Consider the following 57,671-nt stretch of genomic DNA (forward strand, 5'->3'; position numbering starts at 1 on the left):
TCGCATTCATTCCCGCTTTGGCGAATAATTTCAGGAATGCGATCGCGCACCAACTTATGATACTCTTTTTCCACGTTAAACTCCCTTCAACCTTGACTAAAACTTTGAATCAACCAGCGATTAATTTCCCCATCATCTTGGGTTTGACTCCGGTTCAAAGCTTCCTCAACTAACCGGATTTCCAGCCCAGGCAAAACCCGCGACTCTTGAATTCTCCCGCTACCTCCGTTATTAATCGCAAATGCAAAAACCTCCCGCTTGTTCGCACGATCCACCCAATATTCAGCTATTCCTGCGCCTTCGTAAAGCAACCGCTTGCCTCCTAAATCATCGTTAAAAGAAGAGGCCCCAATTTCTACTACCAAATTAGGCGGATCGTATTCATTCAAATCAACTGTTGAATTGCTGTCATCAGGAGGCACTCTCAAATCTGAACCGATATAGTAAGCTAAATCAGGTTGAAACTCGCCAATACCTGCTTTACGAAAACTGGTATTAGTAAACTGAACTACTCGGATATTTCTTAAGGTGGCAAAAAGAATAATTACATAGGAAACGAGCGAATTTTGACGCCCGTGCAATGGCCCTACTGGTGACATTTCTACCCTCATGTGTTCTTGATAGTAATAAAACTTGCCCTTTTCCCATGCTGAATCCTCAGCAAAATTCAGAAACTCTTCCCACGTCGCCTTCACCCAAATATCCGTTTCCAAAGCCTGCGTAATTGCCGAATTAGAAGTCATACTCCACCTCTACAATTTCCGTATATTCAAATTCATTTGGACTGCGTTTAACTAAAGGATAGCGCGTCCCGCCAAGTTCGATCGCATCTTCTTCACAATCAGCTTTCGGAGAATTGTACACCAGCACGTATTCCCGGCCAATGGAACTTTCCATCTCTTGAGCAACTTCTCCGCGCCACTGAGTTTTAGTTACCAAAACTACCAATTGATTCGCCAACTTCGGCAGCTTATTTGCAATTTGCTTGCGATAAATCTCGTCCAAACTCCCAAAGGGAGAATCCATCACAATTGGAAACGTACTGCTATCCGGGCCCATCAAAGTATTTTTTTGACTCCACTCACGCACGCCCTCAATAATTCCGCCGATAAACGACAAGCTGAGAATTTGATTTTCTCCCGTAGAAGCGGCAACCAAAGATTCTTGTCCCGACGTATTTTCTACTAGCGTCAGTTCATATTTATCGCTCAACTTTGGGATGTAAGGAGTAAAAGAAATTTGACTAAAAATATCTTGCACCCGCTTTTCTAATTGAGAACAAAACTGTTTTTCTAAGCGCGATCGCACTTCAGTTAGGCGATCGATCGCATCCTGAGTCGCAGCAATCCGGCGCTGGGCTAATACTTGCCTTTGCTCATTCAGTTGCTGCTTGTCTATTTGCTTTTCCAGATTCGCTATCGACGCCTTCAAACTCTCAATCTGCTGCTGGTTAGAGCCTGTTTCCCGGTGCAAATCGCCAATTTTTGCCTCAATTTCATCCAAGCGCTTTTGCAAGCGGCTGACATCGCCGTCAGGAAAATTTCGCAGCTTGTTGTGAATATCGTCTAGCTGATTTTCTATCCGAGAAAGTTCGGTTCTGTCGCGGCTGATATTGCCTTGCTGTCGGTCAATTTCCTCCCAAAAATCAGCCACTTGCCTATCAATTTCATTTACCCGATCGCTAATCCGAATAGTTGTTTCTTCCACATCACCAACACCCGCCTTATCCATCCAACCGCTAACCTGTTGGCGAGATTCAGAACCCTCCACTAATTCGGCACCGCAGATACACCTCTGCTGCGCTAATAACTCTTCCAAAAACGGCCGCTGAATCCCCGAAAGCAACTCGCCTTTTTCTCGTAAACCCCCGACAAGCACTTCAAATTCAGCCGCCGCATCTGACAGAAATACCGCGTAACCGCGCACAGAAATTGCTCGTTTTAGAGCATCTGTAGCCTGTACAATTTGTTGCTTCAATAAACTTTTTTGCAGTTCCAATTCGTCTCGCAACTTTTGTAAATCCGCAGCACCGCTAAGTTCCAACAAATTACCATTAACGGCTTTTTTTAACTCCCCTTGGTTGGCCAATTCCCGCTCGATTTCTCCTTGTCTGCTCGAAAGTAGCTCAGCTTCTTGCTCAATTTTTTGCTTATCTTTTAAAAGATTCTTCGTTTCAGCATTCCCAATTATATTTAAATCTGTCTCAAGAGATTTTTTTGCTTCTCCTAAATGCCGGATCGATCTATTCAAGACTTCCACCCCCAGCAACTCCTTAGTAGCTTCCGCAATTTCTGCCTTCTTGTCATAGCGGACAATTTGCTCGATTCGCTCCCCATCAAAAAAGAAATATTTATGTAAACTTTCCGGCAAAATCCGCCCGATAATATCATCGGGATGCTGATCCGGCTTCAGCCAGAGACCGTTATCTTTTGCTACACTCAGAAACAATTCCGCCTTGCCATGTTCTACAGTATTTTCACTTTTATAAGCACGACAGATGCGTTTTGCTTGGTAGCGCGTGCTGTCGTGTTCAAACACAATTTCCGCCCAACAACCTACGGCTTTTCCAATTTCCGCCTCAGCCAGAGCGCGCTTGTTTACTAATTGTTCTTCCGCCGCAAAAGCCGCGCTAAATTGTCCGTAAAGTACCCACGTAAAGGCATTCATCAAAGCCGTTTTTCCAGCGCCGTTATTACCGTGAATTACTGTAATATTTTGCCTACCCCAAGCTAGTTTAATTTCAGGACTTTTGCCGTAAAATTGACGAAAGTTGCACAGAGTAATTGAGATTAACTTCATACAATTGCTTCCTTGATAATTTTTAAAATGTCATCGTTAATGTGGCGGGGAGCTCTCATGTACAGTTTATCTTTTTCAATTTCCAATACCCGCTCGATAATTTGCCGAACTTCCGTCGGCGCGCTAGTAATTGGTTCCTGTACGTCGCTGAATTCCTGATGAGTTTGATAAGAAGAACGCTTTTCTGATAAAATGCTTGTCGGTACGGCTGCGATCGCACTATCTTCATATCTAAATGCCATAATCAAATTTTCATTAAGATTTTCAGTCATATTTTTTTTGCAAATATTAAAAGATACAGGGCCTAGGCTCATGGGCGAGAAACCCGGTTCCTACGAGTTTTGCGAACAGTCACGAGAAATCTACAAAGAAAGCTGGTTTCTGAAGTCTGGGTGCGATCGCGAACTAAACTAGCAACTCAAACTACGATCAAATAATTCTCTATTCTAAAACATAAACCGAACCTTAATAAATGTCAAATGTCTAATAGCCCGTAACGCTTCTGATGTTGCAGCAATTTCACTCTAGCTTCCCCAGCATTGTCCGCTAAATCGGCAAATTCCAAGAACCGCTTCAACTCTTTTCGCAGCAAATTGCGCTCGACTTCTAAGGTTTCACGGCCCAAATCTGGAGGCAAAACTATCATGTCAAATAAAGTTGCCCTTTCCTTCCCCGGATGTGGCCGCAAAATCCGTCCTCGGCGCTGAATAAACTGGCGCGGATTGCTGCTGCTTGCTAAAATTACAGCATTGCGAATTGCAGGAATATCCACGCCTTCATCCAAACAGCGAATCGCGACTAAACCTTGCAATTCTCCACTCTCAAATTGCTGGCGCAATCGTTCTCTTTCTGCTAAAGGAGTTGCCGCAGTATAAGTGTTAACTCGGTAGCCTAATTCTGAACCCAATAACTTCGCAGTTTCTGTTAGTTGGCGGTTGTTATTTCGGCGCGCACTTCCTTCGATCGCACCGTCGCCGCAGTAAAATAAAGTATGGCTTGTGTCGAGACGGTGAATCATTAATTCTCGCAAAGCTGTTAATTTATTAGCCGCTGCCCCAATTAACCGAGCTCGCTGCATTAATAAAGTCGTTAAAGCATCGTTTTCTTCTACTTTTTCATCGCCCCAAAGCGCCCAGCCAATCTTTTGAGTTAAGCGGGAATACTTGCGGGTTTCGGATTCGGTCAATTCTACTAAAATTGGATAGTATAAATAATGTACTAATGCTTTTTGGCGGATGGCATCCGCTAAGGTGAGTTCCGGCTGCAAAACAGGGCCGAAATAATCTAAAATAGCTTCGGTTCCTTGTTCGTCGAAATGCCTTTCTGGGGTGGCGGAAAGGGCGAGTCGCAGTCCAATATTGCGCGGCAAACTTTCTCCTAAACGGGGCGCGCCTAAGTTGTGAACTTCGTCTCCAATAATCAGGGTTTTTTCTGGGAAATAGCGCAGTTGCGATCGCAAGCTATCTCCCATTAAGGTAGCATTAGTAGTGATGATTGTGAGAAATGCTCGATGACCCGATGATCGCACTTCATACAAACCCGCCGCCAGCTTATTCTGCCAACTGCGGGCGCTATCAAAAGCCAAAATAGGTTTTAAACCAAATTTCTCGGATTCGCGCGCCCACTGATTCACCAGGTGGCAGTAAGGGCAAATTACGAGCAGGACTTGCAGGTTAATTTTATTGTATAATTCAGTGGCGATCGCCAGTGCAGTAATCGTCTTGCCACTACCCGTCGCCATCTTCAGCGTACCGCGTCCCTGATTCGCAAACCAATTAGCAACCGCCACTCGCTGATACTGTCGCAATTGCAGCGATGGCGGCATTTTCGGAAACCCAAATTGCGAATTATTAGCCGTTGAGCGATTCACCTTTAAATGCCGTTAGATGCAATATTCCCTATACTCAACTGTAACTCACGGGCGATCGAAACTTAACAGCCCAAACAAATCATCCGCCGACAGTTGCAAATCCGACAGCACATCGAGCACAGGTAAAATATCTTCATTCTCTTTAATCTCAGGTTCCTGCTGCGGTTTAAAAACAATTACCAATTCTTCTTCCGGGTCAATCAGCCAACCTAATTTAGTATGATTCTTGAGGCAAAACAGAATCTTATTAATTACGCGAGTTGAACTTTGCTCCGGCGATAAAATCTCTATTGTCCAATCCGGCGCAATTTCAAACCTATTTTCAATCTTTCCCTGAGAATTCATAGGAATGCGCGGCCACTCGAACACTGCTATGTCTGGAACAATAGAACGTCCCCCAAAAGTGCAGCGCAGTTCGGGAAAAGCATAAGCTAATTTCTGCGGCTTGCCAACTCGATTAATAACAGATGGAAACTCGAATTGTAACGTGCTGTGTTTTCCTTGGGGCATAGCTTTTTGATGAATTTCACCATCAACATACTCGCTAGCGGGCTTAGTCTCTGGCAATAGCAGAAACTCTTCCAGAGAAATCTTTGACGGAGACAGAATTGACGTTACCATAAGCTATTAACCCCTCAAAAACTCAACTGGGCCATCAAAAATCTGCATCGCCGTCTGTTTCCCAATCCGCACAACTCTCCGATTCCACACCAGTAGGGTGCATCGCACAAACCAACAAATTTCCCCCGTAAACTTGACCGTGATAGTTGCGACAACCGCGACAAGCCGGCTGCTGCGTCGGCGAAGGGTCTACATAAGTCACCATCGACAAATCTACCTCATCAAATTGCGGGTCGAAGTCGCGGCAAATTTCAATTATCGGTTCGATAAATTCATTCAATAAACCGTCAAATTCATTGAAATAACCGTCAATGTCGTTAATCAGATTATTTTGTACTTGTTCTGTAAACTCTTCCGACATTTTTGCCAAAACGTCCAGCATTTCGACAAACTCTTCGCCCATTTCGCTGAAAAAATGCTCTACTTCAGAAACAGCATTTTCCATTGCTCCAAAAAAATCTTTAGACCAATCTTCCATGAATTTGACAGTTGGCTATTACAAAATATTTTACAGACAAGTGCAGCCAGCCTCATGTGAAGTGCTTGCACCTACTTTCAATTCTATTACCTATTGCCTGATATCCGTCCACATCTGACAGGGGAGATATTCAAAAAGGGAACTCAAGAGTTTTATCCTGAGTTCCCTTCATGGTTTGCTGAGCGAGCTTTTTCCTGCTTAATCCCGCTTCAGCCGCCGCAATTCCTCTTGTAAATTCTGCACCTGTTCGCGGAGCTTGTCTACGCCGCCTGTCTCTTTAGCATCTTTTGCCGAGACATCTTCTTCCTCAGAAACAATTTCAATCCGCCGAGGTTCAGCGGGTTTTTCGTTCCCAGCCGAGGCTACGGGGGGCTGCTGCTGCTGAGCCTGTTGCACCATGTCATCAACAAAGCGGCGAGCTTCTTCCGTTGACATCTCGCCACGCTTGACTAATTCGTCTGCCAGCTTTTGGGCTTCAGTGCGTAATTCAGTTAACTTGCTGCCAGCTTTTTCACCAGCGTAGGAAGCTAGCCCGACACCAAGGTAAACTGCTTTTTGTAAAATATCTCCGAAACCAGGCATAGGAGCTACACCTCATAAAACTGGGTGAACCGGAGACCACGCCTATTACAAGCATCCCGTGTTGCTGCTACCTTCCGGTCCTGACAAGATTTGGGCGTTGGAATCGCGTGGGTCCAGTTCATTTCTGAGTATAACACAGTTATTTATTCTTCAACCACACACCAGTGATAAATTTCATAAATAACGCAACCGTTCTTCACCAGCGGGTCTTCAGCGACGATCGCCTTCGCCTCATCCATCGAACCCGCCTCAAACAGCAACATACCGCCGCCCCGCCGCCCCCAGTAGCCAGTTTTCGCTCGGTGTCCTTTAGAAATCAACTCTCGGACATAAGCTCTGTGAGCTGGCACGTATTGGTCAAAGACAGGCTTTTCGACAATTCCTTGCTCAATTTTGACAAACCAAGGCATTTTTATTTGGGATTTTAGATTTTATATTTTAGATTGAGAATGGGTGATCACCAATGGGATCTAGGGTAAATGCTCTATATTCCATTTTGCACCATCCTTTGTTAACTGCGATGTTATCCGATGAACCAGTCAAAACAGCGATTTTTTATTGCCGTAGTGCCGCCTCCCGATATTGAACAGCAGATTACTGAGATTCAACGGTATTTTGCGGAAAACTACAACAGCCGCGGTGCTTTGAATTCGCCGCCGCACATCACGCTGCAACCTCCTTTTCACTCGTTAGCGGAGGATGTTCCCAAATTAGAGGAAAGTTTGAACCAGTTTTGTGCAAATCGGCTGCCCATTCCCGTTACTCTATCCGGTTTTGCTGCTTTCGCGCCCCGCGTCATTTACGTTGATGTTGTCAAATCGCCCGAATTGCTGGAGATTCACTCATATTTGATGAGTTATATGGAGGCAACTTTGGGAATAGTCGAGCGAGTTTCTCAAAGTCGCCCATTTGTACCGCACATGACAGTAGCGTTTCGCGATTTAACTAAGGAGAACTTTCAAACGGCTTGGTTGGAATTCTCCGGGCGATCGCTCCACTTTGAGTTTACCGCTTCCGCGTTAACTTTACTGCTTCACGACGGCAGCCGGTGGAACATCAGCAACCAATTCCCCCTTTTCGCCTAAACTCTCTCTCTTCTTTCTCTTCCTTCGCGGACTTCGCGTCTTCGCGGTTCGTTTTCCCAAAAAAATCTTATTAGTAAATCCTGATCGATAACATTTCCTCACTACCAACCTGTTTAAAATTAAAGACAAAATAGCCTACCGATCGCTCTTATTCGGAGTTGCAAGTGCCACTGTTCCATAAACCGAAATTCCTGACTGTTCCAATATTTTAATTGCCGACTTAACCGTAGTACCGCTAGTGTAAATATCATCAACTAACAGCACTCGATCGCGCGGAAGGCGACGACGAAAATCTTTCCCCAAACTTAAAGCATTTTTCATTTCCGCTTGGCGCTGCTGTGGCGTCAGAGCGAATAAAGCTTGAGTATTTTTCACCCGCTCCAAACCGTGCCGCTGCAAAGGCAAACCAGTCAGCTCGCAAAAACTTTCAGCCAACAGTTCTGCTTGGTTAAAACCGCGCTCCTTGACCTTTTCTTTGTGCATGGGAATCGGTACAACTGTTAAATTGTCTGTAGCTAATTCGGGAAAACTCAGCCAAGCTTCCGCCAGCCAGCCGCCTAGAGGTTTGGCTAATTGCGGATTGCCGTCATATTTCAAAGCTGCGATCGCCCGTTTGAGAGCCCCGCCATACTCACCCCAGACAAAAACACGCTGTTCTGAATGCCAAAATCGACCTGGATCGGTTAACTGACATCGCTGAAGTTGCTTGTGACAGTACGGACAAAACTCTCCGGCGGCCGGCCGCTGACAAAGAGGACAGTTAGACTTAAGAAATAGATTGAGAAAAGATTTGACTAATCCCGTCCATTGTCGCTTGTTCATCCTAAAATTGTAGTAAGTGATTAATGGGAAAAACTCTCAAATTCAATCAGTTTCCACCGACAGGCTCGCAGCGTGAAAAACCTCTACTGGTTAGACAAAATTCAACCTTCAGACCGAGATGCAGTGGGAGAAAAAGCATTTTACTTGAGCTGTTTGCTCCAGAAAAATCATCCTGTTGTACCGGGTTTTGTCGTGCCGGCTCAAACATTTTGGGAGTTTTTAGAGTCGATCGAGTGCCTAGAACCGCTGTTTGCTGACTGGCCACACTCTTCCCTGCACTTGAATGTCGATGAACCCAGACAACTGCAATCGATCGCCCGCAGCATCCGCCACCAAATCCTCGCCAGCAAACTGCCAGATTCACTGCTCTCCACCCTAGAGTCTGCGGTTTCTCAACTCAACTCAAAGTCAAACTTAAACTCCACAGCCTTAATTTTTCGCCCTTCCCTGACTTCCTGGAACCCGAAAACAGTCGGCATTCTGGAATCTCAGGCAGTACGGGCAGAACCCGAAGCCATTGGGGACGGACTCAAACGAGCTTGGGCAGAAATGTTCAGAGCCCGAAGTCTATTTTACTGGCAGCGGTGCGGCCTGCGGGTACAGCAAATCAATCCCGCAGTTTTGGTGCAGCCACTTCAAGAAGCCATTGCCGCAGGCGAGGTGAAAACAAAGGCGGGCGCACAGTGGGAAATCCAAGCCACCAGCGGTTTGGGATTGTCCCTCGCTAGGGGAGAAACCATCCCCGATTACTATCAAGTGCAGCCAGAAACAAGCGCGGTTAAATTCCAGCGGATCGGTTACAAAACATTAGCCTACAATGTCAAAGTCGGCGATGGTGAACCGAAAAAAAAACTGCGGCTGGGCAAGTTTGCTGCTTTCCCAATTTCCGATTCTCCATTTATAATTCCTGATTTTGCTGATTGTTGCGTGCAAGTTTTAGCGCTGGGAGAGGAAGCACAAACAGAATATGTTTTAGAGGAATCGCAACTGCAAGAAATCATTGAATTGAGTAAAAAAGCGAGCGTAGAATTTGACTCAGATTTAATTTTAGAGTGGACGCTAAACCAGACAGCAAACAGCGGCGAACAGCAGTTTTATTTCACTCAAGTTCGTCTTGTGAAAGCGGAAAAAGTCGCGCCACTAGAGGAAAACTCGATCGCCCTCCCGCAGCCAAACTCGATCGCCCCAGCCCGAACTCCTGCGATACTTAGAGGTGTGGGAGCAGCATCAGGAAAAGCCGAAGCAATTGCCCAAGTTATGACTAATTCCCACCCCGAAAACGCGGAATTCTTAGCCGGAGGCATTTTGGTAGCCCCGACAATCGATCCGAATTGGCTGCCTTGGCTGAAGGTTGCTGCTGGGGTGGTGGCGGAACAAGGAGGCATGACCTGCCACGGCGCCATTTTAGCGAGAGAATTGGGGATTCCCGCCGTTGTGGGAGTGGCAGGGGCCACGCGGGCGATCGCCTCGGGCGATTCCGTGTTGGTAGACGGCGACAGCGGAGAAGTTTTTGCCCTCGCCCAACAGGATGCGATCGAGACAGGAGACAGCGGCCGACTTCGGGACACAGCAAAAAAGGCAGATAAATACAGTACAGCAGCGAAAATGTCAATAGCCAAGCACCAATCTTCTACCTCTGATCGATCGTCCAATTCCGCCCCTAAATCTCGACAATCTGAGTCTACTCAATATGTTTGGGGCCCACCAACGGCGACTCAAGTGCTAGTTAATGTCAGCCAAACAAGTTCGATCGACCGCCTCAAAAATCTGCCAATAGACGGCATCGGATTGCTGCGATCGGAATTAATGGCATTAGAAGCTTTGGACTGTCAAAACCCCAAAGTTTGGCTACAAGACGGCCGCCAATCGGAATTTGTCGATCGCATGGCAGATTGCCTCAGCTTATTTGCTGCTGCCGTTTCGCCGCGGCCAATATTTTATCGATCGCTCGATTTACGCGAGTCAGGCGCCCACGGCAGTTTCAGTTATACCTTTGAACCGGAATTATTTGATTGGGAACTGTGCGTACTTCAAAAAGTCTGCGAGTCAGGCCATACAAATGTTAATTTAATTTTGCCTTTCGTGCGCTCTGTTGAGGAGTTTATCTACTGCCGCCAGCGCTTAGAAACAGTTTGGAAAAACCGATCGCCCGAATTTCAACTGTGGATTATGGCGGAAGTTCCTTCGGTGTTATTTTTATTACCAGATTACGTAAAAGCGGGAGTTCAAGGAATTTCTATCGGCACCAACGATTTAACCCAATTTCTGTTAGGCAGTCACCGCAACTCCGACCAGGTAGCAGGTGCTTTCAACGGGCGCGATCGAGCAGTGATGAGGGCGATCGAACAATTAATCAAAGAGGCGAGGGCCGCCGGCATTCCTTGCTCAATCTGCGGCGACGCTCCCGCATTATATCCCGATACAGTTGAATCCTTCGTGCGGTGGGGAATTTCGTCTATTTCGGTCAATGTCGATACTGCAGAACAAACTAGCAGGGCGATCGTCCGCGCCGAACAGCGCCTGCTGCTAGAAGCAGCTCGATCGATAATTAACAATTAACCACTTCCGGACGCACTTGACCCCAGAAATCCGGTTTCTACTCTAAATCATAGCTTTGGCAAGCAGCCACCCGCTCAGAAATCGGATTTCTAGACAACCCGTGCGTCCCGGAATATTAACAACTACAGAAACCCGGTTTCTGAGTAGATATAGCAACCGCCCTGACGGTTAGGAAATTCTTAATTTCTCAAACCCTTGCTTTTATTCCTTTTATTGCTTCTTCCTTCTTCCCTCTTCCTTCTTCCCTCTTCCTTCTTCCCTCTTCCTTCTTCCTTCTTCCCTCTTCCTTCTTCCCTCTTCCTTCTTCCCTCTTCCTTCTTCCTTCTTCCCTCTTCCTTCTTCCTTTTTCCCTCTTCCTTCTTCCTTCTTCCTGACATCCGTTACATCCATTACATCCGTTACATCCGTTAAATAATCCGTTGCCGAACTTCCTTCTTCCGCTATCAAAAAATCCGATTTTAAAGCTAGGATAGAAATATCACCAATTCTTGACCCGGAGGTACAAACCGTGAAATCAAAAATTACTGCAACCGCAGCAATACTTGCCGCCCTGGCCTTTCTGCATCCTCACCCAGCATTATCTCAACCTGCAACTGACGGTGGCAAAAAACCCGGCTTCTGGCAACCTCAAGCGCAGGTTGACAATACTCGCAACATTACCCTCAGACTGTTAAATGAAACTGGATTAAACCTAGAATACGGTCAATCAGGTGCCAGCTTGTCATCCTTGCCCGTCGGAACCAGCAAAAACATCATTGTTCGTATCAGCAATCGCACCGGCGACATTGCCAATATTCCGATTAATACCACAGGAGGAAGCGCAACTTTGAAATACGACTATAACGTTGACTCGCAGACAAACATTGTGACGATTCGCATCACCCGATCAGATCCCCGCACTAGGCAAGACCGGTCAGTTTATATTGATGAAAAAGGGCGAGTTTACTCTTTCTAAGATTAACGCTCATCAACCCGGTTTCTCCTGATAAATTTTGCTTTGAGCAGCGAGGTATCGCGGCAGAAATCGGGTTTCTAGACTAGCGTGTATAAATTCTGTCTTTCTCAAAAAGTTATGAATCCAGTGCAGCCTACAAAGAAGCGATATTTTTGTGCAGCGGATTTGACATTTCCTCCCCAAAATCAACTGCTGCTTGCAATTCGGCGCTAGTGGCGCACTGGTGCATCAGGTGGGTTTCGAGAGGATGTCAACCGCCGCATCGCAGACTAATATCCGTCGTTTCTCTTGATACCTGCGCCTCGATTTCCCTCTTCTTTCGGTTTAGCTTTGTTCACTCGCAAGGGGCGTCCCATCCACTCTGCACCGTCTAATTCGGCAATTGCAGCGTCTTCTTGGGCATCCTCCATCATCTCAACAAATGCAAAACCGCGCATCCGACCGGTTTCCCTGTCGGTAGGCAAGACAACTCGCTTGACTGTGCCGTATTCTGCAAATACTGCTTTCAGGTCTTCTTCGGTGGCGCGGTAAGACAGATTTCCAATGTAGATAGTCATGTCGATCGAACTGAACTTATTGTGCTATACATAATAACCTTTTAATTTAACTGTCAAGTGCTATCTGGCATACAACTGGCCAATCGACTCTGACTAAAAGGGTTTTCCGCACTGACCAACCCTTGGTACTGGCTGCAATAGTTAGCTTAATCAAAACTCATATCCTCACTCATCCGCAGGGCGAGTCAGGATATGAGTTTTGGGGTGGCGAGGAATCCCACCCCTGAACAATACTTGATTTTAATCAGATCAGTGATAGGTGGGCGACGCATCGCCAAGCCTCTTCGGAAATAAAGCGAGTAACAAGGTATAAGATATTAGGTTGCTCTAGACCACGATCTTTGATATAGCGGTTTTCAACTTTCGTGAGGTACTTGGCAGTTAATTACCAATTCCCCACTTCTGCCATTCTTTAATCTAAAATTTAAATCTGTACCTCCTTAACTTGAGAATTGCTATACACATCTAGACAGCCCTTTGAGCAAACCTACTTCACATCTCCCCAGCCCTTTCCTAAACGGGGAGATGTGACCTTCAATCCTTGGGCAAAATTTGGAATTGCAAATTGGAAATGAGGAATTGGGAAGATTTTCTCTCCATCTGTTTAATTCCCAGTTTAGGATATTACTTTTCTCATTTAAACTAAGGATGTGAGATTTAAAGCAGCTTTGTTAAGTGTTTGAGTACCAATTCGACTTTGGGTAATACCGCTGGCAGTTTCCGTTGCTCCTTTATTCAGAACATTCATCGCCTCTACCACTTGCTCAATAGCGATCGCCTGCTGTTTGGTATTCAGATAAATTTGCTGACTGCTCACAACAACACTGTTAATAGCATTGGCAACATTGTTAAAATTATCCGCCGTACCTTCAGTCAATTTTAGGCTATTATCTAAAGTTTTCTTGCCCTCATCTGTTACCATCACTGTTTTATTAATGGAATTCTTAATACTGTTTATCAAATCATTAATCTGAGCCGAAGATTTTTTGCTTTGATCTGCCAGTCTGCGAATTTCCGTCGCCACCACGCCAAACCCCTTTCCTTGTTCTCCGGTACGTACTGCTTCCACTGTAGCGTTAATTGCCAGCATATTAGTTTGATTAGCCAAATCGCTGACTAAATTGGTAATATTAGCAATCTGATTGGTTTGCTGGCTCAAATGTAAAACTTGATCGGCGATCGCTCCCACTTTTTCCGTCAAACTCAACATTCCCTGCTGGGTTTTATTTACTATTTTACTGCCTTCTGCTGCCATATTTAAGACATTACTGGCATTTTCAAGGGCGGATTCGGCTTGCATAGCTGATTGCCTTGATGATGCGCCCAATTCATCCATTGTGGTAGTTGTTTGATTAACAGAAGCAGCTTGTTGTACAGCAATACGTTCCTGTTGCTCAATTGTAGCAGCGATCTCGGTAGAAGAACTGACAATCATATTAATAATACCTTTCAGCGCTTTATCTAAAGGTTTGGCGATCGCCATGCTTAAAGCTATACCTAAAATAATCGCTGTGAGCGGTCCAACTGTCATCCCCAACAATACAGCTACTTGAGTATTCTTACTATCCTTGTATGCGGTTTCATAAGCGTCATCTGCTTGCTTTCGGTTGGCTTCAACCACTGCTAAAGTGGCGTTTTCTGAATTAATAAATTTAAATCGAATTAATTTAGCTTGCTGCCTAAGTTTATTCAAAAGGTTACTAGCTGTCTTAGCTCTTGCCATTTCTGGCGACTTACTTTTACCCTGATTAATTAGGTTTAGCTGCAAAGCCAAAGGATTCAAAATTCCCACTTTTTCAAATTCTTGATTAATTCGCAGGAGTTCTTGATCTTCCTGGTTCCACTCCTCCCAATACTTAAGCATTTGTTTATAGAGTGAGTCTTCCTCTGAGGTACGTGGAGTGGCTTCGTATGCTTTAAACCCATCTTTAATCTGCTGCCAAGCCTTGTCCATTCTGTTTAATGCTTCTTGCCTTTCTGCTTGACTGAGTGCCGGATTAATTAGCGCTCTCTCGGATGACTCAATTTGGGTTTGTCCCTCGTTAATTTTCAATAAAGCTTCAATACTCGGTAAGTTATTTTTACCGAGAGTCTCTATGTGTTGACTCAGATTAGATGTTGATCTCCATCCTACCCAGGCAACTAAAAATACTAAAAGTCCCATAATCAGAAATGCACTGATAAGTCTGGTTTGTAAATTCATTTTTCTCAACATACTGTTTCTGCTTCCTTCTACTACAGTTATCCTCGCTGCACTCATGAACAGATTTTGTATATTATAGCTTTTCTCAGGTCGATCAAGTACCTACTAGGATTTTACTTTTGAGATTTTACCTTTTAAAATTAGTAATTAATTGATGAGTAACTCCTGAGCCTGAAAGTCACTATCGATTTTGGGTGACGACGCAGTTACGCTAGCTTTTTGGTTGTCATGATGCTGAATTCATTTTTATAAACCCCTTTAGTCTACAGGTTAAAACCTGGCGTTACACAAACAAAGCCTGCCGACGCCCACTATAAAAAGTGGTAGGATTATAATTAAGTTTGGAGTACACAGATATAGGCTTTGTCAGACAGATGATGTATCATATTGCTGACGTATTCATAACGGTAAAATATACAATATAAGATAAATGAACTCTAATTCGCTCAAGAGTCACAGCCTCACCATAAGTGGAGGGGAACCCACATCCATTGACCTCATTTTTGTTCGCCAAGCATCGAAAACATCATACATTACTAGCAATGAAAGGTTATTATCTTGATTTTATACAAAAAATTATCGATGTTGATTATTCCCGAAACAATCTCACAAAAATCCATAGCTCCCTGTTTTTTGGGAGCTTTCAATTTTGTAAAAAAAAAATCACTTAAACAGGCTCCTGAAACCAAAACTATTGATCGGGTAGCTAATTTAGGCGACCCTGCAAGATTAAGGGAGAACAACTGATAATGTAAGCGCCGATTGAAAATAAGAATGATTCAATTATTGAATAACTTCCTTCTTAACTATATCCCTAAAAGTTTTAAATGCAAGAAAAAAAAACGAATAAATCTGTAAAAATATCTCACACAAACTACATATAACCGTCAAAAATAAATTTTAATATAAGTTAATTAACAAATAAAATGATACAATTATATTTGAGGATTTATGCTCCGGTAACGTACCGAAAGTATGGAAAAATGCTTGGTTAGTGATGGAAAATAGCCATAAAAATAGGCAAAACAAGTCAAGAAAGTAATCAAGAAAAAGGGCGAAAGTAATATACTTGTCGCCGCCTTCGCCCGATTTATGATAAACCTGAAATTTTATGGTCAAAACTTAAAATTATTTTCAGTTTTATCAACACAACAAATTATCAATAATTAGGAAAGGCGATAGACTTTTCATTCCGTCAACTTTCTAAGCAAGATATTTGAAACTGGTTGACACACGGCTGTTATTGTACTTCATCTATCTGAGAAAGGCTATACGGGAATCGAAAGTGTCTGTGCAGACTTTCTAGCGGAAACTGAGAAATTCAGTATAGCCAAGTGTGGAAATCCCGTAAGGGAAAAAGGCGAAAAGCCAAACGATGAAGTTTGGAAGCCCACGCCATAACTGTAATCAGTTTGGCGTTGGGAGGATGTTACTGCTTTTCCTTAGTCGATCGAGATTGACTGAGGCCCCGTGCTTTTACCGTTGGTGGGTTCGGCTGGGGGAGTAGTGTAGGAAGTTGAACCAGCTTGCTCGTCGATCCAGCTTTTAACGGGATCTTCGTGAAGGTTGAGTCGAAGCAGGCCAGATAAAAATCCGCCCGCGAAGGCGATCGGCTGTTCGATCAATTCTTTCGCCATTGGGATGAGTTCGTCGAAGAACATTCAAGAGTCTCCTTGTGTTGCAGGGGTTCTACCTTAACTGTATCGTTTGTACTGCGATGCTGGCAGCGGGCTACAAAAAACCTTCCAGCGCTGAAAATGGGCGATCGGGCAATTTTTCGGCTAATGACTTACAATGCTAATCAAATTGCTGCAAAAATTTTATGTGCCGTTTGCTTGGCTACCTCGGGGAGCCGATTTTACTCGATGCTATTCTGTACAAGCCGGAACATTCCCTAATTGTGCAGAGTTACGATCCCCGCGAAATGACTTCTGGCGTACTCAATGCTGACGGTTTTGGTCTTGGTTGGTATCACCCGCACCTCGATACTGACCCGTTTACCTATAAAAATGTACAGCCAATTTGGAGCGACATTAACCTTCCGAGTATCAGTCGATACGTTGAATCTGGATGCGCGATCGGATACGTTCGCAGTGCAACTTCAGGACAAGCTGTAGATTTGAGCAACTGTCAGCCGTTTCAGAACGATCGCCTGCTGTTCGTACACAACGGCTTCGTAAAGAATTTTCGGCAAACTCTTTACAGACCAATTCGCGATCGGCTCAGCGATACCCTTTATCAATCAATTAACGGCACTACAGATTCAGAGCATATCTTCGGCTTGTTTGTCAATGAATTGACAGCCGGAAATCTGACTCTAGAAACTGCTTTGCAAAACTCGCTGAAAACTTTGGCAGAGCTAGCAAACTTTCACCAAGTAGAATTTTCAGCTAATATAATTATCAGCGACGGACACCAGCTCGTTGCCTCTCGCTTTGCTTCCCAAAAAACCCCTCCTTCCCTCTATTGGCTGCGAGACGATTTAAATTTCCCGGATTCTGTCATCATTGCTTCTGAACCTTTATTTGCTGGCAATTGGCACGAGTGTCCAGTCCAGAGCATTATCAGTACCGGAGTAGACCGTGATATCCAAATCTATCCAATCTTGTAGAGAGGCAATTTATCGCGATTTGCAGCAGTGTCGCCGCGGCACTTTCAAGCTATTTGCAGACATCGATTATGATACTTTTTGCCGTCAAGCTCATCCTGATTTCAGTCCAGTTGGCTGGCACTTAGGTCACATTGCTTATACTGAGGATTTGTGGCTGTTGCAGCGATGTGCTGGGTTGAAGCCAGTCTTTCCTGAGTATCACCAACTGTTTGCTGCTGATATTTTGCCGAAAAAACAACGGGTTTTTCTGCCGACGTTACCTGAAGTTGAATTATATCTGGACGCCGTGAGAAAAAAGGTGTTAGATTATTTGGAAGTAGCGCCGATCGAGGAGCAAGAACGTCTCTGGCGGTTTATTATTCAGCACGAAAGCCAGCACTGCGAAACAGTTGCTTTCGTGTTGCAAATGCACAGGAAGAAGGAAGAAGGAAGAGGGAAGAAGGAAGAAGGAAGAGGGAATGAGGAAGGAAGATTAATTTCCAATTACCGATTACCAATTGCAGATTACCAATTACCAATTACCGATTCCCGGGCGATTGAAATTCCGGGCGGGGAATTTTACATGGGAAGCGATGCTGCTGAGGCTTTGGATAACGAGCGATCGCGCCACCTGTGTTATTTAGAAGCATACTCGATCGATCGCTATCCCGTCACTTGCCGTCAATACCGAGATTTCATGGAATCCGGCGGCTATCAAAACCCTGATTGGTGGTCAGCGGACGGCTGGAAATGGCTGCAAGGCGAAGCCGTCTCTCGACCGCTTTACTGGTCAGAAAATCCAGCTTTCAACAACCATCCAGTTTGCGGTGTCAGTTGGTACGAAGCCGAAGCTTACTGCAACTTTATCGGCAAGCGTTTGCCATCGGAAGCCGAATGGGAAAAAGCTGCGAGTTGGGATGCCACAAATCAAACATATCACATCTATCCTTGGGGAGAAGAACCGCCAAACGGCAGCCTGTGCAATCACGGCAATAATATTGCCAATACCTCGCCAGTTGATGCCTTTCCCAATGGAGCAAGCGCGGCTGGTTGCTGCGATATGTTAGGCAATGTTTGGGAGTGGACTGCTTCAACCTTTGACGCCTATCCGGGATTTGAAAGTTATCCTTATAGGGGCTATTCTCAAGTTTATTTTGACGGAGAACACCGGGTTTTGAAAGGCGGGAGTTGGGCGACTTTTCCGCAGGCACTGCGATCGAGTTTTCGCAATTGGTACTATCCGGGAGTGCGGCAAATTATTGCTGGTTTTCGCTGCGCCAAGTAGTTCGACAGGTAATTATAACTACTATCAAATTTGTTCATATTAAGGAATTTAGTCATCCGACTTTTTAGATTAACAAATTCCTTAATACTTGCATTATAAAGCTTATTTGACGAACCTCAGATAAATGGCTGGAGAGGGAATTGGGGAAAAATTTTGTTGGCGAAATGCCCAACTTTTTTCCATGTAACAAGCTCAAAGAAAACAAGTTTGGTTAAGTATTTAATAAATTTTGTGGATAAATTTTAAGTTTTAATTCTGGATGCGATCGCCATCCGGTGAGAAAATACAGAATCCAGAGCCGCATGAAAAATCTGACTTGAGCGCGATATTTGGCAACGCGACTGCGTGCTATACCGATATGTGCATCTAAAAATTACTTTATGAAATCCCCAAGACTGTCCGACACGACAAACTCAGCCTTAACGAAGGAAAACCGGCTGCACTTAGAGCGACTGGTGAGCGCTGCTGCACTGACCCCCGCAGAAATCAATGCTGGCAACGATGCAGTTAGCGGGTTGACTCAAACCCCCAAATCCCTGCCTCCCAAGTATTTCTACGACGATCGTGGCTCAAACCTGTTCGAGTTGATTTGCCAGTTGCCGGAATACTACTTGACGCGCACTGAGACGGCTATTTTGCAGCAGTGCGCGGGGGCGATCGCCAATTTAACTGGCCCCTGCGAAATCGTCGAACTCGGCAGCGGCAGTTCCACCAAAACTCGGATTCTCCTTGATGCTTACAGTCAACTGGAATATCCCCTGCATTATTTGCCGATCGACATCAGTCCTACTATCCTAGAAAGCAGCGCTTGTCAACTGTTGGCAGATTATCCGTCGCTCCAGATTCACGGACTTGTCAGCACATACGAATTAGCCTTAGCTAAAATTGCACCGTCGCCGTTGCCAACCCGAATGATTTGCTTTCTAGGCAGTACCCTCGGTAATCTCAACGCTCAAGAATGCGATTTATTCTTCTCGCAAGTTGTCGGTGCATTGCAGCCGGGAGAGTATTTTTTGCTGGGAATTGATTTGGACAAATCTAAAGATATTTTAGAGCCTGCCTACGATGACAGTCAAGGAGTAACGGCAGCATTTAACTTGAATATGCTGCGGCATTTAAATCGAAAATATGAGGGAAATTTTGATTTAGCGCAGTTCGAGCATTGGGCTTTTTACAATCAAGAAGAATGTCAAATTGAAATGCACTTAAAAAGTAAAAAAGCGCAAACAGTGCAGTTGCGCGCTCTCAATTTAACGGTGGAATTTGCAGCGGGAGAAACTATCCGCAGCGAAATATCCCGCAAGTTTAATCTCCATACTGTAAAGGCAGAACTTTCGCAGCGTGGTTTAATGCCTGTGCAAGTTTGGACAGATCCAAATCAGTGGTTTGGCTTGATGCTTTGCCAGATGTCAGAAGTTAATAAATGAGTTATTCAGATATTACCCACACTCAGGACACGGCACGGCGCCGTGTCCTCAATTTCTGTGTTGTCGATGGTTCTGAATTCAGCTTATCCTGTTAGCAATTCCCAATTCCCAATTAACAAATCGGCCGCTGTCCGGGTTTTACGGCGTGAATGTACTCGCTGCCCGATGTCGGCCATCCCCGCTTATAATAAGCTTCTTCCGGCTTCCCCCAGCCCAACTGCAACAAAATTTCTAGAAAATCCAACTTTTCCCACTTCGAGAGACTGGCCCATTCTGTGCGCTGGGCTAAAGCCTCTACATCAACCGGCTCGATCGCTCGAAAATCCTTCCCGCTGTTAATACTTAAATACAAATCCATCCCGGCAGTTACCTGCTGCCAGAATTCCAACATACCAATCTTAGCTGCCTTCAGCGTGATCAAATCAACCGGTAGAGCTATTAATTCGTCATCCACTGCCGGATAGCGTAGAGTATTGCCTTTAACCGCGATTTCCCGCCAGACAATCCCAGAAACTTGATGTTCCCGCTGGTATTCGTGCACGGCAGCCTTAAAATTTTGATAAGCAGTGAACTTCTGAACTCCCTCAGATTTGAGAAAGCGGTCAATCACGGGGTTGCCTGTAGCAGGAGTTTGAGTCAAGTTGAGTCGCCGCCCATGCAAGCAGGCTTGGCGCTCTTCTTCGAGGATTTTAATGAGTTCCGCCGTGCTGTAGACCTTGGACATCTTTATTGAGGCAAAATCAAGATATTGGCTGATATTCGGCTGGTTTTCTCGACTAATCTTCGGTAAAGATAGTTTTGCTGTTCTGGGCAATATTCAGTTTTGCCGTTATTCTAACTTTTCTTGCTGCTTAATTCTAGTTTGATAGTTTACAGGAGTCGAACCGGGAAATCCCGACAGCCTCTTAAAAACAGCAGTTAAGAGGGTATCGAATCACGAACTAGACTAAGAACTGCACCGTAGATGTACCTCGCGGGATTTTTCGCCAAAAACAAAGCCCCCTCCAAGGAGGGGGCAAAACTGATTTAGAGGTTTGGGAGTTTTATTTCATGGGTCGATCGAACAACCCGAAAAAGAAGCAGCATTCGCACCTGCGCTCAACTACCACAACTCAAATTTTCAGTCTCAAAGCTTAGTAGCGTCCGCGTGAAGAGCGATCGCTGTCGCCCCAGCCACCGCCGCCGCCCGAGGGGCGTCTGTTGTTGTTGTTTTCGCGAGGTTTGGCTTTGTTGACTTTCAAGTCGCGGCCCATCCATTCAGCACCGTCTAGAGCTGCGATGGCTGCTGCTTCTTCTGCCTCGCTTGCCATTTCCACAAAAGCAAAACCCCGCATCCTGCCTGTTTCCCGGTCCATTGGCACTTGGACGCGGCTTACAGTACCGTACTCGGCAAATACTTCGTTGAGGTCCTCTGATGTTACCTCATATGAAAGATTACCCACGTAAATCGACATAAAATCTCCAGAATCATTAGGGTGCAGAGATTTAGATTCGGAGAGACGCTTGTAAATAAACACCAACAAACTACGCCACCGAATTTAATTCTTGGAAAACCACTATAACATGAAGCCAGCAGAATCAGCAATTGGCTGTCATAATTTTCAATTTTCGGTGCCGTCGGGCAATCGCCAACAGAAAGTATTCGTGATAAGTGACATCTTACACTCTTGGCGTCATCCGCTTGGTTTCTTGCTGCGCGATCGACCTGATATCTGAGATTTGTCGTCGCTGTTACCAGGTTGATTGGGTCTGATTGAGAGCAGTGCCTGAGATTCACTTATAACTAACATCACGCACTGTTATCCCTGGACAAGCCTCCTGCCCGTTCCACCAGAGATAAATGTTTTTAGCCCAAGATTAATCTTCCGAGTCAATCTCCCCTCTTCCATCTCCCATCTCTCATCGCACCCGATTTAGCGCCAGAGAATAACGGTTTCCAAATAATTATCAAAAGAGTTATTAGCCATATCTACGCGCATTTTCTACATATATAGCAATCCTCGCATCATTTGTGAATTTCTTACTCGCTCCCCGATCTCGCGGGGAGGGTTGGGGTGGGGTAAAAATTTTACGACTCCTGCAACGATTGCTATCTAAGTATAATTATTTCTCTAATATTTGCATTTTATTCATTTTTTAAGGCTTTATGTAGTTTCTCTATTTGCTCTTTCTCTAAGATGATTCTCGGCTGTCATTTTTACACTAATTGCATGAAGTTTGTTTTCGATTATACCGTATTTAAATGCCTAAAAGCTTATGTCCTGGGAAAGATGCGATCGCACTCCTACCTCCCTAGCATTGTAAAAGTTGAAAGCCCACAGTCCACAAAGATTGTCTGGTACAGAGAAAAGCAAGTCTAGACAAACGAGCGTGAAGCAGTAACAGAGGATTTTAAATGGTTATAAACAGTTCGTTGACCCGGCCCTTGGCTGTCGTGACGGGTGCCTCTAACGGTATCGGCTACGAACTCGCCAAACAGTTCGCTCAAAACGGATTCGATCTCCTAGTCACCGCCACCGGAGCGAGCATCAATGAAGCGGCTCAAGCCTTTGAGGAATTCGGTGCCAAAGTCGAGACAGTGCAGGCAGACCTCGCTACCTACGACGGTGTTGAGACGCTCTACAACCAGATAAAAGCGACTAATCGGCCAGTGGATGCGATCGCAATTAATGCCGGTGTCGGCGTCGGGGGCGACTTTGCCCGCGAGACAGACTTGAAGGACGAACTAAATCTGATTAACCTCAACGTTGTCTCGTCTGTGCATTTGGCTAAACGGGTAGTTAAGGATATGGTCGATCGCGGCCAGGGACGGATTCTATTCACTTCCTCCATTGCCGCCCTAATGCCGGGGCCGTTCGAGGCAGTGTACGCGGCATCTAAAGCATTTATACACTCTTTCTCACAAGGGCTGCGTAACGAGTTAAAGGACACAGGCGTCACCGTTACCGCGCTGATGCCAGGGCCCACGGATACCAACTTCTTCCATCGCGCGGGAATGGACGACACGAAGGCGGGCGCAGACAAGAAAGACGACGCGGCCGAAGTTGCCAAGCAGGGCTTCGAGGCGCTGATGGCGGGTAAGGACGACATTATCGCCGGTTCACTCAAGACAAAGATGCTGGCCAGCGCGAGCAAGGTTTTGCCTGATACCGTCAATGCCGAAATGCACCGCCAGCTTACTGAACCGGGTTCTGCTAACAAATAATTCGCGCCGGTCTTACTATTCTTATGTGCAGATTTAAAGAAAGTAAACATCGCAGATAATGGCAAGATTGCAGCCGATAAAAGCGTGTTTAGTTCTCCCAGTAGTGACGATTTAGCGAAGTTTTCTCAGGCGTTCATCGATGCCATTATGCAGCATCGGCCTTGGATGGGAGCTGAGGAATAAATGGTTCTCGCCTAAGTAATTTAGTACAGCACATTTATGCAAATTCATCATCTCAATTGTGGCTGTATGTGTCCCATTGGTGGGGCGCTTTTCGATGGCTTCAGTCGGGGTTTGACGGCTCACCTCGTCTGCCACTGTCTGCTCGTTGAAACGAATCAGGGACTTGTTCTGATCGATACCGGCTTCGGATTGCGGGATATCCAGTCGCCTTACTCTCGGCTCAGCCCGTTTTTCGTGCATTTTAATAACATCCAGTTCGATCGCAAGTACACGGCCATCCATCAAATTGAACAGCTCGGATTTTCACCAAGCGATGTGCGCCATATTGTGCTAACCCACCTCGATTTCGATCATGCCGGTGGTCTAGAGGATTTCCCTGAAGCAACGGTACACGTCATGCAGGCTGAAATCGATGCCGCACAGGATCGGCACGGTTTCATCACAAAAAGGCGCTATCGTCCGGGGCAGTGGGATGAAGTCAAACGGTGGAAATACTATTCGGCGGGTGGCGAACCTTGGTTCGGTTTTGAAGCAGTCCGCGACCTCGACGGGTTGCCGCCGGAAATTTTGCTAATCCCGTTGGTGGGGCACACGCGCGGTCATGCTGGCATTGCCATTGATACACCCGATGGCTGGCTCCTGCACGCAGGCGATGCCTATTTCTACCGACACGAGATGGATGCCGCTAACCGACGCTGCACGCCCGGTCTGCGCGCCTACCAATGGATGATGGAGGTCGATCGCAAGGCTCGGTTGCTCAATCAAGGCCGGCTGCACGCATTATCGGTGCAGCATAGTAAAGATGTGCGCCTGTTTTGCAGTCACGATGCTATTGAGTTAAAAGCCTTCACGGGCGGGTCTAGGAACTCTTAAAACTAGAAATTTCATCATTACTATTGATAAGGCCAAGTAGGCAGTTGTGGAAGTTGCAGCCCGACTGCGCTCTGGATTTTGAGACATTTTAAATTCAAAACTCTTTAGTGCAGCGAAGCGGTGAGTGAGTCCTAGTAGTTTCTTGAAGGAGGCATTTATGAATATCAGCAGACGCAATTTGTTAAAAGTAACTTCTGCTTCGGGTTTGGTTGCAGCAGGGCTGGCAGCTTCCGAAGGGTTTTTCAAACCTTTGTTAGCTCAAGATGAACCGACCCAACTAGACGCTGAAAGTGCAGTGGCCCAAGGTCAAACCCAAAGCGGCGAGATGAGTTACAGGACGCTGGGACGCACCGGAGAGCGAGTGTCTGCCATTGGCTTAGGAGGACACCATATCGGACGCATTCGAGAGGAGCAAGAAAGTATCAAGCTGATCCGCAGTGCGATCGACCGCGGCATCAATTTCATGGACAATTCCTGGGACTATCACAACGGACGCAGCCACCGCTGGATGGGTGCAGCGCTCAAGGATGGCTACCGGCAAAAGGTGTTTCTGATGACCAAAATTGACGGCCGCACCAAGGGCGCTGCGATGATGCAGATTGATGAGTCACTGAAGGCGTTGCAGACCGATCGCATTGATCTGATGCAGCATCACGAACTTATTCGGATGGAAGACCCCGATCGCATTTTTGCTCCCGGCGGGGCTATGGAGGCCGTAGTGGAAGCGCAAAAGGCGGGCAAAATTCGTTACATCGGGTTTACAGGACACAAAGACCCTTTGGTTCACCTGCGAGTGATGGAAATTGCCGCTCAAAACAATTTCCGTTTTGACGCGGTACAGATGCCGCTGAACGTGATGGACGCTCATTTTAGAAGTTTTGAGCAACAAGTTCTGCCGCTGCTGGTGAAGAACCAAATAGGTGTATTGGGGATGAAATCTATGGGCGACCCTTACGTGCTTAGAAGTAATACAGTAAGCCCGATCGAATGTCTCCACTATGCGATGAATCTGCCTACTGCAGTTGTGATTACTGGCATTGATAGTATGCAACTCCTCGATCAAGCGTTTGAGGCCGCTCGCACGTTTAAGCCGATGGATCGAGCACAAGTTGCAGCAATGCTGAATCGCACTCGCGAGGCGGCGGCCAAAGGGCAATACGAACTGTATAAAACTACCAACCAATTTGATAGTACCGCCATGAACCCATCGTGGCTAGGGTAAGCCGTTTTGTATTATTCATAAGCAAATCTAAGATGAGGCCGAAATTATTTCTTTAGATAACCCTCAAAGGCTAGAGGAGAGGTTGTCTCCGGCTCTTTTGGATTGTTTCTAGGGAGCTAGGTTAAGCAGGCTGGGTGAGTTTCTTTCATGCCTGAATGGGTGGATTTTTTTCAAAACACGATATTTTCACCACACTGTAATAGAAATTGGTAAGGAAATTAAAAGGCGTGCAGTTGTTTTCATGGATAATGTCCCAGCTCACCAACTTGCTTCGATTGAACCATTGATTCAATCGGTCGGCGCTAGTGTTCTTTACCAATCACCTTATTCACCCAATTTTAATTTTATTGAATATTGGTGTTAACAACTCAAAGCTTTTTTACGTTGAGTTTCAACTTAATCAAGGTTATTTTAACGGACAGAATATCATTAATTATGAGCTGATATTCTGCCGGATATAGGAATATTAATTGTTGTGGGAATTGGATTTCTTATGAACCGCAGAGGGCGCAGAGAACGCAGAGGGAGAGAGAAGACGGAAAGTTTTTAGTTTTAAGTTAAAGAGTTCAAACTTTACCCCAGCGCGGTATTGTAAAACTTCATTAAGTCTGTAAGCAGTAGTAGGCCAAAGTAGTATCATGTGGTAAGAAGGACAAAATGAAACTACCTGACTCTTAATGCAACTAGCAGAAAGGCACATCATTAAATCTACAGAATACCGTTTTGCCTTGATTGATGAATTAGCTTTTAAATCCAAAAATCTCTACAATGCTGCGAACTACGTCATTCGCCAAAACGTACTCTATGGCTGGGGATATCTCACTTACAATAAAATGGCTTCGTTGATGAAATCCCATCCAGCATATCAGGCACTACCCGCCAAAGTCAGCCAACAAATCTTGATGATATTAGACAAAAACTGGCAAGCTTTTTTTGAGGCTCTCAAAGCTTACAAAAACGAACCAAAAAAATTTACTGGACGCCCCAAATTACCGAAGTACAAAGATAAAGTTAAGGGGCGAAATATTCTGGTTTATACAGTTCAAGCCATTAGCAGCAAGCAATTAAAAAAAGGAATTATCAAACTTTCAGGGACAGAAATATCGATTAAAACAAGTGTCAAGCCCGATCGAGTGTGTCAAGTAAGAGTAGTTCCCAAATGCGATTGTTTCGTAATCGAGGTAATTTACAATGAACCGGAGTCCACCATCAACCAAGAGAACTCTACATCGGTAGCCAGTATCGATCTCGGACTGAATAACTTAGTGGCGCTAACATCAAATCAACCGGGATTTATCCCCTTACTGATTAACGGGCGACCGCTAAAATCGATCAATCAGTTCTACAACAAGCGTAAATCCCAATTACAATCCCTCTTGAAAGGCAATCTCAAAACCTCATTAAGAATTCAGCGCCTCACTCGGTGCCGCAATCAAAAAGTAGATAACTACTTACACGCCTCCAGCAAGCTGATTATCAATTTTTTGAGCGAGCGCCAGATTGGGACGTTAGTAATTGGTAAAAATGTGCAGTGGAAAAACTCGATTAACTTAGGCAAGCAGAACAATCAGAACTTTGTCAGCATTCCGCACGCTCGATTAATTCAGATGTTGGAATACAAAGCTCTTTTGGCTGGGATTAAAGTGGTAATACAGGAAGAGTCCTATACTTCTCTCTCTAATTTTCTTTCCTTAGATCCGATTCCTGTTTACGGCGAGAGTGATGCTTCGATGGTGAAATTTACTGGCAAACGTATCCACAGAGGTTTGTACAAAACGGCAGAGGGTTTGTTAATTAATGCTGATGTTAATGGCTCTTACAATATCATGAGAAAAGCACTCCCAAAAGCCTTAAGCAATGGGATAGAGAGCTGCGTAGTTCAGCCGAGGCGGGTTAATCCGCTCGAAGTAAAAGTGAAAGGGGAGGGTCTTCACGCCTCCCATGTCATGTAATAGATGACTATACTTTTACCAGCTATTACGAGGAACAAAGCAATTTCAAAACTCAAAACTATTTGTCCATTTCCCCTTACCACTTTCCTGACATCGCGCCCTTGAGTCTCAATTCTTCTCGACTGACTAGAGCTTCGTAGTAATCGGGTTTGATTTCGAGGGCGACTCCGTAAGAACTAATAGCATCTTGAGTTCGCTGCAATTTTTGCAAAACGTCGCCCCGCTGCGCCCAAGCTTCCCAGTTGTCTGGCTTGAGTTGAATCACTTGGTCAAAAGCGACGAGTGCTTGGGAATAATTCTGCATTTCCCCTAGGATCAGACCTCGCTTTACCCAGCCTTGATAGTTGTCCGGCCAGACAGTAATTGCTCGATCGTATGATGCTAGAGCTTGTTCGTACTGCTGCAATTTTGACAAAGCGTTGCCGCGGTTCAACCAAGCTTCAAAATTGTCTGGCACGATTTTTAGTACGCGGTTGTAAGCTGCGACGGCTTCTTCGTAACGCTGCAATTTTTCCAGCGCTGCGCCTTGCTGCAACCCTACTTTTGATGTAATTTCTGCTTCTGAAGTCAGAGAGATTACTTTATCAAAACAGGCGATCGCTTCTTCGTATTGCTGCAATTTTTCCAAAGCTTCGCCTCGCAAGTTCCAAGCTTCTAGAAAATTACCTTCAATTTGTAGGGCATTACTGTAAGCGATAATTGCCTCTTTGTAGCGTTCCAATCCTGCCAGGGCGATGCCTCTACCCAGCCAAGCTTCGGGAAAATTCGGATTAATTTGAACGGCTTGGTCAAAAGCTGCGATCGCCCCTTCAAAATCTCTCGATTCTGACAGTGTTTGACCGCGCCCGATCCATGCTTCGGGATAAAAAGAATTAATTTGAATTGCCCGATCGAAACAAGCAATTGCCGCGTCTGCCCGCTGGTGTTTGAGGGCCATTCCTTTATAAAACCAAGCTTCGCAGTCGTTGGGCTGCATTTGCAGTACGCGATCGTAAGCTGTCACCGCTTCTGCATATTTGTGCAATTTTGCTGAAGCAATGCCCCGATTGAACCAAGCCAGACTATTTTGCGGTTGCAGTTGAATGGCGCGATCGTATGAAGTTACAGCTTCAGCGTAGCGTTCGGCTTTCATCAAAGCCAAACCTCGGTTCAGCCAAGCTTCCCAATTAGTCGGGACGAGTTTCAGCGCGCGCTCGAAAGCGGCCACGGCTTCAGGGTAGCGCTCCGCTTGAACCAACACGTTGCCTTGCCTATACCACATGGCGGGCAAATTCGGATGAAGTTGGGTTGCTTTTTTGTAACAGGTTGCGGCTGCATCCCACTGCTGCAATTCCTCTAAAACTCGGCCCCGCTGATACCAAGCTTCGTGCTTTTCTGAATTGATTTGAATTGCGGTGTCGAAAGCCCCGATCGCTTCTGAGTGATTTTGCAAACTTAACAGCCCTGTCCCGCGCAGCATCCAAGCCCAGTATTCTTCGGGATTAATTGCTGTAGCTCGATCGGCGCAGGCTACGGTTTCTGCGTAGGAGTGCAGTTGCTTGTAAGCTTTGCCCAGATTCAGCCACGCCCGGGCCCAGTCCGGCTTAATTTGAACCGCTTTTCCGTAGCAAATGACTGCCGCTTCGTACCTTCCTGCGGCGTACAATCTATTGCCCCGATCGTAATCTGGAAATGCTGCAAAAATTCTTAAAATCGGCGGCAGCAGAGCTGGTTGGGGGTTTGAGGAGTTTTCTGTAGCCGAAGTCGAGAGGTCTGGCATACGCCTTTCACATAAAAATTTAGTGGGATAACAAGCTTGCGGTCTTATATATTAACTTATGCTTTTCTTAATCTCGCTGCTGTTTGGAAACAAATTTAGCATATCAGGCTTGGTGCGACAAATCCTTTTTACTTAATTCGAGTAGGTATAAAATTATGCCCCGTTCCCACTTTCGGTACACCCCTGTAAGATACGGTCAGTCGATTTTCGATTTTCGATTTTCGATTGACCGAACGCATCGAGGACACAAGCACATATGCCCTAATTCAGGTTTAAAACCAAATTTAAGATGCTAGAGTTGCACACGCTTTTAGATTTCACTGACTGTCATTGGGAATCGATCGATTCGCGCCCGAATTATTGGTACGAAGGCCGTTGTCCTCAAAGCGGCGAGCTGCTGAGACTGCCGCGCACTCGAATGTCCGAGGATCTCGCGCGGGGTTTGATGCAGTACCTGGCGGCTGAGGATTCCTACGATCGCGAGGGCAAGATGTACGGCATATTACTGGTGGAGATGCCTTCGGGGGAACAGGGGATACTCAAAGCATTTTCCGGGCTGCTGAACGGTTGCAGCATTGTTGATGGCTGGGTGCCACCGATTCCAGGACGAGATCGAGTTGCTTTTGAGGAAGCCCGCACGTTAACTCAATTGGAGGCGATGAAACAGGAACTTATTGCACTCAATCAACTCCCGCAGCGACAAGAGTATGAAGCCTTATTTCGGGAGTTTGAAGTGCAATTGCAAGTTTTGAGCGATCGGCATCGCAACTGCAAGCTGCAGCGAGACGAAAAACGCCAGTTACTGTGTCAAACTCTCGCAGCAGAAACACTAGAAATTGCCCTGGAACAACTGAATCAAGAAAGCCGTTTGGAGAAAATTGAACGCAGACAATTGAAACGACAGCGGGATGAAACATTGCAGTCGCTAAAACAATTAATTGAAGCTGCGGATCAACGGATGCGGGCGCTGAAACAGCGCCGGAAAGAACTTTCCCGCGAACTTCAGACGCAAATGCACGCGGCTTACACTCTGATGAATTTTTTGGGGAAATCGATCTCGCTATCCTCATTGATGCCAACTAATTCTATTCCCACTGGCACCGGCGACTGTTGCGCGCCAAAATTGCTCCACTACGCGGCAGTACACAATCTGAAACCGCTGGCAATGGCTGAGTTTTGGTGGGGGCCACCATCGGGCGATAAGATACAGGGAGAATTTTATGGTGCTTGTGGCGATCGGTGTCAGCCGTTGATGGGTTTTTTGTTGTCAGGATTGGCTCAAAATCCGATTGTTCCTAATATGGATGAGCGTTTTACGGGCGCGCTAGAAGCCCACCGCACAAGCAATAATTTTTCTTGTGGAACGGGCATCTTGCCCGTTACGCAAATGCTACCGATTATCTATGAAGACAAATGGTTGATTGCGGTCAATAAACCATCTGGCTTGCTGTCAGTTCCAGGTCGTTATCTGGAAAATCAAGATAGTGTTTTCAGTCGTTTACGTAACTTGTTACCGGATAGTTTTAATTTAACAGTCGTGCATCGTTTAGATGGGGAAACATCTGGGATTTTGCTATTGGCGCGGGACAAAGAAACTAGCAGTCAACTCAGGCAGCAATTTGCCAAAAAGCAGGTTCACAAAGTTTATGAAGCGGTGCTTTCGGGTACTGTAAAAATTGATGCGGGGACGATCGAACTCCCACTTTGGGGCGATCCAGAAAATCGCCCTTACCAGCAAGTCAATTGGGAGTGCGGAAAACCCAGTGTTACTCGCTTTCAGGTAATGGCGAGGGAGGGAAATTGCGATCGCGTCGAGTTTTTGCCACTGACTGGACGCACTCATCAATTGAGGGTTCATGCAGCGGATGTTCGAGGGTTGGGGATACCGATTTTGGGCGATCGGCTTTATGGATGTCGGGCTGCTGCAAACCGGCTACACTTGCACGCACGGGAACTTTCGTTTGAGCATCCGCAGTTGGGAGAAAGGTTATACCTACAGGCAGAAACACCATTTTGAGCTAAGCGCCATCGGGAAACGAAGGATAGTTGAGCAGTAGGAATTACAGATAGAGGCAGCCAATATTTATTGTTGAGTAATCGGAGCAACAAATCGGGGAACTTCAGGTTAAGTGGTCACCCATGAGTAGAGCCGGAAACAAGCTACTTATTACTGATTACTTCTTACTTTTTTTATATCGCATTACTCGGAAATCTCTGCTTCAAAACAGGCATTACCGGACAAGGTTTTTGCTCCTGTAGATTCTCTGGTTTGTTCCAAGTAAAAGGCCCTTTTTTCTCCGCCGCCATCCACAGCAAGCTTTTTGCTCTGGTCATGGCCACATACAGCAGTCGAAACTCTTCTGCTGTTTTCAAATAACCTGCTTGTTCCCAGGCTTCGCCTAAATTTGGTAAAGGATATTTTTCGTGCAAACTTGCTCGAATTTGTGCTCTCGCTACCTCTGCTAAAGTGAAATCTCCTAAAAATCGGGCTTGCGGCAAAACACGCAAATTTCCGGGGATGGTTTGTTCGTGCAGAAACGGCAAAAATACGCAATCCCAATCCAATCCTTTAGCTTTGTGCATGGTAATAATTGTTAGTTGACCTTTGCTGGTATAACGTTCTTCTATTTTGTCGTCTGCATCCACAGGTTCAAATCTTTCGGAACTGACAATTTCGCTTAGTACGCCCAAAATATTTCGCATTGAATTGTTGCCGGCTGTTTGGATTGCTACCCGTTCTGCTAATTTGTCGGCGGTGGCTAATTCTGTTTGGTCGTATTGCAGCGCTAAGGCTAAGAATGAAATGATTTGGTAGGGTGGCAGTTCTAAGCTAGCTTGCAGCAAACCGCAGCAAAAATAGCGGCATTTGCGAACAGGGTCTGACTGCTGCGGGTCTAGGGGGCCTGGGTAAAGGAATTGCTCGGGGCTAGTCGCAAAAGCATTGTAGTCTTGTTTGGGAATCAGTTGCCGATCGCTCAAAATCTTTAAGGCTGCTTTCAGGTAGTCTGGAGAGTGGGGGCGATCGAGGAATTGCAGCAGTGTTAAGATTTCCCAAGGTACTTGAGAATGTCTGTCCCGCTCTCCCACATCCTCAATTTTAATCCCGTATTTCCGCAAATCAAAGCTTAATCCGTGTTTTTGAGGATTTTCTAGCACTTCTTTGATAAACTTACCTTGTTTGTTTTCCCGCACCAAAATAGCCATCGATTTCAGATTTTCTAACGGCAATTTGGCGCTATTTTCCCCCTCCCTCGCTTCCCCGCCTGAATCGATATCTTTGCCATCCCTGCCCAATTCAAAATCGGTAGGTAAAAATTCTTCTACCAACTCAATTACCCGCTTGCCAATTAACTCAATTGTATGGTAAATATCGCGGGGAGTATGCAATTCTAAGCCGCGACCAATGGGAGCCGGATTGGCATTCTGCTGCGGGTCATGGCTGGGTACTGGCTTAATAGTTTGGTCGCGAAAAGGCTGTTCAGTTCCCGCTAATTTCGAGCTATTTACCCATTGCAACATAAAGTTAGCGGCATCGATAATTACTTGGGTGCTGCGGCCTGCGCCGTCCATTGTCGCTAACTTATTCTCTACTTCGCACCGATCGCAAAATTGGTTAAAATAAATCGGGTCTGCGGGAGTGAAAGTAGAATTAATCGCTTGATTTGGGTCGCCAACTCTGATAAAATTCGGAGGAAAAGTAGGATGATCGGGATCGATCGCCAATGTTTCCAAAAGCCGAGTCTGCAAAGGTGTAGAATCCTGCGCTTCGTCCTCGAAAACAGCAAATACTTGCTTTTGCTCGATCGCCCTCGCCCTCGGATTTTCCAACACCCGCAAAGCGGCTAAAATCATCTCGTCGTAATCGATGAATTCCCGACTCCTCAACAAAGCCTGATATTTTTGATATAAACCCCCAGCTACTGCTAAAATCTCATAACCGTCCCCAGTATCAAGAGCGTTCATTTCTAACAACTGTTCGGGAAATAAACCAGAAGATTTCGCCTCGTGAATCACAGTTTTAGCTACCTGCGGCAAAATTTCCGTCCGCAAAACCGATTGTCGCCGCAGCCTCTCTGTTTCCTCTCCGTCGAATTGCTGTCCTTCCAACAAAACTTGATATCTGCGGGGATTTTCGGCAATCCAAAGTTCTACACAGGTGCGAATTAATCGGTGACTTTGAGTAGGAGTAACTAATGTTGAATTTTCTAAATTTAAACCCGACAAATCAGGATGGCGCATCGCAATATTCAAAGCTAAACCGTGCAAAGTATGCACCGCAAAACCGCCTTGCGATAAAGACAATTCTGCCAATCTTTCCCGAATTTTAGCTTTAATATTAGCAGCAGCCGATCGCGTAAATGTCACGACAATTAACTGGCGGCGGCTGTGAAGCCCGTTGCGGGCGATCGCAATTGCCGACGCAGCAGCCATTCCCGTAGACTTCCCGGCCCCTGGAACCGCCGAAACAGCAAGAGGGCCGCCTTGCCAATCCGCCATGTCCTGCTGGCCCGCACGCAAGCTTTCCCGAATTTTAAGGCAAGCTTGTTCTCGCAAAACTGCCGCAGAGTCTAACCCAGAGGAAATGTTGCCAGGGCGATCGATATTCGTTGTCGATCGCATAAAATCCGAATCAAATTCATCAGTCATTATTACATCCGCGTTTATCTGCGTTCATCTGCGGTTAAAAATAAAAAAATCTGCAACCTCTACCGTTTCAATTTCGGTATCGGCTAAACTAACACTATCTATTCGAGCTTAAATTAAAACCAGCATAAAATTCAATACCCAAGCCTTTTTTAGAGGAGTCACCCCAATGAAAACTCACCTCAAAATCAATTCCCCCCCGCCCAAGCCAAACCCAAACCCAGCCAACAACAGCACAACTCGTTTTGCTGTGGCGGTATTTTTAACTTTATCTTCAACAATTGCTTTGCCTAGCTGCGGAGGAGCTCAAACGTCCAGCAGCGCTCCAGGCGGCGCCGCTTCATCCAGCAGCCCTGAAAACCAAGTTGCGGCATCGGCTCCACAATCGGCACCCGCACCCGAGCCAGCAGCCCAAAGGTCAAACACTCCTGGTGCATCAAAAAAAGCACCAGAAACTCCAGCAACCCGTCCCCAACTAATTAAAAAAGCCCAACTCACTGTAGTTGTCAAATCTATTGACGCCAGCACTAAATCTGTTACTAATATTGTCGAAAAACAGCAAGGCGATATCTTGGGTTTTCAAAATCAAAAGCCCCCGGATTCGAGTGTCCGCCAAACGGCGTCTGTGGAGATTCGCGTGCCTCAAGAACGTTTAGAAACGACTTTAGACGCTTTGGCAAAACTCGGAACTGTAGAGAACCGTTCTCTGACGGCGGAGGATGTTACCGATCAATTAGTTGACAGCGAGGCTAGGCTGCGGAACCTCCGCAAATCGGAGGAAATGGTGTTAAAAATTATGGAGCGATCGGGCTCTGTCGGCGACGTGCTCAAAGTTTCTCAAGAGTTGAGCAATATTCGGGAGTCGATCGAACGCATTGACGCTCAGTTAAAAAGTTTGCGAAATCAAGTAGCCTATTCGACTATTAGCTTAACTCTAGAAGCAGCAGTATCTGCTCAACAAACTCCCGAACCTTCTCTAGGTTTGCGGGTGCAGGAAACTTGGGGGAAAGCGACTCATTCTGTGGGTGAATTGACGCTCGGTTTGTTTGGTTTGGGTATTTGGCTGTTGGCTTACAGTCCTTATTTTCTGTTAATTGCGGCTGCGGTTTACGGCTTTAATCGATTTAAGAAACAGCATTCTGATCCGACAACTCCACAACCGAAACCGCCTCAGTAGTCATTAGTCAGTTGACTGTTGACTGTTGACTGTTGGCTGTTGGCTGATAACAACTAACAACTGATACCTAACAACTGACAACTGACAACAACTAACCACTAACCACTAACCACTAACAACTGACAACTGACTAATCATCAATTTGCCATCCATCTTTGGTATAGTCTTCATCCACAATCTTTTTGGGCCGCATCACCAGAACAACTCGCCCCAAAATAGGAAGATCCGGGGATTGTTCAAACCAGTACAATTCTAAATTGCCACCGTTATCGGCGAGGAAATAACTGTCAGCATCCCACTGTCTTTGAGCTCGATCGGCAATAATCAAAACTTCTTCTACTTTGCCTTGCAGCGGTACCGGCAATCTATCGCTCATTTCCAAAACAGCCACCGGATCTTCAGCGTTCAAAATTACCTGCCATCCGGGAATCGCCACCCAAGCTCCAGCTCCTGAAAATTTTACCATTCGGAACGGCTCGATTTCCTCCGGCAAAGGCACTGCCAGCAAATCTGTCGTAGAAAGCGGCAATTTGCCCACAACCGGGACAATCCGGGGCAATTGTTCCTCAGAATCGAGTCGGTAGACGGGCAGGCGGGGCGCTTCCCGTCTCGGAACTACGGTAAAATCAACGAGCAACTGCTCGATTTGCGCCCTAGCGGTTTGGCTGCTAGCTAATTTTAAACCGCGAGCAATTAAGCGCGATCGCTCTTGCAAATCGCTTTTCTGTCTCGCCAATTGCCAGCATTGGTAAGCCATAGCATCGCCGGGAGTGTCTGTGAACCCTTGGGGGAGACTCCCGAAGTGCGAAAACTCCTTGATCGCTTTAGCAACTTGGCGAGCATCGTCAACATCCAAATTGTGGGTTAGCATCAAAGCAGCGGCCCCGGCCCGCTCTACTTGAGAGAGAATCCGAAACTCGTATAAGATATCGCTACCTTTTTTCAAGAAGTGCGATCGAACTTCCTCTGAAGCCCCAGCATTTACCATGCTGGTGTAGACTTGGGCTGCGACGCTTACTTGATTTTGCTGAATTGGCTCAAAACCAGTTTCTTCAAAAATCCTTTGAGTGTTGTAGCCAGCTTTTAGCAGTGCAGTGCAGGCCTGTCCCCACTCTACCCAAGTGCCTTCTTTTCGGCGGAGCGATCGAATTAACTTTTCGGCATCCACAGCATTTGTGGAGGATGCAGATGCAGGAGAGGATGAATCTTGCGGTCTATCAGTCATAATTGAATCAAAAACTAGCGCTAAGTTATGTGTGATTGGATACCGGCCAAGCTCGTGTCGCGGCAGAGCGATAGATTAATAGTAAGTGAGTTATGAGACTATTGTTACAGAATAGTTGCTCGCCTAAATTTACAAAGGGGAGTTTATCGTATTGTTATGGATAATGCCATTTCAGAGCTAGATCAAATTAAACGCCAGCTCATGACCCTACACAGACCGAAAAAGCCCAAAATGCTGGTAGTAGACGACGAACCAGACAATCTGGATTTACTCTACCGCACTTTCCGACGAGATTTTAACGTGCTCAAAGCTGAGAGCGGAATTCGCGCCTTGGAAGTCCTCGGCATCGAAGGCGAGGTCGCCGTCATCATTTCCGACCAGCGGATGCCCGAAATGAAGGGGACGGAGTTTTTGAGCAAAACCGTGCCCCAGTTTCCGAATACGGTCAGAATTATCTTGACTGGTTTTACGGACATTGAAGACTTGGTGGATGCGATTAACTCAGGACAGGTTTACAAGTATATCACCAAGCCTTGGGACCCGAACGAACTGAAAATGGTGGTGCAAAAAGCGGCCGAGACTTATGAAATCCTCAAGCAGCGGACTGAGGAATTGGATCGCGCCCAAACTCAAATACAACTGTTAGCAACAATCATGCAAACGGCTGTGGATTATCCGAGTTTGGAAGCAAGTTTAGATCCAATTGCTACTGCTATAAGTGATAATTTTTTGGCGGACTGTTGCATTTTGCAACTGGTGGAAGAAAATGTTTTAATACCAGTCCAAGGCACTCACACCACTGGTTCAAGCGTGGAAAATTGGCTGGCAGATGACCCTCTGGTTCGAGAAGCAATTACCTCTCAAACTATTCAGGGTGCTGTGAATATTGGGATCGACACAGCCTTAGCGAGCCTGCCGCACTATCAGAAATCCGGCATTCAAGCTCACCTGAGCATCCCGGTGATTCACAAAGGTCGATCGATCGCCCTGATTTCCATGCAGTGGAAGCAACCTTGTTCCCTGCGCCCCGACGAACTCACAACAGTTCACCTCGCCGCTCAAGAAGTTGCTTTGGTATTGACGAGTTTTCAGGGTCATTAGTCATCAGTCATGAGTCATCAGTCATTAGTCCTTAGTCATCAGTCGGCTCTATGTCTTGAGTTTAAAATGATAGCAAACCAATAATTCTCGACAAAAGCTCACCGCTCGCTAACAAATAAAAAAGCATTAATGACTGGCGACAGCATGACATGAATGCAGGGATTAATTATTTTTTTCGACCGATCAATTACAAATTATCAATCACCAATGACAAATGATAAATGACTAATAACGCCGAACAAATTAAAACTATATTTAATCGAATTGCACCAGTTTACAATCAATTGAACGACTGGTTGAGCTTTGGGCAACACCGGATTTGGAAGCAAATGGCGGTGAAATGGAGCAGTGCGGGCCCCGGAAATACTTGTTTAGACTTGTGCTGCGGTAGCGGAGATCTAGCTTTGTTGCTGGCTAAACAAGCAGGGCCGACCGGTTGCGTATTTGGAGTAGATTTTTCCGCCGAACAATTGGCCGTGGCGGCTAGGCGCGATCGACCTTTTCTCACGCCTGCAAGCCCCATTTCCTGGGTAGAAGCTGACGCCCTAGACTTGCCTTTTGCTGACAATTACTTCGACTGCGCCACAATGGGTTACGGCCTGCGTAACGTGACTGACATCCCCCGCAGTCTCCAGGAATTGCACCGCGTGCTCAAACCCGGTGCCAAAGCAGCTATTCTCGACCTCCACCGGCCCAGCAATTCCCTAATGCGGAGCTTTCAGCAGTTTTATCTAGACAGTCTCGTAGTGCCCATTGCTCAGCAATTTGGCATGACTCAAGAATATGCTTACATTAATCCTAGTTTAGAAAAATTCCCGATCGGCCAGGAGCAAGTCGCGATCGCCAATAAAGCCGGATTTGCCGCCGCCACCCACTACCCGATTGCCGGAGCTATGATGGGAGTATTGGTACTGGGCAAAGCAATTTAAAATTAAAAATGCTTGCAGTCTATATCAGCTATCTAACTATAGGGTGCACCGATCCGTGTGCACCTTACCCTATTTTTAATCATTTATGAATCCGTCTGACATTTGGCTGTTGTTGGCCCCACCTGTAGTGGGAGGAATTATTGGCTATTTCACTAACGATATAGCTATCAAAATGCTGTTCCGCCCCTATCGAGCTATTTACATCAAAGGGCGGAAGTTGCCTTTCACTCCAGGCTTGATCCCCCGTAACCAAGAGCGTTTAGCAAAGCGAATTTCCGACACAATTATGGGTTCCCTGCTGACGCCGGAGGAACTGCAAAACTTGGCGCGCCGCCTCCTGCAAACCGAGCGGATGCAGTCGGTGATTCTCTGGCTGTTGCAGTTGGCGCTGGATCAGGTAAAAGCCGACGCCGAGCAAAAAACCGCTAAAATTCTCGCAAACATTCTGCGAGATTTGTTGGGGGAATCTATGCCGCGAATTCTCAAAGTTTTGGCGCGCCGGGAAGATTTTTTAGAAGCTCAGCTTAATCAAATTTTTGACCAAGTTTTGCTGGAGATTCAGCTAACTGAAGCTCAGGCGGCTCAGCTTGCTGAGTGGTTGTTGCAGGTAGTAATACCACCGGAAGTGCTGCGGCAGGCTTTAATTGACTTTTTGACAGATCGCAATATTTCGATCATAGATGAAGGGTTTCGAGAAAAAACCAGCGGCACTTATTGGGTAGTAGCAAATTTGTTTGGTTTGCGGAACACTTTAACTCGGCTGCGGACTTTTTGTCTTGATGACAGAGAAGCGACAAATCAGCGCTTAGCAGAGTTAACTGTTTCTTTGGGAATTCGCGGGCGAATTCAGGAATGGCTGCAAAATTTGTCGATGCAAAATTTACCGGTTTCGACTGTGAGACAGTTGCGAAAAACTATGCGCGACAGTGTTCGCAGCTATGTTCAACAGCGGGGTACAGACGTACTTGAGGGTTTGAGCAAATCTATTGACTGGGAAAATATTTCGCGGTTGCTTCTCAATCGCTTGCAAACTTCAGCGGTGATGAGCGCTTCCCTCGGAATTGTCAGCCAAGAACTGGCTTTGGTTTTAGAGCGCTATTTAGAGCGGGATTTAGAAAATATTGTAGCTCAGGCTATCCCGATTTTGAATATTGACCAGGTGATTGTCGATCGAGTCAAAGGTACTTCTCCTGAAGAGTTGGAGTTAGCAATTCAGGGAATTGTCAAAAGTGAGTTGCAGGGAATTGTAAATTTAGGAGGCATTTTGGGCGTTTTTGTCGGCTGTTTGCAGACAGTTGTGCTTTTGATTCAGCGGTGATTTGTTTCGGCAGTTGTGAGATATTTGTTGTAGTCTAATATTCACTCGACTTGCGCCCAAAGTACCAAAAACCCGGTTTTTCGCTAGTATTTGCTACCTAAGCCAGAGGATTTTTGGTATAAACCGGGTTTTTGTGGCCCAATCCTAATTTACTTATTTTCTAAATCTATGCCAGCCCCCAATTCGGACGATCGCACAAACATCCCAAAAAACCCGCGCAACCTCAGCCGCCAACAATACGAGCGTTTAACCGCAGAAATGGCCACTCCCTACCGGCCTCTGCGACAGTTTGTTTACATAGCTTGTGGCGCTTCGGGCTTTATCGGCGGCTTGGTTTTCCTCGCTAAAATTGCCTCTGGCCGGGAAATTGGTTCTGCTTTGCCTAATTTTGCCCTCCAAGTCGGAGTGGTGGCCCTGATGGTGTTCCTGTTCCGCTGGGAGCAGCGCGCCGAGGGCCGATCCCCGAAGTCGAAGTAACAAAAGTTTACAAATCGAGACAAATATCTATCTGACGCAAGGAAAAGTTAGAAATATAAAGAAATTATTATGAAATCCTCGTTTGCCAGCGATCCCTGTAATGATAATGATGTGGCTTCAATTGGGGTCAGCAAATTTAAAGGCCCTAATCATAAACCGCTTGTCATTCGTTCAATTGGGGTCAGCTTTCATAAAGACCCTAAATATATAAAATAAATTTAAGCCCAGCGCCAGCCTTCACTGATAGAAGAGCTGGCGTTCGGCATTTTGGTAGGCTCAGGAGCTGGGGAGAGAGAATCAGTAGGGTGTGCACCGCGCACAGAGTCAAAATCCCGTACTAGCGCCCGGAACCGAGTTTTTTGCCTAGCATCCGATACAGGTAATTCCAGTTCCCAAAAATCATGCAACTGTAGACCCCTACTCGAAATCACGATGATCAGTCAGTTGCAATTTTAAAATCTAAAATCTAAAATCTAAAATCTAAAATGGTATAACGGCTGGGGCGATCGAATAATGTAGCATTTCCCGAAGACCTGAGTCTGTGCAGTAACTCATGAGATGTGTCAAAGTCGAAGTAGAAAAAGATGTTGGGATATTTTACTATGGGTCGATCATTTTTCAAAGGGCGGTGGACGTTATTTTTAGCAGCAGGCGCGGGAATTGTATTTTACAGCAATGCGGCGGCGGCGGCCGAAAAGGTAGTGCTCAAATACAGTGCGATCCGAATGACTTTACCCGTCAGCGAATTAGAAATTTTTGCAGAAACTGGGCAAATGTCGCCCGCGTTAGAAATGCTGCTGGGAAAAGCAAAAAAAGACCCAGAAGCGGTTCGCAACAGTCTGATGAGACCAGTAAAAGTCAGTCAAAGCTTTTTGGATCGGACGCTTAAGAGCAAAGTTGGCGAAATAATTCTCGATGAAGTGGGTCAAGTAATTCGCACTCCTTCTGGGAATGCAAATCGAGAAGCTTTGCGCGAGGCATTGGTGCTGTCTGCAACTAATGATAACGAGATTACCCTGCTGGAAGCGATGAAGAATTATCCTACTCCAGAAGTTTATGTTGAGGGCGATCGCTTAGTTGAAGCTTACGGTCAACTGGTAGCTTTGTCAGAACAATTGGGCGGCGTTTCAGAACGGCTGCAAGACATTTTGAACAAGATTCGCCTGCCTAGATTGTAGTGGATTTGGTCAAGGACCGTTGATTGCTTCGAGCGATCGCACAATGTTGCTGATCCTGCATAAATTACAGCGGAGTCACATTTTATTTGTGCAAAATTTGCCTAAATTTAACACGACTTTTAAAAAAGAATGCAACGGTAGACAAGCTTCAAACCTAACGGGAATCAAGCCTTCTCAAATCTCAAATCTAAAATAGTATAAGTTGGCTGTAAAAGAAGTGTCCGGATAAACGTTCGATGGTTTACACAAATTTAAAATAAAATATACGTATATTTTGATTAATAAAACTATTTAAGAATAAAAAACAGGGAAAGAGCTTCTGTATCCCCCATAAACTGAAGTACGATTTGGTGGACATTGCAGTTGATCTATCTTAAGATAGATCAACGCTGTCAGAGTCAGGCGCTTGGGGAAAAACCACGGGTAATTAGTAAGCTCGTACTATAACAGACACTATTACGCAACCTATTCGCCAAAACTCTTGATTAAAAAAAGTTGAAAAAAAAGGTGAGAGGCTGCATTAATTGACAGCCCCTCAATTCCTAATAAAACCGTACTTGTCACGATAGTACACTTTCACTCTATCGACCCTATTTACTGGGTAACATTAGCAACATGAACAACAATCCTATTCGTTCAAAAGACCGTTTCTTGGTTTTCGGTGCTCCGGCGATCGAAGATGCTGAAATTCAAGAAGTGGTGTCAACCATGAAAACAGGTTGGTTGGGTACAGGCCCGAAAGTCATGAGTTTTCAAGACGAATTCAATGCTTACAAGGGTTCGCAGTACGCGGTTGCAGTCAATTCTTGTACGGCCGCACTCCACTTGAGCCTCCTTGCTGCTTCGTTACAACCGGGGGATGAAGTCATTACTACTCCCATGACTTTTTGCGCTACAGTTAATGCCATTATCCACGCCGGGGCAACACCGGTACTGGCGGATGTAGATCCGGTGACAATGAATATTGACCCGGCTCAAGTCGAAGCTAAAATAACTTCAAAGACTAAAGCAATTTTGCCGGTTCACTTCGCAGGTCGTCCCTGCGATATGGATGCGCTTTGCGAGATTGTTAGCCGTCACAACTTGAAGTTAATTGAAGACTGCGCTCACGCGATCGAAACAGAGTACAAGGGGCGGAAAGCAGGCACATTTGGCGACTTCGGATGCTTCAGCTTTTATGTTACCAAAAATATCACGACGGGTGAAGGAGGAATGATTCTGGTCGCCAGTAAAGAAGATACCGACAGGCTCAACATTTTAGCGCTGCACGGTATGAGCAAAGATGCTTGGAAGCGATTCGGAGATTCGGGTTACAAGCACTACCAAGTGGTGGGAGTCGGTTTTAAATACAATATGATGGATCTGCAAGCTGCGATCGGCATTCATCAAATGAAACGAGTCACCCCTTATTGGCAGCGGCGGGAGCAGATTTGGCAGCGCTACAACGAAGCATTTGCGGATCTGCCGATTACTTTGCCCGCCAACCCCGAACCGGATACAATTCATGCTTATCACCTGTACACCATTCTGGTAGATGAAGCCAAAGCAGGAATCAGCCGCGACGAGTTTCTCAACGCTATCAATGCTGAAAATATCGGTGTCGGCGTACATTACATGAGTATGCCAGAACATCCTATCTATCAAGAAATGTTTGGATGGCAGCCGGAAGACTATCCGAATTCTGCGTACATCGGCCGGCATACAGTTAGCTTGCCGATTTCGGCAAAATTAACAGATGCAGATGTGGAAGATGTAATTGCGGGTGTAAAAAAATGTTTGGCGATCGGCAAAGATCGGACTCGATTAAAGGTTACAGCAGGCAAAACCGCCTAGACTATTAGCCAAAAAACAATGTGAAACCTCTCCGGCTAGTCAGCATTTATTGAATGACGGCTCACATTCAGTAGCCTAAAATTTTACACCCTTTCAACGTAGTGGGATTGGAGTTTTTGGTTGATACAAATATAGTTTTGGGTATACCCCAAACTATATTTGTAGCTATTAAAAGTTCTAATACCAAAAAATGGGCAGGGCGTGGCTTCCGCCAGCTAAAAATCTTTGATCGGGAACAAACAACCGATTTTTTAGCATATTTCAATTTGTCGAGTTGCTAAGGAAAAGAATCAATAATGAATAAACAGATTGGCTACTTTATCCCTGAATTTCCCGGACAAACTCATACTTGGATATGGAGAGAATATCAAGCAATGCTCGATCTTGGTATGAAACCTCACATGATATCAACCCGCCGTCCGCCCACTAAAGTTGTACATACTTGGGCTCAGAAAGCCCAAAGTATGACTGATTATTTGGTACCCTTTGATCTCAAAGATTTTGTTAACATTCTCATCGAACTCATCAAAGCTGGCCCGATTGCTTGGTGGCGCTGCCTCACTGTAATTGCTAATACTAAAAATATATCCTTTTCTCAAAGGTTGTACTATTTGGTATTGGTTGTTATGGGGGCTAAGCTAGCTTGGCTTGCCAGAACCCAGGGCTGGTCTCACGTCCACGTTCATTCCTGTAGCAATGCTGCTAATATTGCCCTATTTGCCTCCATACTTTCGGACATCACTTATAGTCTGGCTCTTCTCGGTCAGCTAGAAGATTTTGGGCCCAATCAAGAACAAAAATGGAAACATTCTACTTTTGCTTCTGTAATGTCTGAACAACTCCTCAACTCTGTCAAAGATGAGCTGGCAGGCTTCTTGCCAAAGGATGTGAGGGTGTCACCAGTCGGTGTAAATCTGGATGAAGTTAAGCGTGAAACTCCCTATAGTCCTTGGCAGGAAGGCAGTCAATGCCGAATTTACACTTGCGGCCGTCTGAATATAGCGAAAGGACAAAAGTACCTGATTGAGTCAGTGAAGTTGCTTCGAGAACGAGGGTTTGACGTGCACTTGCAGATTGCTGGTGATGATGAATACGCTGGTAATGGCTACCGCAAAGAACTCGAAAAATTTATTGAACAGCAATCAATGTCTGATTATGTTGAGCTGCTTGGTTCTGTCTCAGAAGAACGAAATCGCCAAGGTTATAAAGAGGCTCATATTTTTGTTTTACCCAGCTTGAAAGAGGGAATTTCTGTAGCGGTTATGGAAGCAATGGCTATGGAAACTCCTGTAGTAGTGACGCAGGTGGGTGGAATGGCGGAATTGATAGATAACGGTGTTGACGGTATGCTAGTCCCGCCGGAAAATCCCGAAAAAATGGCAGAGGTCATAGCAAAATTGCTAAAGGACAAAGAATTAACATTGAGTATGATTCAGAAATCACGACAGAAGATTGCTGCTAAATTTCACCATCGGCGTAGTGCTCAGATATTACTTCAATCCTTGGAGGAACTCAGTTCACGGGGTGAAAAGCAGGTTGAAAGCATTGCTGCGTCAAGGTTTTGAGTTAAATGACCAAGCGAAAATATCTTCGCGGGCATGAGTCAATAAAAGAGACTGGCGATCGTAGAGAATCAGGTTCAAGCCTATCTCGGACGATCTTATGAGTCAATAAGCCTGTCCAGAATCCGCTATCTTTTTTGAGGTTCAGGGGATTAAATACTTTTACCATCAAGGTAAGATAGGCGTTGTCGCTCCGTCAAGGAACTCAGCTCATTTTTTTAAGATTGAACACGGTGATTTTTTTGAGTAGGTATCGATAACGTCCTAGCTCCTGAATAGAAGGAGCTAGGATATCTATGATTCATTCTACAACGCCCTTTGTTCTGAAAAATCGTGAAATTAACGCCGTGTTTCAAGTTGGTTTTAAACATGGGGCGATGGGAAGGTACTATCGGTTACAGCATTGGGCTTGGCTGCTCTCAGTAAGCCAAAGTTTCTAAAGTTTCCCGCAGATAGGAACGAACCTGCTGATCGATGGTGGCATTTTGCTGCTGACGCTCAAAATTGAGTTCTAGCTGCCACCGTTGAAATCCTGAACTTGCGCCGATCGCGGATTTGAGACTGCCCCAGATTTCAGAATCTTGGCACAGCTCGATCGGCTCTCCGGCTTGAGGTTCTTCTGCGAGCGGTAGATAATTCGCCATATTCTTATACCTCTGTTTTAATCCCCTGTAAGGATTGAAAGCTGACCTTGACACTCTCTATTATAGATTCTTCTCTCCAGATAGCCAATATAAAATATCCACAACCTGCGATTGAAAATTAAATATTAAGACTATTAATAATCTCTATCTAAGGATGGGCCTTATCTATTTTTTTTACAGCATACATCTGTACAAATTAAAGTAGCTTAAACTACAATTGTCCCCCTCTTAATTTTTTATTTCACTTTTTTTCGATCGACTCTTCGGGTAGAGATGTAACGCTGTTGGTGTCAGCAGGTTGGGGGTTGACAATACTGACGGCTGACGAATTACCTATGGCTGATGCTGGCCCAATTGACTCTGCGGGTGCAGCCACAGCCGCAGTTGTCTCGGCTGCCAAGGCCGGCAAAAGTCGATCGACTTGCCAAGGTGCGATCGTAAAATCCTGCCGAATTTTTTCTAAAACATGAGGCTTTGTCGCTGCAAATTCTGATTCCGGCGTCAGCAAAACCGCCATGACACTAGCAGACACCTGCAAAAACAAATTGCTAGCTAAAAAAGCAGCAACTGCCAACAACAATCCAGCCCACCGCCAGGAAGGAGGAAAGGGAGCCACCGAAGCTGCCAGAGGAGCCAATCGGTAGAGTTGCCACAAAATTACTGCCAGCAAAACAGCGACAAAAAGAGCAATTCCTTGATTTAACTTTGTTTTAAACCGAGTTAAAATCTGCTGCTGCACAGAAGTTAAATTCTGCGGTTTTACCGCCACAACTAAAATACTAAAAATGTAAAAAGGGCGGAACCACTGCATCCACAGCACAGGAACAATACCTGCTACAGCCACTAAAAACATTTCTAACCAGACAGGAAGCAGGGGAGAACCCACTGCGAGTCCCAGCAAGCACAGTCCCAGGAATATCGGCAGTGTAGCCGCCCCAGAAAGGTGAATCCACAAAAAAGGATCTGACCAAAAAGAACGCACTTTAAATAATTATGAGTTATGAGTTATGAGTTTTGAATTTTGAGAGTCTGGGACGCACTCTTGACCCAGAAACCCGGTGCTAAGAGTACATTTCTAGCGGTCAAACCGAGCATTTTGAGAGGAAACTCGGTTGCTTTGCGTAAGTCTTATTTTAGTTTGAAATTTTGAATTTTCCGCAACAGCCAAAACGATTAGGACGTTGTTAATTGCTAACATCTTTGCTTTTATTGCTTGTTCATTCTTTCCGAGATAACTAAAACCTTTTTCCTTCTTGCTTCTTCCTTCTGCTATAAGTTAAAAACAAAAGTTGCGAGTGATGAGTTTGGGAGTATTGAGTGAAGAGAAGAGTGGCGAGCGATCGGCAATTTGGTTGCGATCGCTCAAAAAATTCTCTTCCCACTCAACACTCACAACTCAAAACTATTGAGAGAGAGTCCGGCGCTTAGTAACCATCCGGTAGGCTTCAATCATATCGCCATCCGCCCAGTCGCTAAACCCGCTCAAGGAAATGCCGCATTCAAAGCCAGCATTGACTTCCTTGGCATCTTCCTTCATCCGTTTTAGGGAGTCGAGGACACCTTCGTAAACGACATTGTTGCCCCGGCGCACCCGCACCTTACAGTTACGGATGACTTTGCCAGAGAGCACCATACATCCAGCCACAGCCCCGCGACCGATCGCAAAGACAGCGCGGACTTCGACTTGACCCAAAGGTTCTTCCACCAATTCGGGTTCCAGCAGGCCTTCCATCGCCCCTTGAATATCATCCAAGAGGTTGTAGATGATGCTGTATTCCCGCACGTCAACCCCCGCTTGGTCAGCCGCGAGGCGAGCGTCGGTGGCGAGAGTAGTATTGAACCCGATAATTACAGCATTACTGGCTGCAGCGAGGTCAATATCCGTTTCTGTAATTTCCCCAGGAGCAGATAGCAGCAGTCGGAGTTGAACTTCTTTTTGAGGAAGTTGAGTCAGAGCGCCGACAATTGCTTCGAGGGAGCCTTGGACATCTGCCTTCAAGATCAAGTTGAGTTCCTTGAGAACGCCTTCCTTAGCTTGTTGAGAGAAGCCGCTGAGGCTGATACGGCCGCCTTGCAGCAGGCGGGAATCTCGTTGAGAGGTAGCTCTTCCAGAGGCGATCGCCGCAGCTTCTTTTTCGTTTGCGAAGACATCAAACTCGTCTCCGGCGCGAGGAACTTCCCGCAGCCCCAGCACTTCCACCGCGAAGGATGGAGTTGCTTGCTCTACGCGATCGCCCCGGTCATCGATCATGGCGCGCACCTTGCCCAAAGCCGAGCCTGCGACCACAATATCGCCCACTCGCAGAGTACCGTTCTGCACCAGCAGAGTTGCCACAGGTCCCCTTGCCTTGTCGAGGTGAGCTTCAATCACAGTACCCTTAGCCGATCGGTGCGGGTTGGCGTTGAGGTCTTCCATTTCCGCCACTGTCAGAATCATTTCCAACAGCGTATCCAGATTTTCGCCTCGGATCGCGCTGACTGGAACCATCGTGATATCGCCGCCCCAGTCATCTGCCACCAAGCCGTACTCAGTAAGCTCTTGCTTCACCCGTTCCGGCTGAGCACCCTCCTTGTCAACTTTATTGATAGCCACGACAATTGGCACTTTCGCCGCTTTCGCGTGGCTGATCGCTTCAATTGTCTGGGGTCGCACGCCGTCGTCCGCCGCCACCACCAAGATGGCGATGTCCGTAACCCGTGTTCCCCGAGCCCGCATCGCTGTAAAGGCTTCGTGGCCGGGCGTATCCAAAAATACCACCTGCTGGCTCTTGCCTTCGTGTTCCACATCTACGTGGTAAGCACCGATGTGCTGGGTAATGCCCCCAGCTTCTCCCTGAGCCACCTTGGTTTTGCGGATCGAGTCGAGCAAGGTAGTTTTACCGTGATCCACGTGACCCATAATCGTTACTACTGGCGGACGGCGTTCGAGGTATTCCAAATCCGCTTCGTCCAGCATCTCGATCACTTTGATAGCTGGCGCTACTTTTTCTGGGGTTTCCACCTCTACGCCCATTTCTTCGGCTACCATCCTCACCGCTGGAATGTCCAGGGTTTCGGTAATATTTACCGCAATTCCTTTAGAGAAAAGCCGCTTAATAATTTCGGTTTCGGGAACAGCCAGAGTAATTGCTAGTTCTTGAACGGTCATCGGCCTGCTCAGCAGCAGTTTTTCTGGACGTTCTACCTTAGCTTCGGCTGTTTTGCCCCGGTTGCCGCGTCCCCCGCTGGAACCTGAAGAAGAACTTTTATCGTGAGAAGGGCCTGGTCTCTTATTTTTTCCGCTGCTTCCGGGTGCGCCCGGAGTTGGTGTTGACTTGGGTGCTGCTTGTCCCTTCGCTTTAGCTGGGCGGGCTAGGGACAGGCTGACCGTGACTGGTGCTGGCAGATCCAAGCCGTTTTCTAAGTCATCGTCATCCTCATCTATTGGTTTGAGGCGAGAACGTTTTGCCTTAACTGCCTTGGCAGCTTTGGCAGCATCTGAGTTTTCGTCATCATCTTCTTCCCAAATGACCGATGTCTTTTTGGCAGGACGAGGGAGGGAGGGCCTTTCGAGGAGAGGAATCTCCAGCAACGGCGTATTATCTTCTTCATTGTCATCCGTGTCATCCCCTAGGGCTCCGGTGTCACCGCCGCGGCTACGCAGCCCGGTAGCTGACGTTGCGGGGGCAAGGCTCCGGCGCGGGCCACCGGGCTGGGGTCGAGCGGCCAGTGGAGTTTTTACTGGGCCACCAGCGCCTTCCCGGCGCGGTCTTTGCGCGTCGCGAGATTCGGTAGGAGCTCCTGGTGCAGGTCTGCTGGGGCGGCTCGGTTTAGCCGGCGCTTCCAGAGTTTCTGACTGTTCTGATTGCTCTTGCTCGGTTCTTGCAAGTTTGAGTACCGGCTTGTTTCCCAGATTTTGTGGGGTACGGCTAGCCGACTCGGACGCCCCTCTGACTGGCGGCGACGTGAGTTTAGCCGAAGGCGCGGGAGGGGCGATCGGGGGTTGCGGGGTGCGTTCTGGAGCCTTTTCCGACGGCGGTTGAGGTGCCGCAGGTGCCTGAGCCTGGGCGGTGGTTTCCGGGGCGATCGCACCTACATTTTCCGACACTGTTTCTGAGGGAGCCGCCGAGACTGCGACATTTGGCTTCGACAGTACAGGTCTATTGATATTCGGTTTAGCTGGAGGCTGGAGCTGTTGAGCTGCAGGCGACTTGGGAGGAGTTGCCACGGTTGCCGCGGGCTGGTTTTTGTTCTCCTCGTTGCCTGCAGGCTGGGAGGAAGCACCAGCCTGCCGTACTTTTGGACTGCGTATTTCTAAAATTTGCTGCTTTTTTTGTTGGTCGTTAGGGTGAGGGCCAGATTCTCTAGATGGCGCTGCTGCTCTTTCGGGTGGAGCTGGCTTGCCGGGGGAAGAGTGGCTACTGGCTACGTATTTTTCCGCCGTTTTGCGAATGCGCTCTGCTTCGGATTCTGTAATTGTGCTGCTGTGGCTCTTGACTGAAATATTGAGCCGCTCGCATACTGCCAAGATGTCTTTATTATCCAAATTTAGTTCCCGTGATAATTCGTAAATTCTTACTTTGCCGTTGTTCATCCACTCTGCCCTCTTTTGTGCCAACCAGTTTTTACATTGTGATTTTTTGTTCTAATGACGACATCATTCGGTGTGATTGATTCAGTGTCAGGAATCGGGGTTGCGGTACTCTCTCAGCAATTTTATCTAGAAAGATGCAACTCGCTGAAGTCTGCGGTTGAAGAATTCTCAAGTCTGTTTGGCAACTTGGAACTCCGAAGTCTGAGTTTTGGCAAAACCCACTCTCTCAAGCTTCAAAGTTTGCCTTTCCACCTTGAGGATACCTCTGCTAGTACCCTACCCTTATCTAATCTGACACAAATCTTTCCAGACTGGTGGGCAGATCGGATTGGGGTTTTATAGCTGGCGCTACCGGTAATTACTGGTAGGGCTGCCAAGAGGGTTTATACAGTCGATGCCGAACTATTGTCGGTTTTTCGTCCGGGTGAGCCAGAGTAAGATGTACAGTCAGATGTGGCTAAACGCTGCCAAAGTGTTTGGTACAGTTCGTCAGACACAGGCGCTTTGAGCGATCGCCCAAGTCGATTTTTTTTCTGAGCTGCTTTGAGGCATTCTGCTTCCCGACAAAGGTAAGCAGAACGGCCCATGCCACGATCTAATTGTACCTGATGAGAAGGATAGAGCCTGACTACTCGCCAAAAAGCTTCCTTTGGAGCTATTTTTCGACAACTTGCACAGCACCGGTAGTTCGGTTTCATTTCTTGTGAGAGGGGGAGTAGGGGACAAATCCTCCTTGTCTCGCGAAGATAGAAAATCTTATGACAAGGAGTCAGAAGACAGAATTCAGTATTCAAAATACGCCATGCCCCAAGTCAGGGGCAAGGGTCACGGAAAGAATTTTTTCGGCTCCACGATTAAAATCGGAGGCTTTAAACCTCGATTCTCCTCTCCATCCTGTCGCACAGAACCCATTCTGGATTCTGAATTCTGAATTCTTCTTCGGTAAATGTCACAGTTTTTAGACTGCCGCTTCGGTTTCCTCCGTGGCGGCTGCCTCCTCTTCCTCAAATTCTGCGGTTTCCTCGTCGTAATCGCCTGCTTCGTCTGCGTCGTCGTAGTCGTCTGCTAGTTCTTCGAGCCTAGTTGCTTCTGCTGCCAATTTGCTGTCTTCGGCGGCGCGATCGTACTTAGCAATATCTTTGATATCGATTTTCCAACCGGTTAGGCGAGCTGCGAGGCGGACATTCTGACCTTCTTTGCCAATGGCAAGACTCAGTTGGTCTTCAGCGACCAAAATGTGAGCTCTCCTGCCTTCTGGAGCAACTAAACGCACTTCATCTACTCTAGCGGGACTCAGAGCGTTAGCAATATAAGTTGCCGGGTCGGGAGACCAGCGGATCACGTCGATTTTTTCGCCGCGCAATTCGTTGACTACTACCTGAATCCGCGATCCCCGCGCTCCGATGCAAGCTCCTACAGGGTCTACGTCGCGATCGAGAGTATCAACTGCTATTTTAGTCCGGGGGCCGACGTGCCGGGATGGCGGATTTGCCTCCCTGGCCACGGCGACAATCCTCACCACCCCGTCTTCTATTTCTGGTACTTCGTTAGCAAACAGGTACACCACCAAACCTGCGTCTGCTCTAGAAACAAGTAACTGCGGCCCTCTAGTAGAGCCTTCGCCTACTTTTTTGAGATAAACCTTGAATGTAGCGTTTGCCCGGTAATTGTCGTTGGGCAACTGTTCGCGCTTAGGGAGTTCGGCATCTACTTCGGGCTGACCGAAGCTGCTGGTGACTGCTAAAATCACCGACTGCCTCTCAAACCTGAGCACTCTTGCTTGAAGAACGGTTTCTTCTAAATCTTTAAACTCTTCTTGAATCATTTTGCGCTGTTGGTCGCGCAGTTTTTGAGCGAGAACTTGTTTGGTCTGGATCGCGGCCATGCGACCAAATTCTTTTTGATTTGGTGTTACGTCTACGAGCACGATGCTCCCAGGCTGAGCTTCCGTGGCTACTTCTTGCACTTCCGTAAGTGAGATTTCGTGATCGGGATTGATGACTTCTTCGACAATAGTTTTGTTGGCTAAAACGCGGAAACCTTCTTGTTCTGCGTCGAGTTCTACATCAAAGTTGTCGAAGTATTCTTCACTGAAGTGATCGAGTTTTTGGGTACGGCGGTAGCGTTCGTATCCTTTGAGCAGGGCTTCTCGCAAGGCTGCTTGGACGGCGTGTTTGGGTAAATTGCGTTCTTTGCTAATACCTTCGACCATTTCTTTTAGTCCGGGCAGGGGAACCATTGACATATAAAACACTCCTTTTTTGCTGTGGTAATAAGTAACTGGTAATCGGTAATTGGTACTGGGAAATTTTCAAGCAGAAGTGATGACAGAGGAGTGATGAGTTACTGAATAGGATTAGGAGAACTAGGTGCTGTAACAATTTATTTGTTATTCCTATTCAACCCGCTGCTACAGATATGATTGTTAAAAATTAACTCGCAGCCAAGCGTTTTCAGCTTGCTGCGAGGCAATCTCAAAACTCAAAACTCAAAACTCAAAACTCAAAACTCAAAATTTCCCTTTACATCTTTTTTCCTTCGTCTAGTTCAACTTGGACAATCTGAGGGCGGGGAATTTTAACCTGTCGCCCTTTTTGATTGAGATAAACCGCTGTTTCATCCCGGCCCAGGAGTAGTCCTTTCCACTCTTTGATTCGCGAGTCCGGTTCGGTGGTTTTGGCTGTCACGGGGAAACCTTTAAAGGTAATGAATTCTCGATCGCTGCTGAGCAATCGGGATATTCCGGGACTGGAAATCTCTAGCACGTAGGCATCGGGTATGATGTCGGCTGCGTCCAACTCAGCATCGAGGGCTGTGCTCATGCGCTCGCAGTCGGCTAAACCAGTGTCTTGTTGGAGGTTGCGGATGTCTACCCGCAAGACGGGAGGATTTTGGTTGGTGTGAAACACTGCTCCCACTACTTCCAATCCCAGTGTTTCCGCAACGGGGGTAGCTAAGTCTATGATTTGTGGGATTAGGGGATGAGTCATATCGAATACTTCAGTTAAAACTCCTAAACTCGGACACGGGCAAGGAAAAATTTGGTGTTGAGATTGCTTGGCTTTGAGGTGGTTTGATTAGGTGGCTGCGACTTTCGTCTTCAACTTTGGGACTTACCCAACATCCCAGCAGGGGATCTCAAGCGGGGGGGTACCCCTACTAAATCAGTCCTCAACTTGCAAGTCAGACGCCCTGAGCTCTTTTCCTGCGACTAATGCAACAAAAAAAGTGGGCTTGACCCACTCCTAGGTAAAACAATTTCTTCCAAGAAGTTTGAGGACTTCTTCTGATCGAAGGGAGGCCTCTGTTCTCAGTTTAGCTCGATCGCCCGCCCGGTGACAAACCGATCGCCCTCGTGGGACTGTCCGAGGGCAGAAGAGGAGAGCTGACAGGGGAAATAAGGACGACTCGATCACCGTTTTGGAGTGGGGTGGGGCGAGGGCAAATTCCTGGTTGATACCGAAGCCGGTGCGATCGATCCTAGAACTGTTGGCGATGGGTACTCAGGCGTTCTAGGACTTGGGATACGGGAGTTTCTTGGGGAAATTCTCATTTTAGTTCGGACCAGCCCTCTGCTTCTTGATAGGTGGCGAAGAGTTTGACAGTGAGGGTGATTGGTAGATTCGACATGGGCGATCGCCAAATTAACGGTATATTGACAAAACAGCCAAACTAAGATTCACCATAAAAAATCCCCATTACTAATGCTGAATAGGAAGCTCAATTACAAACTCTACCCCCCATTCGGGCGAGGAAATGCAGGTCAGCGTACCACCATGTTTTGCTTCTACAATCTCACGGCTAATAGACAAGCCTAAACCTGTCCCTTTACCAACTGACTTTGTAGTAAACATCGGCGTAAATAAATGCTGCATTATCTCCGGCGTTATCCCCAGCCCATTGTCAGCAATCCGAATCACCACTCTGTCGCCCTGAAGCATTTCAGTGCAGATCCGAATCTGTGGATTGTCATTGCTCTGTTGCTTTTCCCCGCAGAGCGGACAACTAATCGTAGACTCTTCTAAAGCATCAATTGCATTCGCTAATACATTCATAAACACCTGATTGATTTGCCCAGGATAGCACTCGACCAGCGGTAATTCACCGTACTCTTTAATAACCTTAATAGCTGGGTGAGTGCCTTTACCTTTCAATCGATGACCTAAAATCAACAGGGTACTATCTAGCCCATCGTGAATATTCACTGGCGTTAGTGCCGATGTATCCAACCGAGAAAAATTACGCAGTGACATAGAAAGATTGTAAAGTCGCTCTGTTCCGACCGCCATAGAATCAATAATTTTTGGCAAATCTTCAACAATAAAATCTAACTCAATCTCCTGGGACTTATCCTCAAATTCTGATGTCGAAGTAACCCTTTGCTGGCAAAGCCGAGTCATCCCGATCAAATCGGCAATATATTCCTTGGCAATAGGGATATTATTGGAGATAAAACTAACTGGATTGTTAATTTCGTGAGCCACCCCAGCTACAAGTTGACCAAGGCAAGCCATCTTTTCACTTTGAACGATTTGTACTTGAGCTTTTTTTAGATTATCCAAAGCGTGAGAAAGTTCAGCCGTTCGTTCTTCCACCCGTTTTTCTAACTCCTGCGCGAGCTGATGTAACGCTGCTTCTGCTGCGAGCCGGTCTTCTATTTCCCGTTTCAGCATTAGGTTTTGCTCGGCAAGTATTTTAGTCAAAGAACGCAGTTTTAAATGGAGGTTGACGCGAGCTAACACCTCCTTTTGTTCAAAGGGCTTAGTAATGTAATCCACCGCCCCTAGATTAAAGCCTTTGACCTTATCTCCTATGTCAGAAAGAGCGGTCATAAAAATTACGGAAATTTCATTCGTCAACGGACTTGCCTTCAACCGATGACAGGTTTCAAACCCGTCAATTCCTGGCATCATCACATCTAACAGAATCAAATCAGGCTGACTATATTCAGCCTGTTCTAGGGCAGTTTCGCCATCAGTTGCTACCAATATCTCCCATCCAGAACCAGCTAAAGCTTCAGAAAGCACGTCCAGATTGCTAGGATTATCATCGACGATTAAGATGCTACTTGTTTCCATATTTGCTGCCTTCATTCTTTTTCTATTCTGTGAGATGTAATAAACTCTTTGATTTTTTTGACCTGATAGCCTTGGGCTAACTGGCGCAGCTCAACAGCAAAGGGCACAAATTGCTGATCTAACTTCTCTAGGTGCTCACTGCGCTTCACAATTCCTTTCACGTTGCCTCTCATCGCCAGTTCAAATAAAAGTTCCATTTCTCCTGGCGGGGGAGCCACTACTGATTTCGATTCAGAAAGTGATTGAGCATCTGATGAAAAAGGAATAGTGCTGATTTTTTCATTTTTTCCTTCCTCATATATCCATTCAAGTTTTAAATACTTTTGCAATATCTCAAATAGCTCTTCTGCCTGCACTGGCTTACCGACAAAATCGTTAGCTCCTCCCTCCAAACTTTTATGTTGGTCGGTAGCAAATACACTGGCAGAGGAAGCAATGATTGCCACATCTTTATAGTGTGGCAAATTTCGGATACGGCGCATCATCTCAAAGCCATCTAACACTGGCATCACTAAGTCAGTGATAATCAAATCGAACTTAAACTCTTCTACTTTTTCTAAACCCTCTTGACCGTTTTTAGCTTCGGTTACTTCAAAGCCGAGGGGCTCTAGGAGATTGACAATGACCGAGAGGTTTTCCCATTTGTCATCCACAACCAAAACTTTCTGCTTTCTACCTTGGTAGCCAACCAGCTTTCTTTGCTTGGCAAGCGTGGCTGTATTTGCCCAGTCTGCCGCTTCGGGTAAATCCAAATCTAGCCAAAAAACACTGCCGACTCCTGACTGACTTTTTACTTGAATTGTACTACCCATCATTTCGACAATTTTCTGGCTAATTGTTAAACCGAGTCCGGTTCCTTCCGCCTGACGCTTGCTGTCTCCTACCTGTTCAAAAGGCAAAAATATTTTTTTTAATTGTTCGGGTGTCATACCCACGCCAGTATCTTCAATTTGAAACCGAATTTTGTGACTTGGTGAGGCTGGCTTTTGCTCATTGGTTTGTACCTTTTCACCTGTGCCCTTTTCCAGATGTTCTATCTTAAAAGTCACTCGTCCTGAGTCTGTAAACTTAATTGCATTGCTCAGTAAGTTAATTAGTACCTGTCGCAAGCGTTTCTCGTCAGCGTAGATGCCAGCAGGAATTTCCAAACTGGGTTGATAAACAAAAGCAATTCCTTTTTGTTCGGCTCGGATGCGGCAGATTTCCGCGACTCCCTGCAAAAAGGAAGGAAAATGGAAATCTTTTGCGTACAGTTCCAATTTCTGAGCTTCAATTTTAGCGAGGTCTAAGATGTCATTAATCAGGGTTAACAGGTGGGAACCACACTGGTGAATAATACTGATGCCTTGGATATCTTTCGGAGCCATCGTTTTTGAGCGTTCTAGGATTTGAGCGTATCCTAAAATTCCATTGAGTGGCGTTCTCAATTCGTGACTCATATTCGCTAAAAATTCACTTTTAGCTTGGTTGGCAGTATCAGCGATTTGTTTTGCTTCCGTCAGTTCAGCGGTGCGTTCTTCTACTCGGATTTCTAGCTCGGAATTGGTCTTGGCTAGCGCCTCAAAGGATTCGCGCAACTGTTGTGCCATAAGGTTGAAAGACTGACCCAAAACTTCTAGTTCTTCTATGCCTTTTACCTGCACATTTTCTTTTAAGTCGCCAGTGGCGATCGCTCTCGAAGCTGCGCTCAAACCGAGAATCGGGCTGGTAATCCAGCGTGCGGTTAAGATTCCCAAAACGGTAGCCAGCGCCAAGGCTCCCAAACACAACAAAATAGTAGTCTGGGTATTGGCGTTAATTTGATCCATGAAATCGCTTTCAGGAACTACGACGACGATCAGCCAGTCCAATCCTCGGCTATCCTGAAATGGCATAACTTGGAGGAATTCTCGCTGGCCGGCGATCGTAAAATCCAATTGCTGAGATCTGCTAATTTTAGTGAGGTTGCCAAAGCGTTCTTTTAAATGCGCTGTTGTCAGCCGAATTAAATCATCTGTGCTATCTAAAGCATTCAGGCGATCGAGTTTGCCATTGTTGGTGATAAATGCTTCCTTGAGAGTTGAACTGCCTACTAGGAGTCCAGAACGTTCCATAATGAATGTCTGTCCCGATCGACCGATTTTTAAGCTTTGCAGAAAGTCACTGAGGAAAGAGATTAAAAAATTAGCAACGAATACTCCGCGTAGTTCGCCACTTTCGTCATAAACTGGATGTCCCGCAGGGAGGGAGAGCGTTTTCTGACCTGTAAGGGGAAAAATTTCGCTCCATGTGGGCCGGCCTAAGCGTAGGCTGTCTTTATACCAAGAACGGTTGAGTATATTGTTGCTAGGAGAAATTTTTAAGAGCTTTGTTTGATTGCCTTTGCTATCCGAGTCATAAATATGAAATTCACTACGACTATCCTTATCTACTCTTTTAAAAAATATTTTGCCATTCTCTTGGCGTTCAATGGCAATGAACTCTCCCGTTTTAGTAGCAAAACCCATCTGGGGCAGAGAAGGAAAGGCTTGAATTTGCTCCCACAAATAGCGCTCCATACTCTCCAATTCGTCTGGATTTAAGTATCCTAGGCGAAGGGCATTGGCATTCAGTTGATTGACGCGAGGGGCTGTGTCTAGATAAGTGTTGAGCTGCTGCTGGATGCGGGCCGTAATTTCACTCCGCAACTGGCTGGCCACTTCGTTGACTGCTTTTTGCCCGTTGCGTAAGGATAGCCAGCCTGTCAACCCGACGGCAGCAAATATTTGCAGAACGAATGGCAATACTAAAATCAGGCGCAGGGACACCTTTTTTTTAGAACGATTTGACAGGAAAGTGGTTGGAGAGGTCTGTGACATTGATTCGTGTTACTCCTGGGGTAACGAGTTGGCTGAAAAATCTCAGTGGATTTAGTGAAATGAGGCTG

The 57,671-nt window shown here is 46.2% G+C and carries 49 protein-coding genes and 1 other RNA gene (1 of these 50 running past the window's edge); 22 read left to right on the forward strand and 28 right to left on the reverse strand.

The window, feature by feature from the left end:
• The 10 genes from NDI35_RS02775 to NDI35_RS02820 form a co-directional block, all read right to left on the reverse strand.
• Positions 1–74: the beginning of a nucleoside triphosphate pyrophosphohydrolase gene (locus NDI35_RS02775; protein WP_445311394.1), read on the reverse strand. The gene continues 247 nt to the left of window position 1, outside the view; only the first 74 of its 321 coding nucleotides appear in the window; its start codon is at positions 72–74; the stop codon falls past the left edge of the window.
• A 12-nt stretch (positions 75–86) separates the two neighbouring features.
• Positions 87–743, reverse strand: a complete 657-nt coding sequence (locus NDI35_RS02780; RefSeq protein WP_445311395.1) for a Uma2 family endonuclease — start codon at positions 741–743, stop codon at positions 87–89.
• On the reverse strand, positions 733–2,799 hold the full coding sequence (locus NDI35_RS02785; protein WP_445311396.1) for an AAA family ATPase: 2,067 nt from the start codon (positions 2,797–2,799) through the stop codon (positions 733–735). Before NDI35_RS02785 ends, NDI35_RS02780 begins: the two co-directional genes overlap by 11 nt.
• On the reverse strand, positions 2,796–3,071 hold the full coding sequence (locus NDI35_RS02790; RefSeq protein WP_445311397.1) for a hypothetical protein: 276 nt from the start codon (positions 3,069–3,071) through the stop codon (positions 2,796–2,798). The genes NDI35_RS02785 and NDI35_RS02790 overlap by 4 nt, the downstream gene beginning before the upstream one ends.
• A gap of 203 nt (positions 3,072–3,274) precedes the next feature.
• Positions 3,275–4,669: a DNA phosphorothioation system restriction enzyme gene (locus tag NDI35_RS02795; protein ID WP_510182635.1), complete on the reverse strand. Its 1,395-nt coding sequence runs from the start codon at positions 4,667–4,669 to the stop codon at positions 3,275–3,277.
• 45 nt (positions 4,670–4,714) lie between these two features.
• A complete protein-coding gene (locus NDI35_RS02800) occupies positions 4,715–5,290 on the reverse strand; it encodes a Uma2 family endonuclease (protein WP_445311398.1) in 576 nt (191 codons plus the stop codon).
• Positions 5,291–5,324: 34 nt separating this feature from the next.
• Positions 5,325–5,768, reverse strand: a complete 444-nt coding sequence (locus tag NDI35_RS02805) for a hypothetical protein (protein ID WP_445311399.1) — start codon at positions 5,766–5,768, stop codon at positions 5,325–5,327.
• Positions 5,769–5,966: 198 nt separating this feature from the next.
• Positions 5,967–6,350 (reverse strand): phasin family protein, encoded by a 384-nt coding sequence (locus NDI35_RS02810; RefSeq protein ID WP_333316526.1) that lies wholly within the window; start codon positions 6,348–6,350, stop codon positions 5,967–5,969.
• Between the two features lie 23 nt (positions 6,351–6,373).
• Positions 6,374–6,470: signal recognition particle sRNA small type (ffs, locus tag NDI35_RS02815), an RNA gene on the reverse strand.
• A gap of 23 nt (positions 6,471–6,493) precedes the next feature.
• Positions 6,494–6,760 (reverse strand): YciI family protein, encoded by a 267-nt coding sequence (locus NDI35_RS02820; protein ID WP_006632991.1) that lies wholly within the window; start codon positions 6,758–6,760, stop codon positions 6,494–6,496.
• 120 nt (positions 6,761–6,880) lie between these two features.
• On the opposite strand from NDI35_RS02820, the gene NDI35_RS02825 reads away from it, so the two are divergent.
• The gene (locus NDI35_RS02825; RefSeq protein WP_445311400.1) at positions 6,881–7,435 is read left to right on the forward strand and encodes a 2'-5' RNA ligase family protein; all 555 of its coding nucleotides are present in this window, start codon (positions 6,881–6,883) and stop codon (positions 7,433–7,435) included.
• Between the two features lie 135 nt (positions 7,436–7,570).
• Here NDI35_RS02825 and NDI35_RS02830 read toward each other — a convergent pair whose 3' ends face one another.
• Positions 7,571–8,257 carry a ComF family protein gene (locus NDI35_RS02830; RefSeq protein WP_445311401.1) on the reverse strand — a complete coding sequence of 229 codons (687 nt, stop codon included), beginning with the start codon at positions 8,255–8,257 and terminating at the stop codon, positions 7,571–7,573.
• Positions 8,258–8,329: 72 nt separating this feature from the next.
• Between NDI35_RS02830 and NDI35_RS02835 the strand changes: the two genes are divergently transcribed.
• Entirely contained in the window at positions 8,330–10,816 is a 2,487-nt protein-coding gene (locus tag NDI35_RS02835; RefSeq protein WP_445311402.1) for a putative PEP-binding protein, read from the forward strand.
• Positions 10,817–11,026: 210 nt separating this feature from the next.
• On the opposite strand, the gene NDI35_RS02840 is transcribed toward NDI35_RS02835, so the two are convergent.
• Positions 11,027–11,263 carry a hypothetical protein gene (locus NDI35_RS02840; RefSeq protein ID WP_445311403.1) on the reverse strand — a complete coding sequence of 79 codons (237 nt, stop codon included), beginning with the start codon at positions 11,261–11,263 and terminating at the stop codon, positions 11,027–11,029.
• Between the two features lie 61 nt (positions 11,264–11,324).
• Between NDI35_RS02840 and NDI35_RS02845 the strand changes: the two genes are divergently transcribed.
• Positions 11,325–11,771: a hypothetical protein gene (locus NDI35_RS02845; RefSeq protein ID WP_445311404.1), complete on the forward strand. Its 447-nt coding sequence runs from the start codon at positions 11,325–11,327 to the stop codon at positions 11,769–11,771.
• A 269-nt stretch (positions 11,772–12,040) separates the two neighbouring features.
• Here NDI35_RS02845 and rbp (NDI35_RS02850) read toward each other — a convergent pair whose 3' ends face one another.
• The 3 genes from rbp (NDI35_RS02850) to NDI35_RS02860 all read right to left on the reverse strand — a co-directional run bounded on the left by rbp (NDI35_RS02850) (position 12,041) and on the right by NDI35_RS02860 (position 16,192).
• Positions 12,041–12,328, reverse strand: coding sequence for an RNA-binding regulator (rbp, locus tag NDI35_RS02850; protein ID WP_015179076.1), 288 nt, complete (start codon positions 12,326–12,328; stop codon positions 12,041–12,043).
• Between the two features lie 637 nt (positions 12,329–12,965).
• Positions 12,966–14,531: a HAMP domain-containing methyl-accepting chemotaxis protein gene (locus NDI35_RS02855; protein WP_445311405.1), complete on the reverse strand. Its 1,566-nt coding sequence runs from the start codon at positions 14,529–14,531 to the stop codon at positions 12,966–12,968.
• A gap of 1,442 nt (positions 14,532–15,973) precedes the next feature.
• The gene (locus NDI35_RS02860) at positions 15,974–16,192 is read right to left on the reverse strand and encodes a ssl0294 family protein (protein WP_333151292.1); all 219 of its coding nucleotides are present in this window, start codon (positions 16,190–16,192) and stop codon (positions 15,974–15,976) included.
• 161 nt (positions 16,193–16,353) lie between these two features.
• Here NDI35_RS02860 and egtC point away from each other — a divergent pair, with 161 nt between their 5' ends.
• The 3 genes from egtC to egtD all read left to right on the forward strand — a co-directional run bounded on the left by egtC (position 16,354) and on the right by egtD (position 19,833).
• Entirely contained in the window at positions 16,354–17,142 is a 789-nt protein-coding gene (gene egtC, locus NDI35_RS02865) for an ergothioneine biosynthesis protein EgtC (protein ID WP_445311406.1), read from the forward strand.
• The gene (gene egtB / locus NDI35_RS02870; protein ID WP_445311407.1) at positions 17,114–18,406 is read left to right on the forward strand and encodes an ergothioneine biosynthesis protein EgtB; all 1,293 of its coding nucleotides are present in this window, start codon (positions 17,114–17,116) and stop codon (positions 18,404–18,406) included. The genes egtC and egtB overlap by 29 nt, the downstream gene beginning before the upstream one ends.
• 380 nt (positions 18,407–18,786) lie before the next feature.
• Positions 18,787–19,833: an L-histidine N(alpha)-methyltransferase gene (egtD, locus tag NDI35_RS02875; RefSeq protein ID WP_445311408.1), complete on the forward strand. Its 1,047-nt coding sequence runs from the start codon at positions 18,787–18,789 to the stop codon at positions 19,831–19,833.
• Between the two features lie 112 nt (positions 19,834–19,945).
• Here egtD and NDI35_RS02880 read toward each other — a convergent pair whose 3' ends face one another.
• Together NDI35_RS02880 and rbp (NDI35_RS02885) are read right to left on the reverse strand one after the other, a co-directional pair.
• The gene (locus NDI35_RS02880; RefSeq protein WP_445311409.1) at positions 19,946–20,557 is read right to left on the reverse strand and encodes a hypothetical protein; all 612 of its coding nucleotides are present in this window, start codon (positions 20,555–20,557) and stop codon (positions 19,946–19,948) included.
• 409 nt (positions 20,558–20,966) lie between these two features.
• Complete coding sequence (gene rbp, locus NDI35_RS02885) at positions 20,967–21,287, reverse strand: RNA-binding regulator (RefSeq protein ID WP_333109407.1); 321 nt, start codon at positions 21,285–21,287, stop codon at positions 20,967–20,969.
• Positions 21,288–21,396: 109 nt separating this feature from the next.
• Between rbp (NDI35_RS02885) and NDI35_RS02890 the strand changes: the two genes are divergently transcribed.
• The 6 genes from NDI35_RS02890 to NDI35_RS02915 all read left to right on the forward strand — a co-directional run bounded on the left by NDI35_RS02890 (position 21,397) and on the right by NDI35_RS02915 (position 27,268).
• Entirely contained in the window at positions 21,397–21,549 is a 153-nt protein-coding gene (locus NDI35_RS02890; protein WP_445311410.1) for a hypothetical protein, read from the forward strand.
• Between the two features lie 679 nt (positions 21,550–22,228).
• A complete protein-coding gene (locus tag NDI35_RS02895; RefSeq protein WP_445311411.1) occupies positions 22,229–23,038 on the forward strand; it encodes an SDR family NAD(P)-dependent oxidoreductase in 810 nt (269 codons plus the stop codon).
• Between the two features lie 219 nt (positions 23,039–23,257).
• Positions 23,258–24,094, forward strand: a complete 837-nt coding sequence (locus tag NDI35_RS02900) for an MBL fold metallo-hydrolase (RefSeq protein ID WP_445311412.1) — start codon at positions 23,258–23,260, stop codon at positions 24,092–24,094.
• Positions 24,095–24,251: 157 nt separating this feature from the next.
• The gene (locus NDI35_RS02905; RefSeq protein ID WP_445311413.1) at positions 24,252–25,316 is read left to right on the forward strand and encodes an aldo/keto reductase; all 1,065 of its coding nucleotides are present in this window, start codon (positions 24,252–24,254) and stop codon (positions 25,314–25,316) included.
• 199 nt (positions 25,317–25,515) lie between these two features.
• Positions 25,516–25,680: a transposase gene (locus NDI35_RS02910; protein WP_445311449.1), complete on the forward strand. Its 165-nt coding sequence runs from the start codon at positions 25,516–25,518 to the stop codon at positions 25,678–25,680.
• 313 nt (positions 25,681–25,993) lie between these two features.
• Positions 25,994–27,268, forward strand: coding sequence for an RNA-guided endonuclease InsQ/TnpB family protein (locus NDI35_RS02915; protein WP_445311414.1), 1,275 nt, complete (start codon positions 25,994–25,996; stop codon positions 27,266–27,268).
• A gap of 76 nt (positions 27,269–27,344) precedes the next feature.
• On the opposite strand, the gene NDI35_RS02920 is transcribed toward NDI35_RS02915, so the two are convergent.
• Positions 27,345–29,027: a tetratricopeptide repeat protein gene (locus NDI35_RS02920; RefSeq protein WP_445311415.1), complete on the reverse strand. Its 1,683-nt coding sequence runs from the start codon at positions 29,025–29,027 to the stop codon at positions 27,345–27,347.
• Between the two features lie 289 nt (positions 29,028–29,316).
• On the opposite strand from NDI35_RS02920, the gene NDI35_RS02925 reads away from it, so the two are divergent.
• Positions 29,317–31,044 (forward strand): RluA family pseudouridine synthase, encoded by a 1,728-nt coding sequence (locus NDI35_RS02925; protein ID WP_445311416.1) that lies wholly within the window; start codon positions 29,317–29,319, stop codon positions 31,042–31,044.
• A gap of 173 nt (positions 31,045–31,217) precedes the next feature.
• On the opposite strand, the gene NDI35_RS02930 is transcribed toward NDI35_RS02925, so the two are convergent.
• Positions 31,218–33,674, reverse strand: a complete 2,457-nt coding sequence (locus tag NDI35_RS02930; protein ID WP_445311417.1) for an ATP-dependent helicase — start codon at positions 33,672–33,674, stop codon at positions 31,218–31,220.
• 166 nt (positions 33,675–33,840) lie between these two features.
• On the opposite strand from NDI35_RS02930, the gene NDI35_RS02935 reads away from it, so the two are divergent.
• Positions 33,841–34,848: a DUF4349 domain-containing protein gene (locus NDI35_RS02935; RefSeq protein WP_445311418.1), complete on the forward strand. Its 1,008-nt coding sequence runs from the start codon at positions 33,841–33,843 to the stop codon at positions 34,846–34,848.
• Positions 34,849–34,978: 130 nt separating this feature from the next.
• Here NDI35_RS02935 and NDI35_RS02940 read toward each other — a convergent pair whose 3' ends face one another.
• Positions 34,979–36,073, reverse strand: a complete 1,095-nt coding sequence (locus tag NDI35_RS02940; protein WP_445311419.1) for a RuBisCO accumulation factor 1 — start codon at positions 36,071–36,073, stop codon at positions 34,979–34,981.
• Positions 36,074–36,229: 156 nt separating this feature from the next.
• Between NDI35_RS02940 and NDI35_RS02945 the strand changes: the two genes are divergently transcribed.
• The 7 genes from NDI35_RS02945 to epsE all read left to right on the forward strand — a co-directional run bounded on the left by NDI35_RS02945 (position 36,230) and on the right by epsE (position 44,474).
• The gene (locus tag NDI35_RS02945) at positions 36,230–37,174 is read left to right on the forward strand and encodes a response regulator (protein WP_445311420.1); all 945 of its coding nucleotides are present in this window, start codon (positions 36,230–36,232) and stop codon (positions 37,172–37,174) included.
• 221 nt (positions 37,175–37,395) lie between these two features.
• The gene (ubiE, locus tag NDI35_RS02950) at positions 37,396–38,103 is read left to right on the forward strand and encodes a bifunctional demethylmenaquinone methyltransferase/2-methoxy-6-polyprenyl-1,4-benzoquinol methylase UbiE (RefSeq protein ID WP_445311421.1); all 708 of its coding nucleotides are present in this window, start codon (positions 37,396–37,398) and stop codon (positions 38,101–38,103) included.
• 85 nt (positions 38,104–38,188) lie between these two features.
• Positions 38,189–39,421 carry a DUF445 domain-containing protein gene (locus NDI35_RS02955; protein WP_445311422.1) on the forward strand — a complete coding sequence of 411 codons (1,233 nt, stop codon included), beginning with the start codon at positions 38,189–38,191 and terminating at the stop codon, positions 39,419–39,421.
• A 168-nt stretch (positions 39,422–39,589) separates the two neighbouring features.
• A complete protein-coding gene (locus tag NDI35_RS02960; protein ID WP_242723760.1) occupies positions 39,590–39,898 on the forward strand; it encodes a DUF3493 domain-containing protein in 309 nt (102 codons plus the stop codon).
• 602 nt (positions 39,899–40,500) lie between these two features.
• On the forward strand, positions 40,501–41,076 hold the full coding sequence (locus NDI35_RS02965; RefSeq protein WP_445311423.1) for an alpha/beta hydrolase: 576 nt from the start codon (positions 40,501–40,503) through the stop codon (positions 41,074–41,076).
• Between the two features lie 615 nt (positions 41,077–41,691).
• Positions 41,692–42,909: a DegT/DnrJ/EryC1/StrS family aminotransferase gene (locus tag NDI35_RS02970; RefSeq protein WP_445311424.1), complete on the forward strand. Its 1,218-nt coding sequence runs from the start codon at positions 41,692–41,694 to the stop codon at positions 42,907–42,909.
• A gap of 296 nt (positions 42,910–43,205) precedes the next feature.
• On the forward strand, positions 43,206–44,474 hold the full coding sequence (epsE, locus tag NDI35_RS02975; protein WP_445311425.1) for an exopolysaccharide biosynthesis GT4 family glycosyltransferase EpsE: 1,269 nt from the start codon (positions 43,206–43,208) through the stop codon (positions 44,472–44,474).
• A 416-nt stretch (positions 44,475–44,890) separates the two neighbouring features.
• Here epsE and NDI35_RS02980 read toward each other — a convergent pair whose 3' ends face one another.
• The 3 genes from NDI35_RS02980 to infB all read right to left on the reverse strand — a co-directional run bounded on the left by NDI35_RS02980 (position 44,891) and on the right by infB (position 49,688).
• Positions 44,891–45,115 (reverse strand): hypothetical protein, encoded by a 225-nt coding sequence (locus tag NDI35_RS02980; RefSeq protein WP_445311426.1) that lies wholly within the window; start codon positions 45,113–45,115, stop codon positions 44,891–44,893.
• A gap of 241 nt (positions 45,116–45,356) precedes the next feature.
• Positions 45,357–46,097 (reverse strand): low-complexity tail membrane protein, encoded by a 741-nt coding sequence (locus NDI35_RS02985; RefSeq protein WP_445311427.1) that lies wholly within the window; start codon positions 46,095–46,097, stop codon positions 45,357–45,359.
• Between the two features lie 420 nt (positions 46,098–46,517).
• Positions 46,518–49,688, reverse strand: coding sequence for a translation initiation factor IF-2 (infB, locus tag NDI35_RS02990; protein ID WP_445311428.1), 3,171 nt, complete (start codon positions 49,686–49,688; stop codon positions 46,518–46,520).
• 54 nt (positions 49,689–49,742) lie between these two features.
• Between infB and NDI35_RS02995 the strand changes: the two genes are divergently transcribed.
• Positions 49,743–50,030 (forward strand): hypothetical protein, encoded by a 288-nt coding sequence (locus tag NDI35_RS02995; protein WP_333077133.1) that lies wholly within the window; start codon positions 49,743–49,745, stop codon positions 50,028–50,030.
• A gap of 41 nt (positions 50,031–50,071) precedes the next feature.
• Here the strand turns inward: NDI35_RS02995 and NDI35_RS03000 are convergent, their stop codons facing one another.
• The 5 genes from NDI35_RS03000 to NDI35_RS03020 all read right to left on the reverse strand — a co-directional run bounded on the left by NDI35_RS03000 (position 50,072) and on the right by NDI35_RS03020 (position 57,603).
• A complete protein-coding gene (locus NDI35_RS03000; RefSeq protein ID WP_333040950.1) occupies positions 50,072–50,386 on the reverse strand; it encodes a YlxR family protein in 315 nt (104 codons plus the stop codon).
• A 260-nt stretch (positions 50,387–50,646) separates the two neighbouring features.
• Positions 50,647–51,933, reverse strand: a complete 1,287-nt coding sequence (gene nusA, locus NDI35_RS03005) for a transcription termination factor NusA (RefSeq protein ID WP_445311429.1) — start codon at positions 51,931–51,933, stop codon at positions 50,647–50,649.
• A gap of 277 nt (positions 51,934–52,210) precedes the next feature.
• A complete protein-coding gene (rimP, locus tag NDI35_RS03010; RefSeq protein WP_333066665.1) occupies positions 52,211–52,678 on the reverse strand; it encodes a ribosome maturation factor RimP in 468 nt (155 codons plus the stop codon).
• Between the two features lie 711 nt (positions 52,679–53,389).
• Entirely contained in the window at positions 53,390–54,766 is a 1,377-nt protein-coding gene (locus NDI35_RS03015; RefSeq protein ID WP_445311430.1) for a hybrid sensor histidine kinase/response regulator, read from the reverse strand.
• Positions 54,767–54,777: 11 nt separating this feature from the next.
• Positions 54,778–57,603, reverse strand: a complete 2,826-nt coding sequence (locus NDI35_RS03020; protein ID WP_445311431.1) for a hybrid sensor histidine kinase/response regulator — start codon at positions 57,601–57,603, stop codon at positions 54,778–54,780.
• Positions 57,604–57,671 lie beyond the last annotated feature (68 nt).

The sequence above is a fragment of the Microcoleus vaginatus FACHB-2002 genome (assembly GCF_040004035.1).
GTDB lineage: Bacteria > Cyanobacteriota > Cyanobacteriia > Cyanobacteriales > Microcoleaceae > Microcoleus > Microcoleus vaginatus_C.

Excerpts from the sequence above, each read along its gene's own strand:
- NDI35_RS02780 (WP_445311395.1), bottom strand. The coding sequence starts at position 743 with ATGACTTCTAATTCGGCAATTACGCAGGCTTTGGAAACGGATATTTGG.
- NDI35_RS02785 (WP_445311396.1), bottom strand. The coding sequence starts at position 2,799 with ATGAAGTTAATCTCAATTACTCTGTGCAACTTTCGTCAATTTTACGGC.
- NDI35_RS02790 (WP_445311397.1), bottom strand. The coding sequence starts at position 3,071 with ATGACTGAAAATCTTAATGAAAATTTGATTATGGCATTTAGATATGAA.
- NDI35_RS02800 (WP_445311398.1), bottom strand. The coding sequence starts at position 5,290 with ATGGTAACGTCAATTCTGTCTCCGTCAAAGATTTCTCTGGAAGAGTTT.
- NDI35_RS02805 (WP_445311399.1), bottom strand. The coding sequence starts at position 5,768 with ATGGAAGATTGGTCTAAAGATTTTTTTGGAGCAATGGAAAATGCTGTT.
- NDI35_RS02810 (WP_333316526.1), bottom strand. The coding sequence starts at position 6,350 with ATGCCTGGTTTCGGAGATATTTTACAAAAAGCAGTTTACCTTGGTGTC.
- NDI35_RS02820 (WP_006632991.1), bottom strand. The coding sequence starts at position 6,760 with ATGCCTTGGTTTGTCAAAATTGAGCAAGGAATTGTCGAAAAGCCTGTC.
- NDI35_RS02825 (WP_445311400.1), top strand. The coding sequence starts at position 6,881 with ATGAACCAGTCAAAACAGCGATTTTTTATTGCCGTAGTGCCGCCTCCC.
- NDI35_RS02830 (WP_445311401.1), bottom strand. The coding sequence starts at position 8,257 with ATGAACAAGCGACAATGGACGGGATTAGTCAAATCTTTTCTCAATCTA.
- rbp (WP_015179076.1), bottom strand. The coding sequence starts at position 12,328 with ATGACTATCTACATTGGAAATCTGTCTTACCGCGCCACCGAAGAAGAC.
- NDI35_RS02855 (WP_445311405.1), bottom strand. The coding sequence starts at position 14,531 with ATGAATTTACAAACCAGACTTATCAGTGCATTTCTGATTATGGGACTT.
- NDI35_RS02860 (WP_333151292.1), bottom strand. The coding sequence starts at position 16,192 with ATGTTCTTCGACGAACTCATCCCAATGGCGAAAGAATTGATCGAACAG.
- egtC (WP_445311406.1), top strand. The coding sequence starts at position 16,354 with ATGTGCCGTTTGCTTGGCTACCTCGGGGAGCCGATTTTACTCGATGCT.
- egtD (WP_445311408.1), top strand. The coding sequence starts at position 18,787 with ATGAAATCCCCAAGACTGTCCGACACGACAAACTCAGCCTTAACGAAG.
- NDI35_RS02880 (WP_445311409.1), bottom strand. The coding sequence starts at position 20,557 with ATGTCCAAGGTCTACAGCACGGCGGAACTCATTAAAATCCTCGAAGAA.
- rbp (WP_333109407.1), bottom strand. The coding sequence starts at position 21,287 with ATGTCGATTTACGTGGGTAATCTTTCATATGAGGTAACATCAGAGGAC.
- NDI35_RS02890 (WP_445311410.1), top strand. The coding sequence starts at position 21,397 with ATGAAGCCAGCAGAATCAGCAATTGGCTGTCATAATTTTCAATTTTCG.
- NDI35_RS02895 (WP_445311411.1), top strand. The coding sequence starts at position 22,229 with ATGGTTATAAACAGTTCGTTGACCCGGCCCTTGGCTGTCGTGACGGGT.
- NDI35_RS02900 (WP_445311412.1), top strand. The coding sequence starts at position 23,258 with ATGCAAATTCATCATCTCAATTGTGGCTGTATGTGTCCCATTGGTGGG.
- NDI35_RS02905 (WP_445311413.1), top strand. The coding sequence starts at position 24,252 with ATGAATATCAGCAGACGCAATTTGTTAAAAGTAACTTCTGCTTCGGGT.
- NDI35_RS02915 (WP_445311414.1), top strand. The coding sequence starts at position 25,994 with ATGCAACTAGCAGAAAGGCACATCATTAAATCTACAGAATACCGTTTT.
- NDI35_RS02920 (WP_445311415.1), bottom strand. The coding sequence starts at position 29,027 with ATGCCAGACCTCTCGACTTCGGCTACAGAAAACTCCTCAAACCCCCAA.
- NDI35_RS02925 (WP_445311416.1), top strand. The coding sequence starts at position 29,317 with ATGCTAGAGTTGCACACGCTTTTAGATTTCACTGACTGTCATTGGGAA.
- NDI35_RS02930 (WP_445311417.1), bottom strand. The coding sequence starts at position 33,674 with ATGACTGATGAATTTGATTCGGATTTTATGCGATCGACAACGAATATC.
- NDI35_RS02935 (WP_445311418.1), top strand. The coding sequence starts at position 33,841 with ATGAAAACTCACCTCAAAATCAATTCCCCCCCGCCCAAGCCAAACCCA.
- NDI35_RS02940 (WP_445311419.1), bottom strand. The coding sequence starts at position 36,073 with ATGACTGATAGACCGCAAGATTCATCCTCTCCTGCATCTGCATCCTCC.
- NDI35_RS02945 (WP_445311420.1), top strand. The coding sequence starts at position 36,230 with ATGGATAATGCCATTTCAGAGCTAGATCAAATTAAACGCCAGCTCATG.
- ubiE (WP_445311421.1), top strand. The coding sequence starts at position 37,396 with ATGACTAATAACGCCGAACAAATTAAAACTATATTTAATCGAATTGCA.
- NDI35_RS02955 (WP_445311422.1), top strand. The coding sequence starts at position 38,189 with ATGAATCCGTCTGACATTTGGCTGTTGTTGGCCCCACCTGTAGTGGGA.
- NDI35_RS02960 (WP_242723760.1), top strand. The coding sequence starts at position 39,590 with ATGCCAGCCCCCAATTCGGACGATCGCACAAACATCCCAAAAAACCCG.
- NDI35_RS02965 (WP_445311423.1), top strand. The coding sequence starts at position 40,501 with ATGGGTCGATCATTTTTCAAAGGGCGGTGGACGTTATTTTTAGCAGCA.
- NDI35_RS02970 (WP_445311424.1), top strand. The coding sequence starts at position 41,692 with ATGAACAACAATCCTATTCGTTCAAAAGACCGTTTCTTGGTTTTCGGT.
- epsE (WP_445311425.1), top strand. The coding sequence starts at position 43,206 with ATGAATAAACAGATTGGCTACTTTATCCCTGAATTTCCCGGACAAACT.
- NDI35_RS02980 (WP_445311426.1), bottom strand. The coding sequence starts at position 45,115 with ATGGCGAATTATCTACCGCTCGCAGAAGAACCTCAAGCCGGAGAGCCG.
- infB (WP_445311428.1), bottom strand. The coding sequence starts at position 49,688 with ATGAACAACGGCAAAGTAAGAATTTACGAATTATCACGGGAACTAAAT.
- NDI35_RS02995 (WP_333077133.1), top strand. The coding sequence starts at position 49,743 with ATGACGACATCATTCGGTGTGATTGATTCAGTGTCAGGAATCGGGGTT.
- NDI35_RS03000 (WP_333040950.1), bottom strand. The coding sequence starts at position 50,386 with ATGAAACCGAACTACCGGTGCTGTGCAAGTTGTCGAAAAATAGCTCCA.
- nusA (WP_445311429.1), bottom strand. The coding sequence starts at position 51,933 with ATGTCAATGGTTCCCCTGCCCGGACTAAAAGAAATGGTCGAAGGTATT.
- rimP (WP_333066665.1), bottom strand. The coding sequence starts at position 52,678 with ATGACTCATCCCCTAATCCCACAAATCATAGACTTAGCTACCCCCGTT.
- NDI35_RS03015 (WP_445311430.1), bottom strand. The coding sequence starts at position 54,766 with ATGGAAACAAGTAGCATCTTAATCGTCGATGATAATCCTAGCAATCTG.
- NDI35_RS03020 (WP_445311431.1), bottom strand. The coding sequence starts at position 57,603 with ATGTCACAGACCTCTCCAACCACTTTCCTGTCAAATCGTTCTAAAAAA.